The organism is Legionella septentrionalis, assembly GCF_003989745.1.
GTDB classification, from domain to species: Bacteria; Pseudomonadota; Gammaproteobacteria; order Legionellales; family Legionellaceae; genus Legionella_A; species Legionella_A septentrionalis.
This window is the reverse complement of record NZ_RZGS01000016.1, coordinates 1-53,208: the sequence shown is the minus strand read 5'-3', so window position 1 is coordinate 53,208 and position 53,208 is coordinate 1. Positions and strand designations below refer to the sequence as shown.

The following is a 53,208-nucleotide window of genomic DNA, read 5'->3' as shown; positions in this document are numbered from 1 at the left end:
GGGCATCATCATACTATCAAAACTCCTATCGTGGGAGAGGGGGTAGATCGAAGTGAAATAGAAAAATTTGTGCTCAATTTAAGATGAAATCTTGGCTAAAAAACTTTAGGGACGTTGCCTAATTGCGTACTGAAAAAACCGTGTCATGGCTTATTTCGCCAAGACACGGAATGAGATTAATGTTCTGCCTGTAAGCGATTGCCTCATGGCATCAGTTTTTTGCTGATATCGCCTTCCAGTTCAATTTTGCTTGGGTCAATAGAGAGCACAGGCTCGCCCTCAGCAAAATTTATTTTATTCAAATCAATCCATAGGATATTGGGGGCTGTAGTAGAGCTGAAATAATAAATTTTATGGGTAAGATCGCTTAGTGTTATCCAGCGCGTTGCCCAGGCATCTTCCGTTTTATTCCCGGAAGTATCCACTGCACCAAAAGGAACCATTGCCGTGCGCATCACCGATAAAACACCGGCCAAAACATCCAAATCAGTCGAGGGCTTGGGCAATGTTTTCAAAAAAGTGGCCACGCGCACAAACCGGCTCAATGGATCGGGATCGCCTGGCAATGGCAAGTGTCCGCCGAATCCCCGATAACGCTTGAGGTTAGCGAGTTGAATGTCATAAGCAGGCTCATTTGTCATAATTTGATATTGCGGGCCATGGTACACTTGCATTTTCCCGTTAACGTATTCAACAACAGCTGAATCACCGGACGCATCTTCCATTGTTAAATGCAAGGGCCAAATTTTATTGTGCACTTCAGTGGCAACGATCTGCAAATCTTTCATGCCGTTTAATGCCTCATTAACGGTGGCATAGTTATCCAACAGATATTGCGACCATAAAACATTGGAAATTTGCGGTTTGGAGGGATCAGTCTCAGGATATTTGGTATCAGCAAGATATAAGAGGTGGACACTAAGGCCTTTTTCATTGATGCCGTCTGAGGCAGCATTTGTATGAAATTCGGTGACGACCACATTACCGTATCGCGATTTCCATTTTAAGGAATTGCTGCCAGCCTCACCTTGATGTTCCGTGCCGCGCGGATAAGCCTTAATCAGCGGCGAATCTTGTGTGAATAAATCCGTGGAGCGGGCAGCGACTTTCGCCACTTCATTGTTATTCCAAAAAACCCTGGTGCAGCTTATGGCTTGTGGAGAAAACAAATGACAGGCCAGGGAGATAATTAAACCTGATTGTAAATAAAATTGTTTGGGCATGAATAAAATTCCTTTTTTAACCGGTAAAATTGAGCTTAGCACCATCTTGCAAGAAAACCCAGATACTGATCGACTCACCTCTTACTTGTGCTAAAATTTCCTTTTGTCCATAAATTTGATGCCATGACCGAAACCGATACGTTACAACGATTTATGTTTGAGCATGCAAGTATTCGCGGTGAAATCGCTCATTTGCAAACCTCATATCAAACCATTATGCGCCAACACCCCTACCCCGCAGCAGTAAAACGCTTGCTCGGAGAAGCTTTGGTATCTTGTTTGCTTTTAGCTGGCAGCATTAAATTTGAAGGCGAAATCAGCTTACAATTTCATGGCGATGAACGCTTGCCTTTGCTGCTGGTGCAATGCGATCACCAGTTACAAATACGTGGCTTTGCCAAATATAAGCCTGCGGGTGAAGAACCGGTCGATTATCAACATGCCTTCCTGAACGGCAAAATGGTGCTTATCATCAATCAATATAAACATACCCAAGCTTATCAAAGCGTGGTGCCGATAGGCTCGATTTCCATGGCTGAAAACATCATGCATTATTTTGCCCTGTCAGAACAGCTCTCAACCCGGGTGTGGCTGGCCGTGGATGATGAGCAAGCGGCAGGGATGTTGCTGCAACTCATGCCAGGCCAAGACACTGTACAACGGGAACAATTTTGGGAATATGCCGTGCAACTGGGACAAACCATTACGGAAAAAGAATTATTAACCCTTAGCAATCAAACCATTTTACACCGCCTGTATCATGAAACCCAATTACGGCTTTATGAAGCGCGTACAGTCCATTTTCGTTGTCGCTGTACCCCTGAAAAAATGAAACAAGTGCTTACTGTTTTAGGCGAGCAAGAAATACAAGAATTGGTAAAAGAACAAGGGGAAATAGCCGTAACATGTGATTTTTGCAATCAAAAATACGTCTTTGATCCCATAGACATCACCCTGCTTTTTCACAAAAACAAGTGAAACGGAGGCATGTGGTGCCTCCAGTGCAAGCTATTGAATTGGGAATTGGAGATTGATCATGAATGATTGCTGCTGCGCGTCAAGTTCGGTGTAATCGCTACGCATTGCTTGTAAAATCAACTTCATATTGCTGAATTGTTCGCTAAGCTGAAAATATAAAGCCGCTGATTGACTTTCCTGCAATTCACCTACGGTTAGATAAGCAGCTTGCCCCATATCGGTGAAATAATCCAGGCTGACATGGCGCTTTTTAGCCATACCAGGAAACAATCCGCAAAACAGCAGGCTTTTATCGCCCACATCGCGCAACAATTCAAGTTGCCGTTTGCCGCCCATGCGCATGGATTCCAGGAAATCCAATGCGATTACCGATTCAAGAAGATGGGTGGTTTGGGAAAACCGCATGAGCAGAAACACCAGATAACTCTCTGTATTTTCAGTTAAAATTACATGAGTCGCAGCTTGTGCTTCATTGACCAGCGCATGCCATTGGCTGATGTCGGTGGGATGCAGTATTAATTTTTTCATAATATCCACCTTGTTTTACATAGGCTTACTACTAGTTTAGCAAAGTCCTTGCCACAACATAAAAATTTACTAAGTCAGAGATTTGCCGTGCCTGCAAGATGAATCAATTATCAAAAATACAATCTTCATTGTATAATGGTAAATAATGAACAATTCTTGTTTTGCCTCTTAGAATTCATTAATGACTTTCAAGCAAAGATGGTCAACACGCTCGCTGCATTTCTGGTTAAGTTTTACCAGGTAAAGCAGCAAGCAGATCCACATGTCTTGCAAAATTCATTAGAAACTCTAGCGGCAGTTTAATTTATGAAGGTATTTATGATCGAAAAAATCCGCAACGTTGCCATTATTGCTCACGTCGACCATGGCAAAACCACACTAGTTGATAAGTTATTGCAACAGACTGGGACACTGAACGACAGGGCTCCAAAAGTTGAACGCATGATGGATTCCAATGCCCTTGAAAAAGAACGGGGGATTACCATTCTTGCGAAAAATACTTGCGTGCATTGGCAAGGGTATCAAATCAATATCGTCGATACACCCGGGCACGCTGACTTTGGCGGCGAGGTTGAACGAATTCTATCGATGGTTGATAGCGTATTGTTGCTTGTTGACGCTGTGGATGGCCCTATGCCACAAACGCGCTTCGTGACCCAAAAAGCATTCGCACGCGGATTGAATCCTATCGTTGTCATTAACAAAATTGATAGACCGGGGGCTCGTCCTGACTGGGTAATGGACCAAGTATTTGACTTATTTGATAACTTAGGCGCTACTGATGAGCAATTGGATTTCCCAGTAGTGTACACTTCTGCTTTAAATGGTTATGCCAAACTAAACCTCGAAGACGAAGCCAGTGACATGCACGCCTTGTTGCAAACCATTGTCGATCGCGTCAATCCTCCCAGCGTAGATAAAAATGGGCCATTCCAAATGCAAATCAGCTCACTGGATTATTCTTCCTATGTAGGGACCATCGGCATTGGCCGCGTCACGCGCGGACAAATTAAGGCAAAATCCCCAGTTAAGATCATCGACAAAGACGGCAATATACGCAGCGGTCGCTTATTGCAACTGCTTGGTTTTAAAGGATTGGAACGCATTGAAATGGAAGAGGCGAGTGCTGGCGATATCATCGCGGTAACCGGTATCGACCAATTAAATATTTCCGATACCATTTGTGATCCTAACCACGTGGAAGCATTACCGCCCTTAACGGTGGATGAACCTACCATCAGCATGACATTCCAGGTGAATGACTCACCTTTTGCCGGCCAGGAAGGCAAATTCGTCACCAGCCGCAAACTTCGCGAGCGTTTGGAAACTGAATTATTACATAACGTAGCATTACGCGTCGAAGATACGGAAGATCCGGATAAATTCCGCGTATCAGGCCGCGGCGAATTGCATTTATCCATCCTCATTGAAAACATGCGCCGTGAAGGATATGAGTTAGCTATTTCCAAACCCGAAGTGATTCTGCGTGAAGAACAAGGGGAAATGCTGGAACCTTACGAGCGTCTCACCGTAGATATTGAAGAAAATCATCAAGGCAGCATCATGGAAAAGCTGGGAGAGCGCCGTGGCGAGTTGCAAAATATGCTGCCTGACGGCAAAGGCCGTGTCCGCCTGGATTATGTTATTCCTACGCGCGGATTAATTGGCTTTCACACTGAATTCCTATCCAGCACATCTGGAACCGGTTTGATGTATCATGTGTATGATCATTATGGCCCTGCCATCCGCGGCCGCATTGGCAAACGCAATAATGGCGTACTGATTGCCAACTGCCAGGGTACTGCACGCGCTTTCGCGCTCTTTAACCTGCAGGAAAGGGGACGTTTATTCATAGAGCCGCAAACGGTTTGTTATGAAGGAATGATTGTAGGCATTCATGCGCGGGACAATGATTTGGTCGTCAATGTGACGAAAGAAAAGCAGCTGACTAATATTCGCGCCTCCGGCAGTGATGAGAATATTATCCTCACACCACCGGTCAAGCTTTCACTCGAGCAAGCGTTGGAATTTATTGATGATGATGAGTTGGTGGAAGTTACACCGCAATCGATTCGTTTACGCAAGAAAGAACTCAAGGAACATGAGCGTAAACGCACGGCCCGGTCTGCCAACAGCGATGACTAAATAACTCTCCTGTTTATTTGCATGCAGGTCAACAGGAGGAGCCGCTTCATAGGACAACGCATGATTAAACAAAAATTTAAACGCGTTATTTTATATGCCCGCCAGTATCGAGCCAACCAGGGTGTGAATGAAACCCTGCAGCGCCTTACCGCATTTTTGCAGGAAAAGCGTATTGAAACATTCCAGGATATCGATACGGCTGCCAGTTTCGATTTGGATGTCCCTACACTTGAACGCGACAGCATGGGTGAACAGCAAGATCTTATCGTGGTAGTCGGCGGCGATGGCAGCTTGTTATCCGCAGCCCGCATGGCAATTAAAATCAATGTTCCGGTGATCGGCATCAACCGTGGGCGTTTGGGTTTCCTAACCGATATTTCCCCCAAAGACATCGAACCCCAGATCAGTGCGGTATTAAATGGTGAATACCTTGAGGAGCGACGTTTCTTATTGCAAACCCGAATTCACGATGGCGATACCACTTATTTCCAAGGTGATGCGTTAAATGACGTCGTGCTTTCGCGCGGTACGGAAACCCATTTGATTGAGTTTGATGTTTACATCAATCAACAATTTGTAAGCCACTATCGTGCAGATGGCTTAATCCTTTCTACCCCTACGGGTTCAACAGCTTATGCGCTTTCAGCAGGTGGGCCCATCATGCATCCGCAATTAAATGCCATGGTGATGGTCCCTATGTTTTCCCATAGCTTGAGTTCACGACCTTTAGTCATCGACGGTCATGATGTGGTGGAAATAAGAATCGGCAAGAATAATGAAAGCGATTTGCAGCTAAGCTGCGACGGCCATGAGTCACGCCTGGTTAAGCCGGGACAGCAAGTAGCAATGGAAAAAAATGCACAACAATTACGCTTGCTGCATCCTCGCGATTATCATTATTATGATACGTTAAGAATAAAATTAGGCTGGGGAACAAAATCCCGGCAAGGATAATGTTTCCAACCCACTTCTGGTGCTGCTATGCTTACGTCCTTACGCATTGAAAATTTCACCATCGTCTCTAATTTGGAATTGGATTTTCATCACGGCATGACTGCGTTCACCGGCGAAACAGGTGCAGGCAAATCCATTATGATCGATGCCCTAATGCTTGCCCTTGGCGAGCGGGCTGACGCATCGGTGCTTCGTCCAGGTGCGGAAAAATGCGATATTAGTGCCTGTTTTCATATCGATCGTTTTTCATTGCCTGAAACATGGCTGCAAGAACACGATGTGGCTTGTGAAGATAACCTTATTTTTTTACGCCGCGTCATTTATAGCGAAGGGCGCTCCAAATCTTACATCAATGGCCACCCTTTCCCATTACAAAAGATAAAAGAATTAAGTTCCATGCTGGTGGATATTCACGGCCAACATCAACATCAAACCTTATTGCAGCACCCCACCCATCGTCTGCAGTTGGATCAATTTGCCGGGCACGATGAATTGTTACAAAAAGTACAGTTTTTGTATCAAGGATGCTTAAATGTAAAACAAAAAATACAACGCTTGCAAAATCAGAATGCAAGCCTTGAACGTCGCGACTTGTTAACTTATCAATTGGAAGAATTGGCAAGCCTAAACCTGCAGGAAGGCGAACTTAAAAATCTGCATGAAGAACACCAATTGTTACATCATGCGCGTGATTATCTGGATTATGCCCAACAAGTCACCCTGCGCCTGCAAGGCGATGAATCGCCAACTATTTGTCAAAACTTAAGCCAAATATTACACTATTTAAGCGCTCTGCCACAGGAACATGCGCTAATCAAAAATGCCGGCGAACTCATCAACAGCGCGTTGATTCAATGCGAAGAAGCGGCAGATGAAATTGCGCGCTTTGCTGACTGCATACAACTTGATCCGGAACGTTTGCATGCCGTGGAAGAACGGATGAGTCTCTTGCATCAAATAGCACGAAAATTTCATGTTGATCCGGAACAATTATCTGAGCATGCCCAGCAGTTACAACAAGAGCTGGATAATTTACAAGCAACTGAACAAGAACTCAAAGATTTAGAGCAACAACATCAACAGCAACTCATGGCGTATGAGCAAGCTGCCTTGCTTTTGCGTGTTTCCCGCCAGCAGCATGCAGAGAAATTAGCACAGGAAATCAGCGCAACCATCCGCCAGTTAGGCATGCCAAAAGGCTATATTACCATTGAAATAAGCCCTCTGGACAAAATGACCGCACATGGCATGGATAAGGTCGAATACAAGGTATGCACCAATCCGGGCATGCTTCCTGATACCTTAGGTAAAATTGCATCTGGTGGCGAGCTCTCGCGCATCAGCCTTGCCATTCAGATGATTACCGCACAGCGGGCAAGTACACCAACGCTTCTCTTTGATGAAGTCGATGTCGGTATAGGCGGTGCTACTGCTGCCTTAGTCGGCCAATTGCTAAGAAAGCTTGGCGAGCGGCTACAAATTTTTTGTGTAACCCATCAACCGCAAGTAGCTGCTTGTGCCCATCAACATTTCGTGGTGGAAAAACATAGCGATGACACGCAAACCTATTCTCGCATCATCCCATTAAATGATGATGAAAAAGTGGATGAGATTGCACGCATGCTCGGCGGCTTGACCATTACTGAACAAACCCGTTCACATGCACGTGAATTGCTGTTTAGTTGATGTTTATTGGCACGCATCAATAATTTTATCTTTATTGGTATAACTGCATAAGCCGAAATAATTGTCTGCATCTGTATTGATGGGTTGCTTATCAAACATGGCAAAATAATACGAATCAAAATCATCAGTAGAGGCGCGTGATTGCCACCATTGATAATAATTTTTTTCAGCTCGCATGCTGGCATTTGGATTTTGATCCGCTGAATGGCTGCTTGGCCACCCCTCCTCCGTAACAATCGCCGTTTTATCTTTCAAAATGGCATGATTGCGGATTGCTTTTAAACGCTGTGTGAATTCACCTTTGGCAGCTTGCACATCCTTTTTTTCAGGGCTCCAGAACGGATAAATATTTACACCTACATGCGTTATTTTGGCTAAAATCCCATAGGGATCATTTTTTGCCAATGCAAGCCACGCCCCATCTTGCTGCGCACTGGTAATAATAATATCTTTATTGGTGATGCTTTTCTGCAGTTTGCTTATATCGGTTGCAATGCGTTTCTGTATGCCGGTATTTGCTACTGTGAAGTTCCAATTATATATATCTTCATTACCTGCTACGATCATGACCACGCAATTCGGGTATTGGTTTGCAGAGAGTATGGCTTTATCCACTTGCTCGCCCGTTGCTTTTTCACACCAGGTTGAACAGTTGTCTTTGTTTGGATCAAATTCAAATACACCCAATGCCACTTTTAACCCCAGCGGACAAGCCAAATCCGCTAATGCCACACTTTGTTTGCCGTCCACGGTGGAAAAGCTCGAATAAAATGTTTTAACGGTTTCAAACCCGGCATTTCTAATTGCATTTAAATCTTGCTGGATGACATTTTTCATGCCATTGATATCATTTCTTTGCTGGGCAGTGGTAAAAGCAGGACTGTGCGCAGGATCATAATTAATGCCGCGCTCCAAGGCCAAAGCAGCATGGCTTACAACACTGGTTAACATCATGGCAAGAAATTTTTTCATGATGATCCCTGTGGGGAAATGTAAGTTAAGTTTAGCCTCTATTCTTATAATTGACCAATATTTAAGCAAATATGGGCTAAATTCTCTGGATTTATTCTTGTGTTAAATAAGTACGGCGCTCTTGCATGGTTTCAATACTATTCACCACGGATTGGTAACAAATTTCTTGCATGATTGGAATAGACTTTAACGGCATGCCGGAATAAATTGCATAAGCAATGAAAAAACTGTCCTGCCACAGCTTTTCTGATTTTTTGGCTTTGGATTTAAGCCAGAAAGCCACCCATAAAAAATGAAATAACCATTGCATGCGATGCTGTTCCATCTCCTGAGTAAATACAGCGGCAATTGCTTCTTCAAACTGGCATACTTTCACGCCTTCGACATAACTGCAAAAACGGTTTACAATTTTATCGATTTGCGCATTTTCCACATACCAGGATTCAGTAAAACGTTTGTTTTTAGTCCATAATTTCGAACGTTTCAAAGACTCAGCAAGCGTCTGTGGCGTGAAAGGACTTATGGAAACCGCCAACTGCTCGATAAGGGTAGGAATATCAAGTTTTTGTGGAACAAATCGCAAACCTAATTCTTCCTGCATCTCAAGTAAATGCAGATCCGGCATTTCGCCGCGTTCAATCGTTAATGCTAGAAAATGGTTGGTCATCATCAATAAATAAGAAGAATCCACCGCACGCAACATGACGCTGTCATCGAATGCCTCTTCATAATAACGGGCGACGTCTTCAGGCGGGATAGACGGCGTAATCCATGCATCTTTGACGCCAAACTCTTGTTTTAATAATAAACCGCATAAGCGGTTGTTGCGTCCATCTTTTAAATGGATAAAAATGCCCTGCGCCCCCATGCCATCAATTTCACTGGCTTTCAATTGCACACGCGGAGTTTTCTGTCCGCCATGAAATACCACACCTTTTTTGCGTTGTTTCTTAATCCAGGCGCTGAATTGATCATGGTAGTAAGCAGGATACCAATTCTTTATAGCTTGCAAGCGTGATAAGGATATGGAACTCAATTCAATCGAATCCACAAGCTGTCCCAATGTTTCCACGACAACCTGCCTTACCTCTTGTTTCGGATGCAGCAAAAGCAAAAGCGCAATATCCTGCCCTTCCTCAATATGGTAGAGATCAAGCAACAAGTCAGCAAAAAAATCCGGCGGCATCGCATAGCTTTGTGCAAAGAAATTTTCTGCAATATCAAAAGTAGACAAGTCGGATAATTCTTCAATCAAGTCGCGTATGGAATTTAAATGCGAAATTTCTTCATGTTGCGAATCTGGAAAATCTTCCTGGCTGGCCAATTCGAGGTAAGCATTTTTTAAAGTATCGGATAAATCAACATGCACTTCATAGAATGCATTCAGCACGGGAAGCCAGAAACTTAAGGTATGTTTACCTTTCATAATCGCTGCGGCAATGTTGGCCATTAATTGATTGAGTGTCCGGCCTGCCAGTTTATTATCGCCTTCAAACGCTGCCTGCAATTGGGAAACGCAGATTTCCAAAGCAAGAACGCATGCTGAATAATAAGCACGCTCTTCTTCTACTTGCTGTTCATCCAACCCATCGATCAATTCCACCAGGCGTAAAGCCAGTTCAGGTTGTTGTAGAAAATGGGCATACGTTTTTGGATGAGGAGTGTCGCTTTGTGCAATTAAAGACGCCATCTCTTCTACCCATTTTTTTAAGCTTTCCAAATCGCTCATACTGGTGGATGAACCTCGCGTGGACGGCCATGCTCATCAAGAGCAACAAAAACAAACGTGCCTTCCGTTACACGATATTTTTGTGCATCGGCCAAAGCTTCTGACCATACTTCTACCGCAATGGTCATGGAAGTTTTGCCAACTTTGATTAATTCGGCATGACAACTTATCACATCTCCCACATGCACGGGTTTGAGAAATGTCATGGAGTTGATGGCCACGGTGGCCACCCTTCCCTGCGCGATTTTTTTTGCCAAAACCCCGGCCGCCAAATCCATTTGCGAAACCAACCATCCTCCGAAAATATCTCCATTGGCATTGGTATCCGCAGGCATTGCCAGTGTTTGAATGGTTAGTTCACCACGCGGCATCTTCATTATTCGCTACCGCGCTTAAGCTTCGCTAAAGCATCGGCCATGGCCGTGTTAAACACGGTCTTTTTAGATGCCGATGCTTTCTTAGGATCAGGTTTCTTGTGCGCCTCGGCTTTTTTGACCACGTGTACTTTTTTATCAGGCTGGGGTTTGGCCGTCTTTTCCTTCTTTTGCACGACGGAGGCTTTTTCCTCATCAAGGCGCATGCTTAAACCAATGCGGCGGCGCTCCTTATCCACCTCGATCACTTTAACCGTGACAATGTCCCCGGCTTTCACTACTGCCCTGGGATCACTGATGAACCGTTTGGTCAAAGCGGAAATATGCACCAAGCCATCCTGATGCACGCCAATATCCACAAATGCGCCAAAATTGGTGACATTGCTTACTACACCTTCAAGGATCATGCCTTCTTGCAAATGGCTGATATCCTCAACCCCTTCTTTAAAAGTAGCCGTTTTAAATTCAGGGCGCGGATCGCGGCCAGGTTTTTCCAGCTCTTGCAATACATCGCGCACCGTGGGTAAACCAAATTGTTCATCGACATAAGCTTCGGCATGCATACTGCGCAACAATTCCCGATTTCCGATAACTTGCTGAATACTGATTTGTTTCCCGCGAAGAATTTTTTCCACCAAAGGATACGCTTCAGGATGCACAGCAGAAGCATCCAGGGGATTATCACCATGCATGATGCGCAAAAAGCCTGCGGCTTGCTGATAGGTTTTCTCCCCCATGCGTGCAATTTCTCTAAGTTGCTCGCGATTACGGAAGGCACCATGCTCATTACGGTACTGAACCAAATTTTTAGCCAAAGTTTCATTAAACCCGGAAACGCGCGTCAGCAGAGAAACAGATGCGGTATTGACATCAACACCCACCGCATTCACGCAATCTTCAACAACCCCTTCCAAACTGCGCGCCAATCGAGATTGGTTCACATCGTGTTGATATTGCCCCACACCGATAGACTTAGGCTCAATTTTTACTAACTCGGCAAGCGGGTCTTGCAGGCGGCGGGCAATGGAAACAGCGCCGCGGATAGAAACATCCAAATCAGGAAATTCTTGCGTAGCTAATTCAGAAGCGGAATAAACAGAAGCTCCTGCCTCACTCACTATGATTTTCGTCAATTTGAGATCAGGATACATTTTAATTAAATCACTCACCAAGCGCTCTGTTTCACGTGATGCAGTGCCATTGCCGATACTGATTAAATCCACATTGAATTTGGCTGCCAATTTTGCTAAAGCGGCAATGGCTTCATGCCATTCATTTTGTGGTGCGAAAGGAAAGACAGTTGTATAGTCAAGCATTTTGCCAGTGATGTCGACCACAACGACTTTAACGCCAGTACGGATGCCAGGATCGAGCCCCATAGTAACCCGCGGACCTGCTGGAGCTGCCAAAAGCAGATCGCGCAAGTTGCTGGCAAACACTTTAATTGCTTCTTCGTCAGCCAGCTCACGCAGATGCGTGAGTAATTCCAGCTCCAGCTTGGTAAACAATTTAATCTTCCAAGTCATGCGCACAGTTTCAATTAACCATGCGTCCGCTGGGCGACCTTGGTTGGCAATTTTAAAATAACTTGCTACGCGGTTTTCACCATAATTTACTTCCTCGGGCAACATCAGGCTGATTTGTAAAACACTTTCACGCCGCCCGCGGAATATCGCCAATGCACGGTGTGAAGGAATTTTTTTAATGGGTTCGACGTAGTCAAAATAATCGGCAAATTTATTACCGGCAGCTTTTTTGTCTTTGGCTCCCACGGATTTTAAAATACCATGCTCCCATAAGTATTGGCGTAACTCTGCCAATAAGTTTGCATCTTCAGCAAATTTTTCCATCAAAATCTGGCGGGCACCTTCCAAAGCAGTTTCTGCATCGGGAATAGCCGCGTCGACATTAATAAATTGGCTGGCGTGCACTTCCGGAACCAGTTCAGGATTTTCTAATAAATCCAAAGCCAAGGGTTCCAAACCTGCTTCTTTCGCAGCCATTGCTTTGGTGCGGCGCTTGGGCCGATACGGCAGATACAAATCCTCAAGACGGGTTTTGGTGTCCGCCGCACTGATGGCTTGTTCCAATTCCGGTGTCAATTTCTCTTGTTCGCGAATCGAGGTTAAGATCACATTGCGGCGTTCTTCCAACTCGCGCAGATAGTCAACACGTTCAGCTAAAGTGCGCAATTGTTTATCATCAAGCCCGCCAGTAGCTTCTTTGCGGTACCGCGCAATAAATGGCACGGTTGCGCCTTCGTCCAATAAACGTATGGCTGCGTCTACTTGCGAAACCTTGGCTTTAAGTTCCTGTGCGATGATCGCCGCAGTCGCCAAAATCTGTTGAGTCATTCCTCTCCCCGTAAAACGTACAAAAAATTCGCCACATGAAGTGGCTGCAACAAACTGGTAGCAGACACTTCATGTATTGGAAAATTTTTTTCCAATACATGAAGGCTGACATTATACTCATAGCCTGGATTTTGCGATAGCTTGTAAATTTCGCACGCTATTCCACAGTTACGGATTTTGCCAAATTACGCGGCTGATCCACATCCGTCCCCTTGGCAACAGCCACATGATATGCCAAAAGTTGTAATGGCAAGGTATAAATAATCGGCGCGATCCATTGCCCACACGCCGGTACTTTGATTAAACGGGCGCCATTTGCCGCCCATGATTGTGAATCATCCACGAAAACAAAAAGCTGACCACCGCGGGCGCTCACTTCGTGTAAATTGGATTTTAATTTATCCAATAATTCATCATTGGGTGCCACTGCTACAACTGGCATGTCTTTATCAACCAGCGCTAATGGGCCATGTTTCAATTCTCCGGCCGGATAAGCTTCGGCATGAATATAAGAAATTTCTTTTAATTTTAACGCGCCTTCCAATGCCACAGGATACTGCACTCCCCGTCCCAAAAACAAAGCATGCGCCTTGTTCACAAACATGGCAGCGAGCGATTCAACTTCTTTATTCATCTTTAATGTACGCTCACAATCGCGAGGCAACTGCTGCAATTGTGCCAATACTTCCAAACCGCGCGCATCATGACAAAGGGCCGCAGCAAGCATCAGGAAAGCAGCCAACTGCGTGGTAAAAGCTTTCGTGGAAGCCACCCCGATTTCAACTCCGGCACGCGTTAAAAATACGAAGTCAGATTCACGGACTAACGTACTGGTTGCAACATTACAAATTGCAAATGTAGCCAGGTAATTCATTTTTTTAGCTTTAATAAGCGCCGCCAGGGTATCTGCGGTTTCTCCGGATTGCGACACAGCAATAAATAAAGTACCGTCGTTTACAACCACGTCCCGGTAACGATACTCGCTGGCAATCTCCACCTGTGTGGGCAGGCCGGCTAAAGATTCCAGCCAATATTTGGCCACCATCCCTGCATGATGGCTGGTCCCACAAGCTACAATGTGTATTTGTTTTATCTGGCTAAAAATTTTGGCGGCACGATCACCGAAGCTGCCACGCAGCACCTCAATACTGGCAATTCGCCCTTCCAAAGTATCGGCCAATACTTTACCTTGCTCAAAAATTTCTTTCAGCATGAAATGGCGATATCGGCCTTTGCTAATTGCATAGGCATCATCGTTTAATGGATACGATTCCCGCTCTACTGCTTTTCCCTCGACGTCGAACAGCTCGATACCAGACGCCGTGAGCCTGGCTGAATCGCCTTCTTCCAGATAAATAACCGATTGAGCAAACGAACGCAGTGCCAATGCATCTGAGGCAATGAATTGTTCGTCAATGCCTTGGCCTAGAACAAGTGGGCTGCCTTTGCGTGTAGCAACCAATTCATTTGGATGTTTTTGATGGATGACCCCTAGGGAAAAAGCCCCTTTCATCTTCACAGCCGTTGCCTGTACGGCCTTTAACACGGAATGAAACTGTTGGTAATGATGGTGAATCAAATGGGCTGCTACTTCCGTATCCGTTTCCGAAGTAAATGCATAACCTAAATCTTGTAAATATTGGCGCAACTCTTCATGATTTTCGATGATGCCATTATGCACTACAGCTATTTCGTTATGCGACACATGCGGATGCGCATTTTCCTCGCACGGCCTGCCATGCGTAGCCCAGCGTGTATGCGCGATGCCGATATTGCCCGTCATGGTGGTCTTTGCCATGGCATCCGCCAAGGCTTGTACCTTGCCCTGGATGCGCAAACGATTGAGCTGTTGGTCATTATCTATGATTGCAATTCCTGCAGAGTCATAACCGCGGTATTCAAGCCGGCGCAAGCCTTCCAATAAAATTTTACCGATTTCCCTATGTGATACTGCTCCCATTATCCCGCACATAACCACTCCTCATTCGTAACCATCATCGATGATATGAGCTACTTTTTAATACAAAGCAACGGATTATGCCACAATCCAAGCTGCGACCAAATATTTCATACCAATTCCATCAATTTGCTTTTTTCAGCAAGCGGGCACGATCACGTTGCCAGTTCCTTTCTTTAATTGTATCGCGTTTATCGTGAGTTTTTTTACCTTTTGCCAAGGCAATTTTCACTTTGACACGGTTTTTCTTCCAATACATCGACAAAGGTACAACCGTATATCCCTGCCGCTCGACACTGCCAATCAGTGTATTCAATTCGCGTCTGTTTAGCAGCAGCTTGCGCGTACGCGTGGCATCCGGATGTATATGCGTCGAGGCCGTGGGCAACGGCTGAATTTGCGAACCTAGCAGCCAGGCTTCGCCATGCTTGATGATTACATGCGCATCGGCAAGATTAATTTTTCCAGCGCGCAAACTTTTTACTTCCCAACCTTCCAACACGATGCCAGCTTCATATTCTTCTTCTACAAAATAATCAAAGCGCGCTTTTTTATTAATCGCAATGCTGCTTTCTTGTTTCGCCATGGGAATTACCCCCAACCAATTACCCAAAAAAATACAGTTAGGATATCATGATACAATGCACAGACCTAAGGAGAATGTTCAATGAACATCAATGATTCAATCCCTTCCCTTTCTTTTCAGGCGACCAATGGGCTTTCAGCTCATTTCGATAATTACCGCGGCAAATGGCTGGTCCTTTATTTTTACCCTAAAGATTCCACACCAGGCTGCACGCGGGAAGGGCAGGGATTTCGCGATCACCAGCAAGAATTTTTGCAATTAAACGCAATCGTGTTTGGAATTTCTCGCGATAGCCTAAAATCGCATGAAAACTTTAAAGCCAAACAACAGTTTCCTTTCGAATTGATAAGCGATGCAGATGAGACACTGTGCCAAGCTTTTGATGTTATCAAAATGAAATCGATGTATGGCAAGCAAGTGCGCGGCATTGAACGCAGTACTTTCCTCATTGATCCTGAGGGCAAATTACGTCATGTGTGGCGTAAAATCAGCGTGCAAGGACATGTCGAAAACGTTTTAAATACATTGAAAGAATTGCAAAGCAAGGCAAACGCAGGTGCATGACTGGTATGGTGCAGCTTAAACGCTTGACGGCAACCATGCCCCTGCTCACAATGAAGCAATTTGGTAATAAGGATTAGTATTATGGATAATAAGTGCAAAAATTATAAACTCTTCGTGCTGGATACGAATATCCTCATGCATGACCCTGCCGCCATATTCAATTTCGAAGAACACGATATCTATTTGCCCATGGTGGTTTTAGAAGAATTGGATAACCATAAAATGGGTATTTCCGAGGTTGCGCGCAACGTACGGCAAACCAACCGCATCCTGGTCGAATTAATGGCCAATGCGTCCCATGCACAAATCGTGGAAGGACTTCCCATCCCCAATTTTTTCTCTGATAAAACGCGCAGCAGTGGGCGGATCTTCTTTCAGACCGATGATTTTGAACATCTGCACCCCATTTCGCTGCCTGGGCATAAAGTCGATAATACCTTGCTGGCCACAGCCTTGGGATTGCAAAAAAAACACCCCAATAAGCAAATTATCATTGTGTCGAAAGACATTAACCTGCGCATTAAAGCCGGAATCCTTGGCATAGTTGCAGAAGATTATCACAGCGATCAAGTGCTGGATGACGTTAATTTATTGCACAGTGGCTTGCATGTTTTGCCGAATGATTTTTGGAATACGCATGCCAAAGACATCAACGCCTGGAAAGAAGGTGGGGAAACGTTTTACCGCATCAGCGGGCCTTTAGTCAGCCAATGGAATTCAAATGATTGTTTAAGTACGGAAGATGATCAATTCCAAGCGCTAGTTAAAAAAATTCAACCTGAGCATGTTATCGTGCAAGTAGCACATGATTACACGCAAAATAAACACGCCGTGTGGGGAATAACAGCGCGCAACCGTGAGCAGAATTTTGCCCTTAACATGTTGCTTGATCCGGAAATAGATTTCGTCACGTTGCAAGGCCCTGCCGGTACAGGGAAAACTTTACTGACAATTGCAGCAGGACTTATGCAAGTCTTGGATTTAAAACGCTATACGGAAATCATTATGACCCGTGTCACCATCCCCGTGGGCGAAGACATCGGTTTTCTGCCGGGCACGGAAGAAGAAAAGATGACACCCTGGATGGGGGCGTTAATGGATAATCTTGAGGTATTGCACAGCGCACAGGAAGGCGGCAGTTTTGGACGCAATGCCACAGCCGACTTACTGCAAAATAAAATTAAAATACGCTCGTTGAACTATATGCGGGGGCGTACTTTTTTAAACCGTTTTATCATTATCGATGAAGCGCAAAATTTAACATCCAAACAAATAAAAACGTTAGTCACCCGTGCCGGTCCGGGTAGTAAAATCATCTGTCTTGGTGATATCAAGCAAATCGATACACCGTATTTGTCTGAAACCACTTCAGGCTTGACCTTTGCAGTCGATCGCTTCAAAAACTGGGAGCATAGTGCCCATATGACGCTGACCCGCGGCGAACGCTCAAGACTTGCATATTATGCTGCAGAACATTTATAGTACACCTTTTAGAGATCGTGTTTGCATTATGCAATGTGTCCGAGCAATAAGCGCCTTACGTTTTTGCTCGGACACAGGCAAGCACGAATACTCGCAACACAGGATAAACCATGTCTATTCAAGCTATAACTTTTGATGACGTTTTGCTCGTCCCTTCTTACAACCACCACGAATCACGTCGGGTCGTAGACATCAGCATGACCGATCGATTAGGCAAGCTGACCCTGGAATTGCCTGTCATCAGCTCCAATATGGATACCATTACTGAAAGTAAAATGGCCAACTTCATGCACAGCAAGGGAGCAATTGGCGCGTTGCACCGTTTCTTAAGTATTGAAGACAATATCCGTGAATTTAAAGCGTGCAACGGCCCTGTATTTGTTTCCATTGGCTGCACCGCGGCAGAGCTGGAACGGGCTGAGGCTTTGCGCGATGCAGGTGCTGAATATTTTTGTGTCGACGTGGCGCATGCGCACGCAAAATACGTTGGAAAAACCTTAAAAAATTTACGTCAATTACTGGGGACACGCTGCATCATGGCCGGCAATGTCGCAACCTACGCAGGCGCTGATTACCTGGCTTCATGCGGAGCTGACATTATTAAAGCTGGAATTGGCGGGGGCTCTGTTTGCAGCACACGCATCAAAACTGGTTTTGGTGTCCCCATGCTGACTTGCATTCAGGATTGCGCCCGTACAGATCGCTCTATTGTAGCAGACGGCGGTATCCGTACTTCGGGCGATATCGTGAAAGCGCTTGCTTTCGGCGCCGATTTTGTCATGATTGGCGGCATGCTTGCCGGAACCACACCGACGCCCGGCGATATCATCAGCAAAGAAGACGGTATCCAAGTGAAACGTTATCGCGGCATGGCTTCTCGCGAGGCACAGGAAGATTTTCTTGGGCAAATGCATGAATGGAAAACAGCGGAAGGCGTAGCCACGGAAGTGCCTTACCGTGATCAGCAAGATGCCATCATAGCAGATATCATTGGAGGCTTACGCTCCGGACTAACCTATGCAGGAGCGGATTCCATTAGCGAATTGCAGCGGAAATTAAATTATGTACTGGTGACGCAAGCAGGTCGTATAGAAAGTCTGCCGCATAAACTAATGGAGCGTTGAGCAAACCTTCCAGCGTCTGCCATCATCCTTAAGCAGATATGGCGACGCGGCATCAAGTTGGCGGAGTAGCTTGCACGTTAGACTCCATGGTTTGCGTTTGCTGGGATTGTTGCTGTACATTGGCTTGATTTTTTTGCTCGACTTGGCTGTTGTATTCCTCTTCCGATTCTTTTGAAAACTGCTTTGTACCATTTTCTGAATCTGGGACCTTTGACATTTGCGGGGCATTTTTTACTCCCGCATTTTCGTTGATTTGTTGCTGCATGTTAGCATCACTTTGCAGACTTTCTTGTTTTGTTTCATTGCTTAATTTGTTGTCTTGCTCTCCTGACAAATCTTGTATTTGCTCAGAAACTTCTTCTTCAACCGTGTCCTGATTTACCAGTTCAGGGTTATTGGCTATTTCTTCAACCTTCTGCTGCATTTGCTGCTGTTCTTGTGTTTGTTTAATCTGGTTATCAACTGATTTATCTTCAACTTTATTTATCTTTTCCTGATTTTCCTTTTCTTTTTCTTGGAGCTTTTTATCCTGCTCGCTGGTATTTTCCTTTAATTTTTCCTCCTTTTCTTCTTCTTTTTTCTCTTGTTTAGTAAATCTATTTTTTATATTGTCTTTCAAAGCAGTGAAAACCCCTTGCATTTTTTCATCAAAGTCTTTTTGAAATTGGGAATTTTTTTGCGCCTCCAGCATCTCCATCATCTCAGCCAGAACTTTAAGCATATTTTTCATCCACTCATCTTTCATCCCTTCAGCCATTTGATGTATAGGAGAAGACACACTGGCTTTTGCTTCCTGATTTTTGCCTTCTTCCTTACTTTTTGAAGGGGTTGCAGCCTTATCTTCCTCCGCAGGCGCGGCATCAAGCTTTTTCTCAGGCCCGGGAATAGGAGAATTTTGTTTGGTTTTATCTTGGTTGACTGTTTGAGTGTTTAAATTTTCTGGTTCTGGCATAAATACATCTCCCGCTGGAGTAATTCTGATATTACACTATAAGTATAGTTTAATAAGTATAGTGAATGCTTAATTTGTCACGTAGATAAACATTTAGGCTTCAAATAAACAAGTAAGTGCGATAATGAATCATATATATTTTTCAAAAAATATAAGTTTCATTTATTATTTTTTACACTAATTTTGCAAATTGAAAATGAATATAGACGATTTCCGCTACATGCGCCGCGGCAAACATATAAAAGCATTGCCGTTACAACAAGCAACTTTATTATCACCCATTGATAAGCGCAACGGCAAAAAAGAAAAAGCATTGTTGCTCCTACACGGATTTTCTTCATCACCGGCGGTTTTTCGTGAACTTGTCCCTGCACTTGGCATGTATGACACAATACTCGCGCCTGTTTTACCTGGCCATGGGGAAAGCATTGCCGCTTTCGCTTCTGTAAAGAGCAAAGATTGGCTCACAGCAGCTGAACATGCATGCGCCCACCTGGTACAAGAATACAGCATGGTGGATGTCATGGGCTTGTCTTTAGGTGGGTTGTTGGCCTGCCATTTAAGCAACAAATTTTCCCTGCACCACCTTTATCTGCTAGCCCCGGCATTGGCATTACGGCTTAAAATCAGCCCGGCACTTAATCTGGCCTATGTTTTACAAAAATTGGGTTTCAAAAAATTACGCAATCGGGCGGGAAATATATGCAGTGAATCATCCTATGAATTAGCCTACCGCCAGCTGCCCATCATCAGCATCAGTGAAATATTAGGCTTGATCAATACATTTAAATTTACACCACCCACTTGCCCAACGGATATTTTTCTTGGATTTTATGATGAAGTCATCCACTCAGCCAGGGTTGCTGACTATTTTGCCAACTTGCCACATGCACGCGTGCATTGGCTAAATAACTCAGCGCATGTGCTCCCGTTAGATACGGATGCAGAGACAATTGTTGCCTGTGTACAGCAAAACTGGAAGAATTAAGCGGGCAAGGTACTTATAGGTTGAGACTTTAAAGATAACATGTTGCTTACCCAAGCTCATTCAGTTCTATAATTATCAATATGCACATTGTCTTATGAAAAAATATGAAATTTTCTGATAGGGAAGAGGAAAAAATTATTACCGTTATGTTTCAAATCCTTGGGGAACTCTCAAACCCCACCCTTGTCTGTGATAAAAACGGTACCATCTTGTTTGCAAACAAAGCCTATCAAAAATTAACAAATAGTGAGCCAGAAAATAAAATTTTTTGGCGTTTGTGCCCTATATACAAGAAGAGCCCGGATTATTTTAATCAAGCCAGGGAGCAAAACACCGAAACCCGTGCAGAATTAAAGTTCCATGATAAAACATTTATTATTCGTGTTATCCCAATAAATAATGTCTGGGCTAACGGATCTATTTACATCATCTATTTAGAAGATATTACTTTACAAGCTGAGTTAACCAAACAATTAACGAATGATAAAAAGCTGTTACAACAATCTTTTTTAAATACAATCCTAGCTTTTTCCAACTTCATCGAATCAAGAGATCCATATACATCAGGCCACCAAAAACGTGTGGCGACGCTCTCATTAAATATCGCAATTAAGGCAAAAATAACTGCACCTGAGTATTTATACGCAATATATTATGGGGCCCTCATACACGATATTGGCAAAATTGGAATTCCTATGGAGTATTTGGTTACTCCAAGAAAATTAACTACGTACGAATATGCAATAATTAAGGCCCATGTTGAAATTGGCTATAAAATACTTATTAATATCAATTTTCCGTGGGAAATTAAACCTGTGGTTTACCAACATCATGAGCGTATGGATGGTTCCGGATATCCAAATCATCTCAAGGGCAGTCAAATAAGCATACCTGCCCGCATCGTTGCCATTGCAGACGTATATGAAGCCATGTCAACCCATAGGCCTTATCGAGAGGCTCTGCCACAAGCTGATGTGGTTAACTATCTAAAAAAACATAGGGGGATTTATTCGATCCGTATTACATTGATTCTTTTTTTCAATGCCTTGCAGACACTGAAAATGTGTATTTAATGAACTCAGATTTTAAACTCTTCTAAAACAAAGCTATAAGCTAATAGTTACCGTTCCTAAAGTTTTTAGACTCCTTAGCTTTAATTTACGTACCCAAAATATCATCTTGCTTCGATCTGCCGCCTCCAACGCGCAAGAAATTTGCAGAATAATTACAGGTAATAGGCCTTGGGACCGTCTAAGCCACACCTCCTAGCCAAAAGACCGGCATGGAAAGAATGATCGCTTATTCAAGGAAGCTAATATGTTGGATACTACGAACAGAACATTATCATGTTTATTTTACCAAATATCTTGCACTCACATTCTATCTGCACAGACAGACTGCGCCTTTAAGCCCTGGAGCTATCATAACGAAATAGCCAATTCATTTGTTATAACGATTGTATTCCTGAATAAAGGGCATATTCCAGTCGCGCATATCCAAGACCGAGCCATTAAACGCCATGAAGTCAGCTTTCATTTGCGGAATATTATAAAAATGAATATCGCTGGCATCGCTAGCCAAGGTGTGTTGCCTTTTCACAGCGGAAATCTCAGCAATGGATTGGTCATGGGTTTTAACAAAAGCACGGTTAGCACGCAGATAGCGGCCATTAAAATGTGCCTTACCACATAACTCCACATCCAGTCTATCTGCAACTCCCGCCAGCTGCATGAAAGAATTACCTTTTGCGCGGACAACCAATAATTTTGTTTTAATCCAATACAAACTCATCCAGGCATCATCATCTATGTTAAGGGAGGCAAGGTTAGCCACACCTACCAATTGCACTTTTGGCTTGCCTGCTATATGGAGGCGTAAACCGGGACTATGAATCCCGGTAACTTGCACGAGTCCTGAACCTTTAACATCCAGGGTTCGTAAGGAAATATCACCGCCTAACGTGGTTTTTCCCTTATTATCAATAGACACATCGAGTAAACTTGAGTGCAATCGCGTACCGGTGATAGTACCAATGCCTTGATAACGAAATGAATTTAAGAAATGACCACGAATTTCAGCGTTGATGCCACCATGATGTGGGTAACCTTCCCCTACTTTTATGAATAACGTATTGTTTTTAACAAACGTATGTACTTCCGCCAAATCACGTGGATCACCACGCAAAATCACCGCAGGACGGGCATACCCCGTATGCAGGCTCACATTCATGATGCCCTTAATTCGAATACTGGTAAATTTCCCGGCAGGACGATGCTGTGTAACTGCAGGCAAGGGACGGTCTTCGACTTTAACTACTGAGGCAGGTGGAACAGTGCGTGTGCAACCGATGAGAAAAATAACGCTGAAACATAAAAATTGTCTGACCATATCTGTTCCTGTGGCAAATGTCATGAAGACTAGGAAGAGCCTTTGTTAACTATTCGCATAAAAATACATTGCTTCTACCTTATTAGAAGTTCATGCAACGTGCAACCATGTTTATAAGAACAAATATGGGGTAAAGGTGCAATCTTATCCAAATGCATTTCCATTTAAGGCATCTATAACTAAACTCATGCATCCATGACCAAAGTTACTTTAGTCATGGTATTTTTGTATGCGGAAAATATGCAATTATTGCAGGCCGGAGTAATTTACAATTTGATGAAAAGAAGCAGCTCTATTGAAGCCATGTGTGGGCTAGCCATTTACAATTGAGCTCTAATATTAGCAATACAAGGGTTATGGCTTTCCACCAGAAACTTGATGAAGCAGCGGAGCATATGGGCAGCATGGAAGTTAGTTTAACCTCAGTGAAGATACGGCCAAAAAATTTACTGATCTGGAAACAGCTGTTGCAACTTATATTGAAAGTGCGCAAGGACAGTTAAAGAAATTGCCAATGAATGTGAGCGTGTTCTAGAAAGTTATGCAAACGATATGCAAAAAGGACCCGAGAAATTTGCCGAGACTTTTCAGAAACATTGGGATAACTTGAAAAAGGATGACAGCCATGCTGGAATAAAATTTTTCACAGCGGTTGCCAATATTCTTAAGAATTTTTTTCACCCACCCTGAAACAGGATGCCAATGTGGGCAATACTTGCGAGCCGCAGCATAATGATAACGATTCGTTAAAAATGACTAACTAAAATCCGCCGCATTTCACCAGGGTGCTTGACCCTACGCAAAATACAGCGGCACGGCGATTAAACCGCGGTAACTTCTTCCGCTTGTAACCCTTTTGGCCCTTTGGTTACCAGGAATTGAACGCGTTGACCTTCTCTCAGCGTTTTGCGGCCATTATTATCGTCAACAATTGAGCGGAAATGCACGAATACATCATCTTGACCATTATCACGGCTAATAAAACCGTAGCCTTTATCATCATTAAACCACTTAACGTGGCCAGTTTCTTTAACAGACATGTCTATTTTTCCAAATTAAATTAAAAACACACTTGTGCAATGCAAAAGCCACAGCATCAACGCATGCGGGAAACGCGGTATATTTCGCTGCTTTAAACTTCAAAGGGAGGGAAATCACGAAAGGCAAGGTTTTAACCGGGCAAACAAATACAACAAGTATGTTTAGTATAACCCAAAGCGGCACAAATTGCGAGGATATTGCTTAAAACGTTATCTTTTATGTGTGTTTAAGGCTAGAGGACAAGTTTTCATATGCTTGTCGCCTAAATGTTCTGCTAATTTTTGCAAAGCTTGTTCATTATTTTTATAAAAATGATGAGCGCCTAAAACATGATATAAGCCACCTCGCCTCAAAACAGCCAATACAGGCTGACGGACACGGGTAAACCAGAGTTCGATGCCACCTTCTTCCAGCCGTTCACTCACACTTTGCAATGTCTGCAGCCCGCTGGCATCCAGTTTGTTCATGCTAACGCAATCCAAAATGATGTAGCGTAGTTTTTGTTTTTCAGAAATTAGCTTTAAAATTTTATCTTCAAAATAGGCAGCATTAGCAAAATAAAGAGAACCGTTAAAACGCAGCAAGCTAATGAGATAACAAGTTTTTTCACTATGCTCTTCCCCTACTTCAACCAACTCACCCTCTGCATTACGGGTCAATTCAGTAAATCTAGGCCGCATGGTTTCGTATAAATAAGCGCCCAAAGCTAATAAAGTTCCCAGCAGTACGGCATGAGCCAATCTGGGCGCTAAAACCAGGGTAAGCAGAAACGTTGCGACTGCTACCATACCTTCGTAACGGCTAACTCTCCAAATACGCAACATTTCTTTAATATCGAGCAAGCCCAAGGCACCCACCATGATCACAGCAGCCAACGTTGCATACGGCAGATAATAAAAAAGCGGGGTGAGCCATAACAACACGATCATCACCACCAAGCCAGCCACTATTGAAGCAAATCCGGTGCGTGCCCCCGAATAAAAATTAACCGCGGTGCGCGTAAACCCTCCGGAAACAGGCATGGATTGAAAAAAACTGCCTATGCATTTAGCCAATCCTTGTCCGAATAACTCTTGGTTAATATCGATGCGTTGACGGCTCTCGGTAGCGATGCGTTTGGCGATAGTAATGGCTTCGGTAAACCCAACCAGCGCAATCACCAGAGCTGACATGAACAAGCGCGAGACAATATCCCAATCAAAATCGATGGGTTTGAAGGAAGGCAAACCTTGCGGAATAGTACCGATTACAGCTCCCCCTGATTGCAGCTTGATTTTGTTATCCAAAGATAAATGCGCAATGCGCCACTCATGCGGATCAACGTCGCCAATGGGGGTCATTTGCTCCTCCACATAAAAAACGACTTGCTTATCCCGGGTCAACAAACGGCGAAAGCGCAAGCGGTTTAATTCTCCTACTTCATAATTATGGCGTGCTATCAAACGTTCCAACTGCCATTGCGCCTGGCTGGCTTCATTAATAGCGCTATCTGTTTCTTCTGCATCCTTACCGGCTGTCTTGATGGTTGTATCCACCACGTCTTGAGTTTTATCCACTTTTTCCAGTTGCAATTTTATTTCTCGTGGAAACTTGTGATAATTATCCAACATCTGTTGTACGGGTAAATTTAAGATTTGATTTGTGCGCACGGTTTCTACTTTTTCGTAACCAATTAACCAAGCCACTATGGTGGTTATGACCACGGCCATGATGGTGTGCGGCCAGTTAGGCCACAAACGCCGACCGCCCAAAATGATAATGAATGCCAAAACCGCTATGCCTACGGTCGGCCAATGAGTATTGACTGCGGCATCTTCCAGCACTTGCCATACGGTTTGATAGTAACGTGGGGCAGTAACTGCATAAACACCAAATAAATTTCCAAGCTGCATGCTGGCAATAATGATGGCCACTGCGTTTATAAACCCTAAAATCACCGGGTAGGAAATAAAATTAACGACGATTCCAAAACGCAATAAACTTAATGCCAGTTGAATGGCGCCCGCTAGAAAAGCCAGTAATAATACATATTGTAAATACTCTGGCGTATCAGCTGCTGCCAAAGGCTGCAAGGCCACTGCCGTTAGCAAGGAAGCTACCGGAACAGGCCCTGTGGATAAACTGCGTGAGGAACCAAATAATGCGGCGACCATCGGAGGAATAAATGCTGCATACAATCCCATATGAACCGGAAGACCTGCCAAATGAGCATAAGCCATTGCTTGTGGGATAAGGAGCATGGCGACAGTCAGCCCTGCGATTAAATCAGCACGAACCGTGGCCCAATATTTCAATTCCGGGAGCCACTCCAGAAAAGGGAAGAAAGGTTTTAATGTATTTTGCCAATGGGTTAAGTAAGCTTTCAAAGCTTGCATCGATCATCCTGTTAAGCAAATGGCTCCCTGGTTAGCACATTAGGTATTGCGCAATATAAACACTAATAAAGCAATAAACCCTATCAAGATCAAGGCTAATAATCCCATGCTGGAAAAACTTTTGGATAAGTTATCCCTGCTGAATAACTCAGGACGGCCTTTTACGGTGCGGTATAATATCCACATGATGAATCCGGCCGCGGCAATGGCTAATATTTGATAAAATGTTTGCATAGCTTATCCTTAATTTTCACAATCATGCCTAATCAACGCAACACGCTAATGAACAATGGCCATCAATATTACTTACTTGTTCGCCTCAAATTCAAAAGCGTCCGCGAACAAGTTTTCAGCCTGAGCTCCATGGGTGAGGAGAGCATCACGCGTGCTGTAAACCATATCAAAAGGCCCGCTCATTACAATGTCCCAATGAGCAAGATCTTGCCTATGACGCGTGATAACCCGTGAAGCCAATGTATCCTTGCTGACATCGGATAATAAAGAAAAATATTGAAAATGCTGCACGTGTTTTTGCCATTGCAAAACTTGTTCATCCATATACAAATCACTCTTGGAGCGCGCCCCCCAATACAATTCAAAAGCCCGCTGCTCTCTGGTAATTAATAATTGCTCAATCATGGCCTTTACAGGAGCAAAACCTGTGCCGCCGGCAATGAAAATAACGGGTTTGTCCGCATGCAGCCGATGCACATGGCATTTCCCCAAAGGTAAGCGGATGGTAACCCGGGCATCGCGTTTGATTTGTGCCAGCAAATTATCGACTACTGGATTTTCGCGGCTATGCCGCATGTGTAATTCATATTTGCGCGAACCCAGTGGGGCATTTGCAATGGAATAACTATAAGCTTCATCGCCTACAAGGATTTGTAAATATTGACCGGCCTGATAATCCACGTATTGTTCGGGAATCAAAATGAGTTGGACGATGCTGTCCGTTAGGGGGGAAATACTGTCTACTCGCGCCAGAACGGCTTGTTCACTCATGTTCAAGTCCCAATTGCGGCCAGTAATCACTAACACGCTTAGTGGTGTGCGCATCCATAACAATCGATTTTCCCCATTCCCGTTGCGTTTCTCCTGGCCATTTGCTGGTGGCATCCATACCCATCTTGGAGCCAAGCCCTGCTATTGGAGAGGCAAAATCAAGATAATCAATAGGGGTATTATCAACCATTACGGTATCACGCAATGGATCCATACGCGTGGTGATGGCCCAAATCACATCTTGCCAATTGCGTGCATCGATATCGTCATCGCAAACAATGACGAATTTGGTGTACATGAATTGTCTTAAAAATGACCATACTGCCATCATAATCCGTTTGGCATGGCCGGGGTATTGTTTTTGTATGGTCACAACAGCCAAGCGATAGGAGCATCCCTCCGGCGGCAAATAAAAATCTACAATCTCTGGGAATTGTTTTTGCAGCAAAGGAATAAATACTTCATTCAAAGCCACGCCTAAAATGGCAGGTTCATCGGGGGGCCTGCCTGTATATGTGCTGTGGTAGATTGGATCTTGCCGCTGGGTCATCCGTTCCACGGTAAATACCGGAAACGATTGCACTTCATTGTAATAACCGGTGTGATCGCCAAAAGGACCTTCAGGAGCATCCACTCCTGGCTCTAAATAACCTTCCAAGATAATTTCGGCATTGGCTGGGACATGTAAGTCATTGCCAATACAACGCACCAATTGTGTGCGTTGCCCGCGCAATAATCCTGCGAAGGCATATTCAGATAATGAGTCCGGCACCGGTGTGACCGCAGCCAATAGCGTCGCCGGATCAGCACCTAAAATCACTGCGATGGGAAAACGCTCGCCGGGATATGCTTGCTGCCAGGCTTGATAATCCAAGGCTCCGCCACGATGCGACAACCAACGCATAATCAGCTTGTTTTTTGCCAATAATTGCTGACGATAGATACCCATGTTTTCCCGGGTTTGCTGCGGCCCTTTGGTAGTGACCAGACCCCACGTAATTAAAGGTGCCGCATCTTCCGGCCAACACGTTTGAATAGGGAGTTGCGTCAGATCCACTTCGTCTTTTTCAAATACTTGCGTCTGACAAATAGCACGGCTCACATATTTTGGCGCCATGTTAAGCGCTTGTTTGAGCAAGGGAAGTTTGTTAAATGCATCCTTAAATCCCTTGGGAGGCTCAGGCTCTTTTAAAGCGGCAAGTAATTTCCCTATTTCACGCAATGCCTGGATGGATTCTTCGCCCATACCCAGGGCCACGCGCTCAACAGTACCAAATAAATTGGTCAATACCGGTACATGATAACCTTTGGGATTAGAAAACAGTAACGCAGGTCCTGCGTTTCGCAGGACCTTATCGCTGACGACTGTCATTTCCAAATTGGGCGATACAGGATAATCAATTCGGCGTAAAAGATCGCGTGCTTCTAATTGCGCTATAAAATCGCGAAGATCGCCATATTTCATTGCTGCTTATTCCTGCCGTTTCATGGCTTCAAAAAATTCAGCATTGGTTTTATGGTTTTTCATGCGTTCCAGCAAGAATTCAATTGCGTCGCATTCATCCATGGATTGCAGAATTTTACGCAATATCCAAGTACGGTGCAGCTCTTCCGGGGTAAGTAACAAATCTTCACGGCGCGTGCCCGAACGATTGATGTTAATTGCCGGGAATGTGCGGCGTTCGGCAATATTACGGCTTAAATGAATTTCCATGTTACCGGTGCCTTTGAATTCTTCGTAAATCACTTCATCCATTTTTGAACCGGTATCCACCAGGGCGGTGGCAATAATGGTCAAGCTGCCGCCTTCTTCAATATTACGCGCAGCCCCGTACAAACGCTTCGGACGTTGCAGCGCATTTGCATCCACACCGCCGGTCAATACTTTTCCGGAAGCGGGTACGACCGTGTTATAAGCACGCGCCAATCGCGTAATCGAATCAAGCAATACGACTACATCACGCTTGTGCTCAACCAAACGCTTGGCTTTTTCAATAACCATCTCGGCCACTTGCACATGGCGGTTGGCAGGCTCGTCAAATGTGCTCGCGACGACTTCGCCTTTTACAGAGCGCTGCATCTCTGTAACTTCTTCCGGGCGCTCGTCAATCAGTAAAACAATCAAATAACAATCGGGGTAATTTTTCTCAATTGAGTGCGCAATGTTTTGCAGCATCAATGTTTTTCCGGCTTTTGGAGGAGAGACAATCAAGCCACGCTGACCACGACCAAACGGTGCACACAAGTCAATGACACGAGCCGTCAAATCCTCGGTGCTGCCATTTCCCTGCTCCATGACCAAACGCTCGGTGGCAAATAATGGTGTGAGGTTTTCAAACAAAATCTTGCGCTTGGCACTATCAGGAGTTTCATAGTTGATTTGATCAACTTTCAATAAGGCGAAATAACGCTCATTATCCTTGGGAGGACGAATTTTCCCAGAAACGGTATCACCTGTACGCAACCCAAACCGTCTAATCTGACTGGGAGAAACATAAATGTCGTCGGGTCCGGCCAAATATGAGCCGTCTGAGGAGCGCAAAAATCCGAAACCGTCTGTCAGGACTTCGACAACACCATCGCCGTGAATATCCTCGCCTTTAAGGGCATGCGCCTTTAAAATGGAAAAAATAATATCTTGCGTCCGCATGCGGGAGGTATTTTCCACCCCGAGCTCCTGAGCAATATTAACAAGATCGGCGATAGGTAACTGCTTAAGTTCACTAAAATTCATACTTCTCACTTGGTGTGTTGGTTAAATGAAATGAATAATCCAGGATAGTTTGTAACGAGAGGTCAGCTTATTGAAGAAGCTGATGTCTAATGGTATTGCATATACGAGACCAGTACAAGTATACCACAGTTTTATTAGGCTATCACAAGTTTTTACTAAAAGCTATACATACCTGGAAATTCATCCAGCGCTTGGAAGTTTGAAGCTCCCGTTGCCAATTACCCGCCACGGTTAAAGCGCAGCGGATAACCTGGCCTAACTGGGCATCAAACGTTGCTGTCTACAAACGCGCTCAATTGCGATTTGGAAAGAAGTCCCATTTTTACAGCTTCCACTTGTCCGTTTTTAAATAAAATCAATGTGGGAATGCTCATAACTCCATATTTTGATGGAGCTTGCGGATTTTCATCAATATTGATTTTGGCAAAAGTTACCTTATCACCATGATTTGCAGCCACTTCTTCCAAAATTGGACTGAGCGCACGACAGGGGCCACACCATTCTGCCCAAAAATCCACCAAAACCGGCTTGCCGGCTTTTAATACATCCTGTTCAAAACTGTCATCGGTAACTACTTTTATATGTTCACTCATGAATAAGCCTCTGTGGTTAATATTGTTCTCATTATAGATCACCGCTGACTGCTTGCAATACGCTAAGCGCTGTAATAGCGGCCGTTTCAGTACGCAAGATTCTTGGTCCAAGACGCAGGGAAGAAAATCCATGGCGTTGCGCTGCAGCAATTTCATGTTCATCCAAACCACCCTCAGGACCAATCAGTAAGGCGATGTCTTCCTTAAATTCATATTCCCGCCAGGATTTGGCAGAATCGGGATACAATACCAGCTTCAAAGCGCTTTGGCATTGCTGTACATATTTTTCCAGCGGCTCCGCTTCATAAACTTTAGGGATAACGTTACGCCCGCATTGTTCACAAGCGGCCACAGCAATGGCTTGCCATTGCTGGCGTTTTTTTTGCAGACGCTCCGCATCCAATTTAACGACGCAACGGGCAGTCAACAAGGGGGTAATGCTCGCTACCCCTAACTCTACAGCTTTTTGCACCACAAATTCCATGCGCTCGCCCTTGGAAATTGCCTGTGCCAAATGAATAGCACGCGGTGATTCACGACATTGCCTCTCTGCCGCCATAATGGTAACGGTAACTTTCTTTTTTTGGATGGTTGCGATAAGAGCTGTGAATTCGATGTTATTTCCGGAAAAAAGGGTTAACTTTTCCCCTGCACGCATCCTCAAGACAACCGCTACGTGTTGTGCCGCTTCCGGGGATAATTCAACAACTTGGCCGCACTGATATTGTCCAGGCTGATAAATGCGCACTGTTCTCATTATATTTTCGCCAAAGTTACTTCATTACTTAAATAGTGCTCTCTGGTGTACCAGAAGCCACTTGTGTGCTGATGTTCATTTTTGCAAGATTATAGCAAGAATCTTGTTTACTCTATGCTAAAATTTGAGCTTTATTTTCGTGAGAGCATAAACATGAGCAAAACGCGTATTGAAACCGACAGCATGGGTGAAATAGCAGTCCCTGCCGATAAATATTGGGGCGCGCAAACCGCACGCTCGCTCCATCATTTTAATATCGGCAGCGACATTATGCCCATGGAAGTGATGCATGCATTCGGGATATTAAAAAAAGCAGCAGCCCTTACCAATCTGGAATTGGGGAAATTACCTGCTGACAAAGCCAAACTCATCATTCAGGCTGCAGACGAAGTGAGCAGCGGTAAATTAAACGAACATTTTCCTTTGCATGTATGGCAGACGGGCAGCGGTACGCAATCCAACATGAATGCCAATGAAGTAATTGCCAATCGGGCCATTGAAATAGCTGGCGGCGAAATGGGAAGCAAAACGCCAATCCATCCTAATGATCACGTCAACATGTCGCAATCATCCAACGACACATTCCCAACAGCAATGCATATCGCCGCAGCGTTGGCTTTCAAGAAAAAACTATTGCCTGCGGTACGCTTTCTGCGCGATGGGCTGGCTGCCAAAATGCACGCATTCCATGCCATTGTAAAAATCGGGCGCACGCATTTACAGGATGCCGTGCCTCTCACTCTAGGACAAGAATTTTCAGGTTATGTAGCACAATTGGATGCCTGCATTGCACGTATTGAACACGTGCTGCCAGAACTTTATGAACTGGCTTTGGGAGGTACTGCAGTGGGTACAGGCTTAAATACTCATCCCCAGTTTGCCGAAAAAGCAGCAGCCCATATTGCCAAGCTCACCGCTTTGCCGTTTGTTTCAGCCCCCAACAAATTCGCAGCGCTTGCTTCCCACGAACCATTGGTCATGGCACATAGCGTCTTAAAAACCCTGGCTTGTGCTTTAATGAAAATTGCCAATGATATCCGCTGGTTAGGTTCAGGCCCACGATGCGGCATTGGCGAGCTGATCCTGCCGGAAAATGAGCCGGGTTCCTCGATCATGCCAGGTAAAGTGAATCCCACCCAATCGGAAGCAATGACTATGGTATGCGCGCAAGTCATTGGCAATGATGCCGCGGTTGCCATCGCCGACAGCCAGGGCAATTTCGAATTAAACGTATTTAAACCGGTTATTATTTTTAATGTGTTACATTCTTTGAATCTATTGGCCGACACCTGCCGCTCGTTTCAGGAATTTTGCATCGATGGTTTGCAAGTCAATCAAAACCAAATTGATTACTATTTGCAAAACTCCCTGATGCTGGTTACTGCATTGAACCAACACATCGGCTATGACAAGGCGGCTAAAATCGCAAAAACAGCGCATCAGGAAAATACTTCTTTGCAAGAAGCGGCGGTGAAACTTGGATTCTTGACACCGGAAGAATTCCAGCAATACGTGCGACCTGAAAAAATGATTGCCCCTGAATAATAACTGCTAGCAGCTTGGATTAATGATATTCAAGCTGCTATTTCATTTGCAACACAGATTGTTGTTCAAGCTCTGGTTCAGCCACTTTTTTTCTATCTTCCTGTTTCATTTCCTTTAAAGAAGCTTTCAAGTCAACTTGCGATTGGCGCTCACCATTAATATTGTTTAATCCTTTGGCAGGAGGCGTGTCTTTCCAGGAAAAAGTCGCAGAAGAATTTTTTTGCTCGATGTGCTGCTCTTTTTTAGCTTCCATTTGGGTTAAATTAGCCTCATTTACTCCGGATGTAACCTCTATGGGACGTTCAAATTTTTCTCTTGCGGCTACAGCAGACGGAATATTTAATACTGCAAATTCTTCTTCTTTCGAATGCGACGTAAGCATATCAGTGAACCAATTTTTGATTGCTTGCCACCAGCCCACCGCTTTTTTATCTTGGCGACTATTTAAGCTAATTTCAAAATCATCTAAACCCTGTTCGGTGGAATCATTTGTTTTTTCGGCAATACCGACAAAACCTACCTGGTGAGTTATATCTTCAACCTTCTGATGTTGGTAAGCATAAGCCAACTTGTTCTCCAAAGGAGCCGCTTCCGCCCTGCAGTGACTTAAGTGCTCCTCCAAAACTCTTCTCATACCCACGGATGTGGTATGCTTTATTTGTTCCTCATCATATTCGATTTCTACTCGAAAGCGAGAAAGCTTATTTTCAAGATACTCGATGTACTCAGGGGAAAATTTGGGTGGAAATTGATAGATTTCATTGCTGTCCAAAGCGGTAATAGGAGACTTTTCCTCGCCGATTTGGATAAAATTTTCTTTTAACGTCTCATCAAGCTCTTTAAATTGCTTTATTTTTTGTTCAATTTCCTTACAAAGTTTGGAGGCGCCGAAGAAACCTAGAACTAGCTGCCCAAAATCAAGTTTTTTTCGTAAATCGACAATCTCTTTGGCTAACTCCACTCGTTGTTGTCTGGGGATAGAACTGTGGAAATCCTCCTTATCTGCTTTAATGCAAGCACTTCCATCAGGGTTGATAGAAACGTACATGTTCTCCAGCGGAATAGCCGTATTTTTATTTGAAAGCGCACTGAGTTTTAAGTTTTCATATCCTTCTGCTGCAAAAGCATTGGCCAGTTTTTGTGCATAACTCAATCCATCCTCATCAACAAACCCGACTTCGCAACCAATGCAGCGCATGCGCTGGATATCCGTTTTTTGTAACAAGGCATCACCTGGATCTTTTTCCCTGTTAGCCTTATCAATGGCTGTGCTTAACTCTTCGACAAAAGTTTCTGCGGAAAAACCTTCGGCTCCATATGCTCCTCTATGCGCATGCCCGACTGCTGTCAGATTTGCAATTTCCTCTGAGCTTAAACCGATTAAACAGTCCGCATTGAATAGCCTTATTTCTGCATTGGGTAACTGTTTAGCAAGACTGCGGGCCGCATCCAGGGAGGTCTTATCCGTGCCCATGGCTAAAATGATGTTTCTTGGTAGGTTAGGCATGGCAAAGTTTAATTTATGAACATATTGTTATTATAGTAGCAATTAAACATTATGGTTTTGCGCTATACTCATTAGAAAATTGAGGGGTAAATATGCTTTTATTACTAAGCCCAAGTACAGACAATAAACAAGCAGCGAATAGCCTTGTGCAATTTATTAATACAGAAATAATTTTGGCCGATCAGTTAACGGAAACGAGCTTGAATGATGCCGAGCCGTTGATTTTTGTTGATGTAGATGCTGATGATAAATTTCTAACTTATTTCGAACCGCAAACATTGGCAGCATTGTTACTAAAACATGGCTTGTCCGGAAACACACGCACTCTCATTTTTTTAATCTCTGATGTCAATAAACAAAAAAATTTATATGAATTTACCCACCCCATGCTGCTGCACTTGCACAACTTGTTGCAACAGGAAATCATTGCTTATATTCCCTTTAATCCAAATTATGAATCGATCGTGCTGGCGCCACCTGCAGGAGCACAAAAAAACTGGCGTGTGTATGGTATTCCGGAATGGCAAAAGACTGAATTTGAACAAACCGACATAGCCTTTTTCCTTTCTTTAAAAAATAAGGCCTTACTATGGGAAGGGGAAAATATCTTGCACTGGCTCATGGCTTCGCCCCCAGTTACCATTAAACCGCTTGTCAATGAAAAAGTGATGTTTCGTTTATAGCTTAAATTAACTCGTGTAGATAATGGCTGACTTCTTCCGCCTTATTGGTGAACAAATAACGTAAACCACGATTAAGTTCACGGTACAAGCTAAATTTTGAATTGACAAATCCAACCCCGGCGATTTGCCCCGCTTTATTTAAATTGGCAATCTGGGAATCCTTAAGTAAAAAATAATGCCCCAGCACACCGCCATAACCTTGCCTTAAACTTAAATCACAAAATTGTTTGACATTGTTATGCACAGGAACCAGCAAGAGGCTTTCTTTTGGGAATTGCGTCAATCGCGGCAATAATTCCTTTTCAAGGCTGAGTAAGTGATAATCCGTGCCCGCAGTTAAGGGTGCCAGTGTTTTGGCCAAGGCTGCAAACGCCGTAAATGGGTTTTTAAGTTCAATAAAAAGGTGCATGCGCTTGCCATATCTTGCCACCACTTCCTCTAACGTTGGGATATCAGGAGCCAAAGCACGAAGCTCTGTGCATGTATATTCAGCAATAACACCCTGTTGCCGCCATAGGCGCTGCAGAGTTGGATCATGGTTTACAATGAGGATTTCATCCTTACAAGCATGCACATCCAATTCTATGCCCCAACAGCCCAACTGCAAGGCATGTTCGAAAGCACCATGGGTATTTTCAACCCGCCTTGCATCATACGCACCGCGGTGCGCGATGAGGCGGGCAGCATGCGCTTGTGCTGCCGAGGGTTTCGTCCGCGGCCATAAAGCAAAACACGCATCCAAAGATTTTTCCAACCCGGTAAGAACTGCCATAGCCACCATCCAAAAATAAAAACCATTCTAATCGTCGCCTAATAAAATGCAAAAAATTTATACCTGAATCACGACACTAACTTGCTGCAATATTTTTGCTACAATATGGAAATAACGATTGACACTGCTTATATTCTTGAGTACCTTAGCGGTCGATTGCCGAGGTGGTGGAATTGGTAGACACGCTAGCTTCAGGTGCTAGTGGGGGCAACCCCGTGGAGGTTCGAGTCCTCTTCTCGGTACCATATTGATGAGTTTTAACAGTTCGCAATGATTCAAATCAGTACGTAATACCTTGATTTATATTGCATCATATAGACTTCTTTTTGCAACAACTGGTATTTACCAAGAAGCTTTTCTTGAAATAAATCAGTAATCATTCGGCTATCGTTTAATGATATAGGGCTATTTTGATAGTCACCTAGCCGCCCAACCGTCTTGTCCTAATAAAATAGTATTATTTGCCAGCACTTGTATTCCAGTGGCAGGTAACCAGAATAAAAGATCATTTTCTTTGCTTAAGATTGTTAATGCATTACGGACATCACAAATGGTTCCTTTATAATAATCGTGGTTACCAACAACAAAATAAATCGGCTTTTTAATTTGTTTAGCCATTTCATTCATGAGTTCAACGACACAAGGAGCTTCAGCTATATCTCCACTAATTAAAAGCGCATCGCATTTAGTCGCGGAAATTTCCTCGTAAATTTTTTACGGGACTCAATGTCCAGAAAATTAAGATGTATATCAGTTAACCATGCTAGTTTCATTTATCTACTCATTTCTTAAGCAATAATTTCTTTGATTCTCTCTATCACAGTTTGAACTCGCTGCATTGTGACAGGTCCGTCACTCACATGACCAGGCATGACTGTATAAATGGGTCATTTTCTAATAATTCACTGAATACCAATTGTAAATGCTTCTTTAAATTGCCATTTGAAGCCTGTACCTCTTTCCCAATATCAACACAACCAGCAATCACTGTGATAATGTCTTCAAAATCATGGCTGCCAAGAAAATCATTGTTGCCTCTTGATTTGAATGCTTCAATTTTGGTGGCTAAAAAATATGGGGCAGTAACGGACTTAATGCATAAATCTTCTGTAATTTGATGGCTAATAGCATGGTTAATTGCCTCTTTATACCAATAGTTACCCCAGCCTAAAATTTTTTCATCCGTAGGCATTACATCGAGTATAATCTCATCAAAATGCCAGCGGCAAATCACATCATCATTCATCGAGCGATAAAAGCCTTTTTCTTTTAATTGCTTTTCAAATTTCTGATATTAGACTAAGGAAATGACATCAATAATGCAATCAACATCCAATGTTGACCTGACATCCAATGAGAGAGGTTCAGTTATAAACAGTGCGGTAGTACAGCCACCGAGATAGACTATTTCGTCATTCAGATTACCGAGTTTTCTCGCGACTTTCCAGCATCCTCAGATTCGAAGAAGCTCTATTAACACTTAGATATTTCTAATGAGGAAAAAGCTGATATTTACAATAAAGCATGTTTAAGAAAAAAATAGGAAGGCTACCTAAAAACAATCTTTATAGTGATGCTGAATAATAGGATCAACTCGTTTATAAAAGATAACCAAGGGCAACTTTGGGGATAACCGCAAAAACATAGGTTATTAATATTAATTTAAACAATGGCTTACATGATCAATTAAATAGCCGCCGCCCCATATAACTTCTTGATTTTAAACAAAAATTTAAAAATCCCCCGATCGCAGGGTTTCCAGCGGGTTTATTGGGTTTATTTTTTATGATTAAAACTAAAGTCAGACCTCACCGTAAGTGCCCATGTGGAAGTAAAAAGAAATATAGAAATTGCTGTGGTAAGTCGACTCGTTTTCAGGATTTATTGCCAGAGCTTCAAACCTTTATAAGAGAGAAACTCAAGCAAAGCATCAAATCAGCAAAAAATACCATGTCCTTTTCTTAATCTGTAAAATTTTAGATATTTTTCAATTAAATTTTCAAATAAGCACTTTTTCATTATAATTAATATAAAATTTCTTCACTCCGGTTATGGACAACCTGACGCCCTCTGATCTAAAAACCATTCTGCACTCAAAGCGTGCCAATTTATACTATTTGGAACACTGTAGAATCTTGGTTAATGGCGGACGCGTTGAATATCTCACAGAAGAAGGGAAGCGCTCACTTTATTGGAATATACCTATTGCCAATACAACATTTATTTTATTGGGTACAGGCACTTCCGTCACTCAAGCCGCAATGCGGGAATTTGCAAAAGCAGGTGTAATGGTAGGATTTTGTGGTGGTGACGGCTCTCCATTGTTTTCCGGTAATGAGTTTGAAGTTACATTTTCCTGGATATCACCGCAAAGTGAGTATCGACCTACCGAATATCTGCAAAAATGGGTGGGGTTTTGGTTTGACGATACTAAACGCACGTTTGCTGCAAAACAATTTCAAACCATTCGGCTTCAGCAAATAAAAAATATTTGGCCAAAATACGCACTTAACAGGGACGCGGCTTTTAAAATAGACATAAACACACTTCACGCGCTTTTGGATTTGACTTCTGCCGAACTGACGCGCTGCGAGACATCGAATCAGCTTTTAGCATTGGAGGCAAAATTAACAAAAACCCTGTATAGGTTGGCAGCCAGCGCAGTAGGATATGGATATTTTCGGCGTGAAAAAAATGGTCAAGGTTTCGACCTGGCTAATCGGTTTCTTGATCACGGCAATTATCTCGCTTATGGGTTGGCAGCCACTGCAACGTGGGTAATGGGCCTGCCTCATGCATTGGCTGTATTGCATGGCAAAACCAGACGCGGAGGACTGATATTTGATGTGGCAGATTTAATTAAGGATGCGATGGTTCTGCCGTGTGCTTTTATTGCAGCTATGGCAGGGGACACTGCCCAAGAATTCCGTAACCGTTGCATTGTTCAATTTAACCAGTTTAGAGCGATGGATGTGATGATAGAAGGGCTTAAGCAAACTTGTGATTCGTTATGAAGGTTAACGAATGAATGTGCTGATTATTTCACAATGCAGCAAAAACGCACTAAAAGAAACAAGCCGCATCCTTGATCAATTTGCAGAAAGAAAGGGCATACGTACCTGGCAAACCAATATCACTCAGGAAGGCTTGCTGACTATACGAAAATTGCTCAAAAAAACGGCAAGGCGTAATACGGCTGTGGCCTGCCATTGGTTAAAAAAAGCGAATTATTCAGAGCTGCTCTGGATTGTTGGCAATCTTGAAAAATTTAACTCAGACGGCACCATACCCACGAATTACACTTCACGAGACGTATTGCGCAGCAAAGATGAAAACAGTTGGCATACAGCCGATATAATCGCGATACTCGCCGGTATCGCCGGCTTGTTTCATGATGTAGGCAAAGCAAATTTTTTATTTCAACAAAAGCTAAGAACCCAAAAAATCACACAGGAACCAGTAAGGCATGAATGGGTTTCATTAGTTATTTTTAAATGCTTTGTAGAGGATTTAACGGACAAGCAGTGGCTTGAGAAACTTGCAAGCTTCAAACCGGGAAAGGAAAAAATACTACTTGATTTATTTTCATCTCTAACCCAGGAAGCGAAGTGCACCAATCTGTTTAAAGGCCTACCCATTTTAGCCCAAGTTGTGGGGTGGTTGATTGTTTCTCATCACCGCCTGTTACAACAGCAAAGCGACCATGAAAGCGGGCGAGCACTGCGCTTTGACTGCATTGCAACGTGGCTTAACCACAAACTTGTTAATGCAACAGCGAATTCCATCCAAGCTAACATGCTGTGGAGCGATGATGAATGGCTAAACGTGTGGACTTTTCCTGAAAACACTCCGCTAGGAAGCCACACTTGGTGTAAAAAAGCGAATAGTTTAGGGAAAAAAGCTTTAAAAAATATTGACTTGCCAACTTTTGACTGGCTGCAAGACAGATTTTCAAGCCATATATCCCGTATGGTACTTATGCTTGCAGACCATTGCTACTCTGCTTCCGATGTCAACACACAATGGCAGGATAAAAATTACAAGTCATATGCAAATACCGATAGAAAAACAGGACAACTTAAACAAAAATTAGATGAGCATAACGTCGGTGTAGGGCATTATGCCTATTTAATCGCACGCCGCCTTCCTCACTTTATTCGCACTCTTCCCGCCATTACCCGCCACAAAGGATTCACAAAACGCACGCCACAAAAGCGCTTCGATTGGCAAAACAAAGCGCATGATTTAGCGCGCTCCATTTCAGAGCGTAGCTTTGAGCAAGGTTTTTTCGGCGTAAATATGGCTTCAACTGGCAGTGGAAAAACATTTGGAAACGCGAGAATCATGTACGGGTTGGCAAATGAAAAAAAAGGATGCCGCTTCAGCGTTGCGATAGGGTTAAGAACTTTAACCTTGCAGACAGGAGACGCATTAAGAGAGTTATTACATCTTAGCGATGATGATTTAGCTGTGCTGATAGGCTCACAAGCGGTACGCGAACTTTATGATCAAAATAAAAGAAATGATGCTACTATGCAATCCGCATCAGAGCTTGCAGTATATGGCTCAGAATCATTATCCGCTTTTGATGAAGAAGAACAATACATACACTACGAAGGTATGCTTGATGATAGCTTACTAAGCGCTTGGCTTGGCCGAAGCCCCAAGCTGCATAAACTGGTGAGTGCGCCCGTTTTAGTCAGTACAATTGACCACTTAATACCGGCCACAGAGGGTGAGCGCGGAGGCAAGCAAATTGCCCCGATGATGCGGCTGCTCACTGCCGACTTGGTTCTTGATGAACCGGATGATTTCAATCTGGATGACTTACCAGCGCTTACCCGCCTTGTTAACTGGGCCGGTATGCTGGGTGCAAGAGTATTACTATCATCAGCAACCTTACCTCCAGATTTAGTCAAAAGCTTATTTGAGGCATATAGGTATGGTCGTTGCCAATTCAACCGAGCCTGCCGCGATGTAGAAGCAGAAGCTCCCATTTACTGCGCGTGGTTTGATGAATTTGGAGTAAGCCAGAGCAATCCTCACGATAGCACTGCTTTTGAGCAAGCTCATACACAATTTGTTGCCAAACGCATTTCTAAGCTTTCTAAGCACCCCCCCTTGCGCATCGGCAAACTTGTTCCAATTTCTTGTGCGGACAGAAAAGCACCCCTTATAGCAGAAACCTTTAGCAGTGTTATAGTTGAATCAATAAAAACACTGCACGGCTACCATCATCAAAAACACCCTTCAGGAAGAACCGTCTCCTTTGGGATCATACGCATGGCAAATATTAATAAGCTGGTTGCAGTTGCAAAATTTCTTTTATCGCGGCCTTTTGCTAAAGAATATCATTTGCATTTTTGTATCTATCATAGTCAGTTTCCCTTGTTGATACGCTCCGAAATTGAGAATCGACTGGATAGCCTGCTTATTCGTCACCGCCCTGAACAATTGTGGACCCACCCATATATTCAGGAAGCATTTAAGAAATACACTGAAACACACCATGTATTTATTGTTTTGGCAACACCAGTGGCTGAGGTAGGACGTGATCATGATTATGATTGGGCTATTGCGGAACCAAGCTCCATGCGTTCATTAATTCAACTCGCCGGCCGGGTACAACGGCACCGCCAATTAAAACCTGCAAACGAAAATTTCTACATTTTGACGCAAAATTTTAAAGCCTTGCAGGGCAAAAAAATTGCATATACAAAACCTGGGTTCGAAACGGAGCATTTTCCATTGCTATCACACGACTTAGGTAACATCCTTCATAAAAATCAGTACCAAAAACTGGATGCAACAAGCCGAATAAATTACGCCAAACCATTAGATCCCCAAAACAATCTCGTGGATTTAGAACATGCTCATACTGCAGCGCGTCTTTTTGGTGACTGCCAATACAGAATTCATGCAAGTTTATGGTGGAAAGAAAATCCTACCTGGACGGCGCAACTTCAATATAAAACACCCTTCAGGAAATCTTACCCACAGGAAGATTTCGTTTTGTATTTTGAAGAAGAAGGTGAGCAAGCAAAATTTTGCCAATTTGATAATTTTTATAGTCAAACACCCATTAAACAAGATAAATTATTCCAACGCAGTGAATGGGAGCCGGCTCATAATATTCATTCTTTAGTAAACATCGGCTATGAAACGGGAATAATTTCACTGGCAATAAAGAATGAAGTTACAATTGCCCATGCTTGCAGAAATTTTGGCTTCCTGCAATTGCCAAAAGATGAATCCGGTTTAAAAATTTGGACATATCATCCTTTATTGGGGATCTACAGAAATTTTGATGAATGAAAATAATTAATAACCCTTAGGGCTGGTTGCTCACTTACGCTTGTACTGAATATAAAGTTATCTAACAGGGAATAGAAGATGACAGCGACTTTTGCAGAAGCCATAATTCAATTTATTACCTCCCGACTAAATACCAAACTTGATAAGCTGCAAAAAAAGCGGCAAAAAGCGCTCCATGCGTCGGATAATACCGCTCTCGCAGCATTGCATGAAGATGAGGCTAAATTACGTGAGGAATACCAGCCTGCCAATTGGCTCATGGAGGCTGCGCAACGGGCAAAACACGTCACACTTATTACCCATTCGGTAAAATATATTAATAGCTGTGCCAAAGGAACTAACATCAATGCTCTTCTTTACCCGGCCATTGGCAGCTACCCGGGTTATTTAACCAGCATATCTTTGGAGCATATTGGACTTGATGCAATAAGTAATGCTGCTCACATGGATGTAGCAGCTTTTTTAACCTTACAAGCCAATGGTCAAAGCCTACACTTGTGCCTCGCTAACCATGACTCTACCCCATTCAAGCCCTTTGTGGAAAACGAGAAGCAACTTACGGACTTAATGCAGGGGTTTCAAAAAGCCTTAAAGAATGAAGCGCTTTCAACCCACCCGCTTGCAAAACAACTCTATTTTCCAGTGAATGAGCGCCCAAACTACCATTTAATAAGCCCCTTGTTTCCCACTTCATTGGCTCAACATCTATATGAGACTATTGACAATGCACGTTACAGTGACAAGGCAAAACAGTTATATGAAGCAAAGCGTCACCACATGTTTACAACTGAAAAAATAAAAAAATACGTTAAGCTCGCACATCAACGTTTTGGCGGCGGCAATCCGCAAAATGTTTCGTTGTTTAACGCCCGCCGTAATGGCGAAATATATTTGTTAAATGCAGAACCGCCAACCTGGCAAAGTCAAACTTTACCACCTCTTACCAGACGAGGCTCTTTTATGCGGCTGTTTGAAAAACAAGTTTACCCAGCCCTAATTCGCCTCAAGTCACTACTTGAGCAGGTCAAAAATAAAAATAGTAATTTTGCAATCCGCAAGTCTCGCGGTGCTTTGGTCGATGAAATCATCGATATTTTTTTACATTGCGCTGCAACTATTATCCAAACAAAGCCTGCTGGTTGGAGCATGGATTCATCCCTTACAAAAGAGGAAAAATTCTGGCTTGACCCCTACTTTGACGACCCTAATTTCCAGGCACAACGCGAGCAAGAAAACTGGAAAGAAAAAATTATTTATAATTTTGCAAATTGGTTAAACCATAAACTAGAGCGGTTAACGCATGAACAACTGAAATTTAAAGACGAAGAACATGCTGCCTGGGCTATAGAATTAAAGCGCAAATTAAACCTGCTTAATGATGCTTTAGAGGATTTAACGAGATGAAATCATTGCTGCTTATTGAAAAAATTGAAGTTGAAAATGCAAATGCAATTGCAGGATTGACTTATGGTTTCCCGGCCGTCAGCAGTTTTTTAGGGTTTACACACGCATTATCCAGGCAATTACAAAAAGATTTTGATTTAACACTAAATGAGAGCGCCATTATTTGCCACAACCATCAGGTACATTGCCTGTCCATAAATGGCTGGAACGATCAAAATTTTGCCCTGACACGCAATCCGTTAACCAAGGAGGCAAAAACGGCTTCTTTTAACGAAGAAGGACGCATGCATCTTACCATTTCACTACTGATGCCCTGCTCTTTTACTTATGATGATCTGGATAAAGCAATGAATGCTGAAGCAGAAACGCTTTTTCCAATGTATATTCACCAAAAAATATCCATGCTGAAATTAGCCGGCGGGCTAATTACCAAAGGCCGTGTTCGATTTATTGAACTTGACGAAGACCCAATAAAAGCTCAAAAACAAAAGCGTCGCCTTAGATATCAATTATTACCTGGTTTTGTCTTAGTAGAGCGCGCCGCTCTTCTTGAAAAACACTGGCAAGACATGAAAAACCTAGCTGAACAAACTACAATAGTTGATGCTTGGCTGGATTTTTTTGCCCTGAACTATGAATGCCATATTGATGAAGAAAACAGCTGGCACCTTATCCCCAGGCAGCCAGGATGGTTTGTGCCCCTCTGCAATGGATTTCGAGCGATTTCCCCTTTATATGAAAAGCAAAAAGTTGCTAAAGCCCGTAATCACGAAATCCCTTTCCAGTTTGTAGAACCCGTGCATACCATAGGGGAGTGGATAAGCCCGCATCGGGTAGAGACGCTTAATTCGTTATTCTGGCGATATGAATACAGCCCAGACTGGTATCTGTGCCGCAATGATTTTGAACGAATCGAAACATTAGGAGATCAAAGTGAATCAGGAACACATTAAAACAGCAAGTGTATTGTCATTTGAACGCAAATTAGCCAATTCAGACGGCTTGCTGTATAGCGGAAATTGGACAGATCGTCACAACCTTGCCAAGTGGAAACCTATTCCTGTAACTGAAAAAGCCATTCGCGGTACAATTTCAAACCGGCAAAAAAATGCTATCAGTAACGATCCTGCAAAATTGGATGCTGAGATTCGAAAGCCTAATTTGCAGCGTGTAGATGTCGCATCCTTGCCCTTTGATGCGGATACGCTAAAACTTAGCTTTAGCCTTCGCGTGTTAGGCAACCTCCCCGAACCATCGACCTGTGATAATCCTGAATACCTTAAGGTACTGCAACAAGTGATTACAAACTACGCACAAACCTATCAGTTTAAAGAGCTTGCCAAGCGGTACGCACATAACCTTGCCAATGGCCGCTACTTGTGGCGCAATCGCTTTGAAGCTGAAAAGATTGAAGTTCACGTCACGCAAATGCTAGAACAAAGACCTGCAAAAACTTGGGTGTTTGATGCGCACAGCGTTGCCCTGCGCAACTTTGCTTATACTAATCCTGAGTTGGAAGAATTAGCTGCAGTCATACAAAAAGGATTGCAGAGCGACGCATTTGTTTTTTTCAATATAGATGCATATGCATTACTGGGGCACGGCCAGGAAATATTCCCTTCACAGGAATTGATTCTCGATAAAAGCAATAGAAAAGGGGAGAAAAGTAAAATCCTTTACCAGGTTAATGGCACTGCCGGCTTGCATTCACAAAAAATTGGCAATGCACTGCGCACCATTGACACTTGGTATGCAGATGATAATTCGCTAGGCCCGATTGCCATCGAGCCTTTCGGTGCAGTAACTAATCGTGGCATAGCTTACCGTCAGCCTAAGGAAAAGAAAGATTTTTATACGCTTTTTGATGGTTGGGTCGTGAAAAATAAAGTACCGACAGAAGACGAACAACACTTCGTTATAGCATGTCTTATCAGAGGGGGGGTGTATGGTGAAAAATCTGAGTAAGGAGAGGCAACCATGAATCACTATCTCGACATTACCCTACAACCCGATCCGGAGTTTTCCGAAAGCATACTGATGAATGCCCTTTTTAATAAACTGCACCGCCATCTGGTTAAGTTAAATTCGCATTCAATTGGTGTCAGTTTTCCGCATGTAACAAATGTTCTTGGCGATTGTTTAAGATTACACGGAGAATCTATTGCTCTTGAAAACCTAATGCAAGCACACTGGATGAAAGGCATGAAGGATTATACGGTTATCAGTATGGTTCGACCTGTGCCCAGTAATGTTCAGTACCGTACAGTTTCGCGGGTGCATCAGAAAAAAAGCGCAGAGCAACTACGCAGGCGCTCAGTCAAAAAGGGCTGGCTCACTGAACAGGAAGCGCAACTCACCATTCATCAAAGAGAACCATTTAAAATTAACTTGCCTTTTTTATTATTAACGAGCCAATCCACCGGCCAAAATTTCAAGTTATTTATTCACCACAGTGACTTTAAGGAGGTCGCAGTAATAGGGAAATTTAACCAATATGGATTAAGCGCTCATGCAACTATTCCCTGGTTTTGACCCCTTTTTTTGCCCTGATATATAACATTCTGTTTTTTATATAATTTTATATTTCAATAAAATTAGGGTTAAATAACTTAATCTTATTTATCCTTTTGAAAATTAATTTTTTCTTTCTAAAATAAAACTGTTCTCCGCCGTACAGGCGGCTTAGAAATTACTAAATTGTTTTAGTTTATCTTTCAAGTAGTTCTCCGCCGTACAGGCGGCTTAGAAAAGTCTGTCTTCTTACGACAAAGGCACTAAAGAGTTCTCCGCCGTACAGGCGGCTTAGAAAATGGATATGGAGAGTTACGATATAAATATAAAGTTCTCCGCCGTACAGGCGGCTTAGAAACCACATTGGTCGCCTATCCTTTCTTGCAATTTGTTCTCCGCCGTACAGGCGGCTTAGAAAAGAAGGAGCGGACTTTCTGCCTGCGTGCAAGCGTTCTCCGCCGTACAGGCGGCTTAGAAATCCCGATGTCTTCGATATGTTTCCACAGAGAAGTTCTCCGCCGTACAGGCGGCTTAGAAAATTTAGGCCAGTGAATACGAACGTGTCCTGGAGTTCTCCGCCGTACAGGCGGCTTAGAAACAGGTGTGATGGCTTGTGATAGAGCTGAAGACGTTCTCCGCCGTACAGGCGGCTTAGAAAGGTTTAATGGATTAAGTCCCCCCTCATTGGGTGTTCTCCGCCGTACAGGCGGCTTAGAAAATTGAGCAGCTAGTTTCCCCCCCACATAGTAAGTTCTCCGCCGTACAGGCGGCTTAGAAAAGAGATAAGTACCTAAACATGACATCCCCCTGGTTCTCCGCCGTACAGGCGGCTTAGAAAATTGCCTGTTGAGAAAAGTTTGCTAAGTACACGTTCTCCGCCGTACAGGCGGCTTAGAAATAAGAACATGGCATTACATTGTATATGTCCTAGTTCTCCGCCGTACAGGCGGCTTAGAAAGTGATATTCTGGTCGATACGATTATTCCAAAAGTTCTCCGCCGTACAGGCGGCTTAGAAAAGATGAAGATGACGACATCCCATACTAAGAGGTGTTCTCCGCCGTACAGGCGGCTTAGAAAATACAGCCCAACAGTCGGAAAAGCCGACACAGGTTCTCCGCCGTACAGGCGGCTTAGAAACAGTGCCGGAATCAAATGTTTTTAAATATCCAGTTCTCCGCCGTACAGGCGGCTTAGAAAATAGGGGTCGCATTATACTCACTAGCAGCTAAGTTCTCCGCCGTACAGGCGGCTTAGAAATCTTGATGTCCATAGACAAGATCGTTCAGCTCGTTCTCCGCCGTACAGGCGGCTTAGAAAGAAAACGCTCCAGCAAATATCCAACTCACGCCGTTCTCCGCCGTACAGGCGGCTTAGAAAAGTGATAGAGATTACGCCATTAATTGTCACTGGTTCTCCGCCGTACAGGCGGCTTAGAAAGTCATTCATCTTATCAAATCTAGGCTTCCATCGTTCTCCGCCGTACAGGCGGCTTAGAAATTATGAAGACTGGGAAGTGCATGACTATTTAAGTTCTCCGCCGTACAGGCGGCTTAGAAACCTCGAAACATAGTTTCAATTGAAATCTTCTGGTTCTCCGCCGTACAGGCGGCTTAGAAAGTCTGGATTTGTGCTTGATATGGTATTGCCGTGTTCTCCGCAGTACAGACAGTTTAAACATATTGGATATACTCATGTTTATGCGTCTGCTTAAACATGAGCGCCAGTGTGCTGAATTTTATTGCATTAGATAAGTTCTAAACAGGAGCAAAATTACTAGGATCGCTTATTGTTTACATCAGGATTTCAAATTGCTGCACGCTCTTTTTACATGAGATAATCGTAAGCTTTATCTTGCTTTTTCTTTATTCATCTCATAAAAGCTTTTCAATTCAAAATCGACGTAATTTTCAAGTAATTTTTTAATTTCGTATTCTGCACCGTTATAAGTTTCATATTCGGTGTGAAATTTTACAGGAGTGTAGGTTTTAGGGCCTCTATTTAACAGATAAGTTACAGAGCCATCGGCTTTGTAAAGATTTTTATCAACTTCAGTTGCCACGATTTTATAAGAAATTTTAAAGCCTTTATAAATATAATCGGTCACTTCGAACTCCCAGGGTTTAACTTCCCGCTTATGTTTAAGTATATACCGCTTAAAACTGAAATCTGCAATTATTTGATTCTGCCAAATGCTTCTCCGAAACGAATCTGTTTTCCGGCATGCAATTGTTCTAACCATTGCATGGATTGCCCTTCGGCAAACATTAAAATAACGGTTGAGCCCAATTTGAAATAACCCATTTCCTGGGCTTGCGATAAAGCATATGCATTTTCACCCTCTTCTGGGTACACATACTGGGCTGGCTTACGCCCGCGCATGATATCGCCATGCCAACTGGTACCAATGCCGCCAACAATGGTTGCCCCTACCAGAACCATCGCCATTGGGCCGATTTTTGTTTCAAAATAAACCACCAAGCGTTCATTGCGCGCAAATAATCTGGGGATAACGCGCGCCGTAGCGGGTTGCACTGAAAATAATTTACCCGGCACATAAATCATTTCTTTTAAAACAGCATCTATCGGCATATGCACGCGATGGTAATCTTTTGGCGATAAATAAAGCGTGGCGAAACGGCCATGCGCAAATTGTTTGCTCTTTTGCTCATCACCCGCCAATAACTCTTGCACAGAATAATACCAACCCTTGGCTTGCAATAACTTGCCGGCATTAATTTCCCCGAGTTCGCTTATAAACCCGTCTACAGGCGATAAAATATCGGCGCTAGCCAATGGTCTGCATTCCGGTTTTAATTGGCGAATAAAGAAATCATTAAAACAAGCGTATTGCTCGGGACGCTCTTCACGCGCTTCCGTCATGTCCACTGCGAAGCGGCGAATAAAATGCCGGATCAGCTGGTTTTTAACCGCGGGATTTTTTACATTGGCGAGACAACCGGCAAAGGCTGTGAGGGCGCGTTTGGGCAAAACGAATTGCGGAAAAGTTTTTAAATAATCAGAAAGCATTATATTCATTCAAAAAATTACAAGTCATACCGCGAAATAGCGGCTTCCAATTCAATGTTAGCGTGATTGTACAGCCTGCGGAAGAAAAGAACGTGGTTCCAATCCTTTATTAAGTCTTAGCACAAAAAAAGCAGTTAGGGCAACGAAACTGACTAAAACTCCTGGAAGCCAGTAAATTTCGGCCTTGCTTACCATATGTTCGGCGAAAGGCAAGCTTGCTGCGCCGATGCTGGCGGCCATAGCCCAAATGGTAGAAACACCCCAGCAGCGATATTCGGCAGGTAATTGTTGATAAAGAAAATAGTACATCGCCGAACAAATCAAGCCATTAACTATCACATATCCCATCAGGGAAACCAAGATAAGCGGCTTTATAATTTGAGCTGTGGCACAGAATAAAACAGGGGCAACGCAGGCGAGCAAAATCATACTACCTCGCAGCAATTGGCGAGCTCGCGCTGGTTTAGTCAAAAAAGCAATGGGTAGCGCAAGCAGCGCAGAACTAAGCTGCGCAAACGAACCTATCCATGCGCAAGTGACTTTATCCCATACTTGCTGCTCCATTGCAAAAGACAGCCAAAATACATTGCATATATAAACTGTTACGCTTACAAATGCCCCTAGCGCGGCAATATTAAGCAATCCGCGCCAATGCAAACGCCAAACACGTTCAATTTTTGCCGAATACATTTTTTTAAATTCCGGCGATTCGCTTAATTGTTTACGCAAACGGCAAACCCAGAGTGAAAGCACACCGACCAATGCAAATACAATCCGCCACATCCATGAGACGTCGGTAAATTGTATGAACGCGGCCAATGCTCCGCCAGTAAACATTCCAGCCGCACCACTTGCGGCTACCAGACTGCCTGCATATAAAGGCTTTTGCGGGGTATGCTCCACTAAAAACATCGCCGATGTGTTCACTTCTCCGCCCAAAGCCAATCCTTGCAGTAAACGCAAAACAAGCAGGCACCAGGTAGCGGCCACCCCCCACTTAGCATACCCCGGCAGTAAACAAATACCGAGCGTAGCCAATCCCATCAATGCTGCAGAAAATACCATGGGCTTGCGCCGGCCGTTTTTATCCGCTTCCCGGCCAAATAGCCAACCACCTAATGGGCGGGCTAAATAAGCTGCGGCGAATAAAGCAAAGGTGAGCATTAAACTATGGGTGGAAACAGGGAAAAACTCTGCTGCAAAGACAGCTTTGGCTAAATAAAGATAAAGACTGAAATCCAGCCACTCTAAAAATACCATAGCCAATACAATGAAAAAGGCTGAACGTTTCATCTAATGCGCCTGTTAACCCTACTAATGGGATTAGGTATGACAATGCAAACATTTTATACTTTTTTCCAGTGCAGCTGAACGGTTTAGAGCCAAAATCCAAGATTACCAGGCTGATTTACAACCATCCTTTACTCAATTGCGGTATTTTGCATAGCTTGGAAGTGCTTTTTTTACTAGAATCTAGATTGCCAAAAAAATGAGAATGGCACTACATGCTCAATATATTATTTACAATTTTGCTGCTGGAAGGATTTGTAACCATTTCGGTTGAAGTGCTGACCATTCGCCAACTGCTCCCTTTCTACGGAGGCAGCGTCTTGATCACCAGCATCATCATCGGCGTTTTCCTGCTGTTTCTAGCATTGGGATATTGGCGCGGCGGCAGCTATCAGCAGGATTTTTTTAAAGAGCTTAAACGTAATTTTGCCTGCAGCATGTTATTTATCGGGATAGGCTTGAGCTATGTATTCATTGCCGGGTTTTATTATTTCAGCATTTATAAGGCAGACTTACCCTTTCTACTTAGCTTGTCACTTTATTTATTGTTTGTTTTAGCTCCTATCGTTTACTGGCTAGGGCAGACTATCCCCATCACCACGAACCTGTTTAACCAACAGCAGCGCATAAGCCACATCAGCGGGCGAGCGTTATTTTTAAGCACGATAGGCTCGTTTTTGGGAGCCTTGCTGACTTCCTTGCTTTTATTCCAATATTTAGGAGTAGCTTTAACGGTTGTCATTAATTGCGGCTTGCTTTTTTTACTGATGGTTAGTTTGCGCTCTTACAATGGCTCGACCATGTTATCGCTTCTTCCCTTCTTGCTGGCATTGATTTTTATTTGGTTTCTTAATGTAAACGTAGAAAGCACGCAATTTAAACGCACCAATAATTATGGGAATTACAAAGTGATTGACACGGGCGAATTGGGCAAGTTATTTCAGATTAATGAATCCAGCAGTTCATTGCTGGCCGCTGACAAAAAAGCCTTCCCATACATCGAATACATTCGCCATTTATTGTTTAATGAGTTAAAGCTGCGCCATAAAAAAATACTGGTGATTGGCGCTGGCGGTTTTACGCTTACTGCAGCCGGGAACCATGATAATAAAGTAACTTATGTGGATATTGACCCTGCCATCAAAGATTTGGCTGAACAATATTTTTTAAATGCATCAGTGCGCGGTAAATTTGTCGGCCAGGATGCCCGCCGTTACTTGCAGCAAAAAACCGAAATTTTTGATGTAATTATTTCCGACGTATACAGCCATCAGGCAACTATTCCACCTTCTTTATTAACGGCAGAATACTTTGCCGCCATAAGGCAGCACCTTGCCCCGCAAGGATTAATGATAGCTAATATCATTGCCAACCCGTTATTTCATGATGAGTATGCACAAACCGTGTTCAATACCATCCATGCTGTTTTTCCGTATTGCGCCATTGTCCCCTTCAACTGGCAATACCCCTTGACCAATATGCTTTATATTTGCCCGAACGTGGCAGCGTCGGATACGATTTACCGCGATGATTTAAACAGAGCCACTACGGATTTTTTTAAAAGCCGTCAACATTGATTGAAATGAAAACCTTGCAGGAAGACAATATGAATGTGAATATTATCGGTGCAGGCCGCCTCGGTTCAAGTCTGGCAAAAGCCTTGCTTAAGCTACATCCCGATACCGTGCTTACCCTTTACAACCGTTCTCTCGCTAAAGGTGAAAAAATAATCCAGCATTTGGGGAGCGGACAGAGCGTCGATGAATTTCATGCTATGCCAGCTGCCAGCATCGTGTTTATAACCACCCCGGATGATGCGATCGCAGTTATTGCAGAGATACTCGCAAAAGAGCAGCTTATTCCCGCCGGTAGCATGGTCGTACATTGCAGCGGGGTATTGGGTTCCGGCGTTCTCGCCCCCTTGCAACGCCAAGGTTGCCATACGGCCAGCGTCCATCCTTTAAGGGCTTTTGCGGAAGAAATGCAGGAAGATGCATTTCAAAACTGCCATTGCGTCATGGAAGGAGATGCAGCGGCCACTGCTTATTTAAGCATTTTATTTAAAAACCTGGGCGCCTTAACCCTTACCATCCATGCAGAAAAAAAAGCAATTTATCATGCTGCAGCGGTCATGGCTTCAAACTATGTGGTGACTTTAGCGGATGCAGCCATTAAGTTATTAATTGAATCCGATGTTAGCGAAGAACACGCCCGGCAAATTACTCATAATTTATTACAAATAAGCTTGACGAATCTAAAGAAAAGCCCACCCAAGGAAGCACTCACCGGCCCTTTGCAGCGCGGCGATCTGTCTACTATTGCCAAACATTTACATGCCCTGCAAGGTTCTGCCACGGAAAAATTATATAGAGCGGCTGCATTAGCCACTTTACCTTTAACACCACATGATGCGGAAACCATCGCCAGGCTAAAAAGCGTGCTGGCTATTAGGCAACGTCCCTAAAGTTTTTTAGCCAAGATTTCATCTTAAATTGAGCACAAATTTTTCTATTTCACTTCGATCTACCCCCTCTCCCACGACAGGAGCTTTGATAGTATGATGATGCCCTTCGCGGGAGAGGGTTGGGGAGAGGGAATGTCACGGATGGTCATTGATGACGAGATGTGGTCTCGTTTAGAAAAATTACTTCCAAAGCCTAAAG

44 protein-coding genes, 1 tRNA gene and 1 CRISPR repeat array are annotated in these 53,208 nt (G+C 43.6%); of the genes, 20 read left to right on the top strand and 25 right to left on the bottom strand.

The window, feature by feature from the left end; genetic code table 11:
* Window positions 1–203 precede the first annotated feature (203 nt).
* A complete protein-coding gene (locus ELY11_RS07005; RefSeq protein WP_158615178.1) occupies window positions 204–1,223 on the bottom strand; it encodes a linear amide C-N hydrolase in 1,020 nt (339 codons plus the stop codon).
* 123 nt (window positions 1,224–1,346) lie between these two features.
* Here ELY11_RS07005 and hslO point away from each other — a divergent pair, with 123 nt between their 5' ends.
* Window positions 1,347–2,201: an Hsp33 family molecular chaperone HslO gene (gene hslO / locus ELY11_RS07000; protein WP_127032782.1), complete on the top strand. Its 855-nt coding sequence runs from the start codon at window positions 1,347–1,349 to the stop codon at window positions 2,199–2,201.
* A 30-nt stretch (window positions 2,202–2,231) separates the two neighbouring features.
* Here hslO and ELY11_RS06995 read toward each other — a convergent pair whose 3' ends face one another.
* The gene (locus ELY11_RS06995; RefSeq protein ID WP_126953420.1) at window positions 2,232–2,729 is read right to left on the bottom strand and encodes a hypothetical protein; all 498 of its coding nucleotides are present in this window, start codon (window positions 2,727–2,729) and stop codon (window positions 2,232–2,234) included.
* Window positions 2,730–3,047: 318 nt separating this feature from the next.
* Between ELY11_RS06995 and typA the strand changes: the two genes are divergently transcribed.
* From typA to recN, 3 genes are read left to right on the top strand one after another with little or no spacing between them, the layout of a single operon-like run.
* A complete protein-coding gene (gene typA, locus ELY11_RS06990) occupies window positions 3,048–4,874 on the top strand; it encodes a translational GTPase TypA (RefSeq protein WP_127032786.1) in 1,827 nt (608 codons plus the stop codon).
* A 60-nt stretch (window positions 4,875–4,934) separates the two neighbouring features.
* Window positions 4,935–5,828 carry an NAD(+) kinase gene (locus tag ELY11_RS06985; protein ID WP_199737628.1) on the top strand — a complete coding sequence of 298 codons (894 nt, stop codon included), beginning with the start codon at window positions 4,935–4,937 and terminating at the stop codon, window positions 5,826–5,828.
* A 27-nt stretch (window positions 5,829–5,855) separates the two neighbouring features.
* Window positions 5,856–7,514 (top strand): DNA repair protein RecN, encoded by a 1,659-nt coding sequence (recN, locus tag ELY11_RS06980; protein WP_127032780.1) that lies wholly within the window; start codon window positions 5,856–5,858, stop codon window positions 7,512–7,514.
* Window positions 7,515–7,517: 3 nt separating this feature from the next.
* On the opposite strand, the gene ELY11_RS06975 is transcribed toward recN, so the two are convergent.
* The 6 genes from ELY11_RS06975 to smpB all read right to left on the bottom strand — a co-directional run bounded on the left by ELY11_RS06975 (window position 7,518) and on the right by smpB (window position 15,486).
* Complete coding sequence (locus tag ELY11_RS06975) at window positions 7,518–8,486, bottom strand: hypothetical protein (RefSeq protein WP_126953422.1); 969 nt, start codon at window positions 8,484–8,486, stop codon at window positions 7,518–7,520.
* Between the two features lie 91 nt (window positions 8,487–8,577).
* Complete coding sequence (locus ELY11_RS06970) at window positions 8,578–10,215, bottom strand: hypothetical protein (protein WP_126953423.1); 1,638 nt, start codon at window positions 10,213–10,215, stop codon at window positions 8,578–8,580.
* On the bottom strand, window positions 10,212–10,592 hold the full coding sequence (gene yciA / locus ELY11_RS06965) for an acyl-CoA thioester hydrolase YciA (RefSeq protein ID WP_127032778.1): 381 nt from the start codon (window positions 10,590–10,592) through the stop codon (window positions 10,212–10,214). The genes ELY11_RS06970 and yciA overlap by 4 nt, the downstream gene beginning before the upstream one ends.
* On the bottom strand, window positions 10,592–12,943 hold the full coding sequence (locus tag ELY11_RS06960) for a Tex family protein (protein ID WP_126953425.1): 2,352 nt from the start codon (window positions 12,941–12,943) through the stop codon (window positions 10,592–10,594). Before ELY11_RS06960 ends, yciA begins: the two co-directional genes overlap by 1 nt.
* A gap of 157 nt (window positions 12,944–13,100) precedes the next feature.
* On the bottom strand, window positions 13,101–14,915 hold the full coding sequence (glmS, locus tag ELY11_RS06955) for a glutamine--fructose-6-phosphate transaminase (isomerizing) (protein WP_126953426.1): 1,815 nt from the start codon (window positions 14,913–14,915) through the stop codon (window positions 13,101–13,103).
* A 109-nt stretch (window positions 14,916–15,024) separates the two neighbouring features.
* Window positions 15,025–15,486: an SsrA-binding protein SmpB gene (gene smpB / locus ELY11_RS06950; protein ID WP_126953427.1), complete on the bottom strand. Its 462-nt coding sequence runs from the start codon at window positions 15,484–15,486 to the stop codon at window positions 15,025–15,027.
* Between the two features lie 81 nt (window positions 15,487–15,567).
* Between smpB and ELY11_RS06945 the strand changes: the two genes are divergently transcribed.
* From ELY11_RS06945 to ELY11_RS06935, 3 genes are all read left to right on the top strand, one after another.
* Window positions 15,568–16,050 carry a peroxiredoxin gene (locus ELY11_RS06945; protein ID WP_127032776.1) on the top strand — a complete coding sequence of 161 codons (483 nt, stop codon included), beginning with the start codon at window positions 15,568–15,570 and terminating at the stop codon, window positions 16,048–16,050.
* 81 nt (window positions 16,051–16,131) lie between these two features.
* Window positions 16,132–17,532 carry a PhoH family protein gene (locus ELY11_RS06940; protein ID WP_127032774.1) on the top strand — a complete coding sequence of 467 codons (1,401 nt, stop codon included), beginning with the start codon at window positions 16,132–16,134 and terminating at the stop codon, window positions 17,530–17,532.
* Window positions 17,533–17,642: 110 nt separating this feature from the next.
* A complete protein-coding gene (locus tag ELY11_RS06935; protein ID WP_126953430.1) occupies window positions 17,643–18,656 on the top strand; it encodes a guanosine monophosphate reductase in 1,014 nt (337 codons plus the stop codon).
* 52 nt (window positions 18,657–18,708) lie between these two features.
* Here ELY11_RS06935 and ELY11_RS06930 read toward each other — a convergent pair whose 3' ends face one another.
* Window positions 18,709–19,608: a hypothetical protein gene (locus tag ELY11_RS06930; RefSeq protein ID WP_127032772.1), complete on the bottom strand. Its 900-nt coding sequence runs from the start codon at window positions 19,606–19,608 to the stop codon at window positions 18,709–18,711.
* A gap of 196 nt (window positions 19,609–19,804) precedes the next feature.
* Between ELY11_RS06930 and ELY11_RS06925 the strand changes: the two genes are divergently transcribed.
* Together ELY11_RS06925 and ELY11_RS06920 are read left to right on the top strand one after the other, a co-directional pair.
* Window positions 19,805–20,596: an alpha/beta hydrolase gene (locus tag ELY11_RS06925; protein ID WP_127032770.1), complete on the top strand. Its 792-nt coding sequence runs from the start codon at window positions 19,805–19,807 to the stop codon at window positions 20,594–20,596.
* Window positions 20,597–20,700: 104 nt separating this feature from the next.
* Window positions 20,701–21,669: an HD domain-containing phosphohydrolase gene (locus ELY11_RS06920; RefSeq protein ID WP_127032768.1), complete on the top strand. Its 969-nt coding sequence runs from the start codon at window positions 20,701–20,703 to the stop codon at window positions 21,667–21,669.
* 367 nt (window positions 21,670–22,036) lie between these two features.
* Here the strand turns inward: ELY11_RS06920 and ELY11_RS06915 are convergent, their stop codons facing one another.
* The 9 genes from ELY11_RS06915 to ELY11_RS06875 form a co-directional block, all read right to left on the bottom strand.
* Window positions 22,037–22,984 (bottom strand): GIN domain-containing protein, encoded by a 948-nt coding sequence (locus ELY11_RS06915; protein WP_126953434.1) that lies wholly within the window; start codon window positions 22,982–22,984, stop codon window positions 22,037–22,039.
* A gap of 821 nt (window positions 22,985–23,805) precedes the next feature.
* Window positions 23,806–24,024 carry a cold-shock protein gene (locus tag ELY11_RS06910; RefSeq protein ID WP_126953435.1) on the bottom strand — a complete coding sequence of 73 codons (219 nt, stop codon included), beginning with the start codon at window positions 24,022–24,024 and terminating at the stop codon, window positions 23,806–23,808.
* Window positions 24,025–24,234: 210 nt separating this feature from the next.
* On the bottom strand, window positions 24,235–26,400 hold the full coding sequence (locus ELY11_RS06905; RefSeq protein WP_127032767.1) for a SulP family inorganic anion transporter: 2,166 nt from the start codon (window positions 26,398–26,400) through the stop codon (window positions 24,235–24,237).
* Between the two features lie 39 nt (window positions 26,401–26,439).
* On the bottom strand, window positions 26,440–26,634 hold the full coding sequence (locus ELY11_RS06900; RefSeq protein ID WP_126953437.1) for a hypothetical protein: 195 nt from the start codon (window positions 26,632–26,634) through the stop codon (window positions 26,440–26,442).
* 72 nt (window positions 26,635–26,706) lie between these two features.
* Window positions 26,707–27,405 (bottom strand): NAD(P)H-flavin reductase, encoded by a 699-nt coding sequence (locus tag ELY11_RS06895; protein WP_127032766.1) that lies wholly within the window; start codon window positions 27,403–27,405, stop codon window positions 26,707–26,709.
* Entirely contained in the window at window positions 27,398–28,870 is a 1,473-nt protein-coding gene (gene ubiD, locus ELY11_RS06890) for a 4-hydroxy-3-polyprenylbenzoate decarboxylase (protein ID WP_127032765.1), read from the bottom strand. The genes ELY11_RS06895 and ubiD overlap by 8 nt, the downstream gene beginning before the upstream one ends.
* 6 nt (window positions 28,871–28,876) lie before the next feature.
* The gene (gene rho, locus ELY11_RS06885; protein ID WP_126953440.1) at window positions 28,877–30,139 is read right to left on the bottom strand and encodes a transcription termination factor Rho; all 1,263 of its coding nucleotides are present in this window, start codon (window positions 30,137–30,139) and stop codon (window positions 28,877–28,879) included.
* A gap of 266 nt (window positions 30,140–30,405) precedes the next feature.
* Complete coding sequence (trxA, locus tag ELY11_RS06880; protein ID WP_126953441.1) at window positions 30,406–30,732, bottom strand: thioredoxin TrxA; 327 nt, start codon at window positions 30,730–30,732, stop codon at window positions 30,406–30,408.
* 31 nt (window positions 30,733–30,763) lie between these two features.
* Entirely contained in the window at window positions 30,764–31,489 is a 726-nt protein-coding gene (locus ELY11_RS06875) for a 16S rRNA (uracil(1498)-N(3))-methyltransferase (protein ID WP_126953442.1), read from the bottom strand.
* A 153-nt stretch (window positions 31,490–31,642) separates the two neighbouring features.
* On the opposite strand from ELY11_RS06875, the gene fumC reads away from it, so the two are divergent.
* Entirely contained in the window at window positions 31,643–33,034 is a 1,392-nt protein-coding gene (gene fumC / locus ELY11_RS06870; protein WP_127032764.1) for a class II fumarate hydratase, read from the top strand.
* A 37-nt stretch (window positions 33,035–33,071) separates the two neighbouring features.
* On the opposite strand, the gene ELY11_RS06865 is transcribed toward fumC, so the two are convergent.
* Entirely contained in the window at window positions 33,072–34,541 is a 1,470-nt protein-coding gene (locus ELY11_RS06865; protein WP_127032763.1) for a hypothetical protein, read from the bottom strand.
* A gap of 92 nt (window positions 34,542–34,633) precedes the next feature.
* Here ELY11_RS06865 and ELY11_RS06860 point away from each other — a divergent pair, with 92 nt between their 5' ends.
* Window positions 34,634–35,224 (top strand): hypothetical protein, encoded by a 591-nt coding sequence (locus ELY11_RS06860; RefSeq protein ID WP_127032762.1) that lies wholly within the window; start codon window positions 34,634–34,636, stop codon window positions 35,222–35,224.
* Between the two features lies 1 nt (window position 35,225).
* Here ELY11_RS06860 and ELY11_RS06855 read toward each other — a convergent pair whose 3' ends face one another.
* Window positions 35,226–35,996 (bottom strand): glycerophosphodiester phosphodiesterase, encoded by a 771-nt coding sequence (locus ELY11_RS06855; protein WP_127032761.1) that lies wholly within the window; start codon window positions 35,994–35,996, stop codon window positions 35,226–35,228.
* Between the two features lie 158 nt (window positions 35,997–36,154).
* Between ELY11_RS06855 and ELY11_RS06850 the strand changes: the two genes are divergently transcribed.
* A tRNA-Leu gene (locus ELY11_RS06850) sits at window positions 36,155–36,241 on the top strand.
* Between the two features lie 172 nt (window positions 36,242–36,413).
* Here ELY11_RS06850 and ELY11_RS12595 read toward each other — a convergent pair.
* Both ELY11_RS12595 and ELY11_RS12590 read right to left on the bottom strand, forming a co-directional pair.
* Window positions 36,414–36,653, bottom strand: coding sequence for a hypothetical protein (locus ELY11_RS12595; RefSeq protein ID WP_233579723.1), 240 nt, complete (start codon window positions 36,651–36,653; stop codon window positions 36,414–36,416).
* A gap of 199 nt (window positions 36,654–36,852) precedes the next feature.
* Entirely contained in the window at window positions 36,853–37,242 is a 390-nt protein-coding gene (locus ELY11_RS12590; protein ID WP_233579721.1) for a hypothetical protein, read from the bottom strand.
* A gap of 805 nt (window positions 37,243–38,047) precedes the next feature.
* On the opposite strand from ELY11_RS12590, the gene cas1f reads away from it, so the two are divergent.
* From cas1f to cas6f, 6 genes are all read left to right on the top strand, one after another.
* The gene (cas1f, locus tag ELY11_RS06835; RefSeq protein WP_127032760.1) at window positions 38,048–39,010 is read left to right on the top strand and encodes a type I-F CRISPR-associated endonuclease Cas1f; all 963 of its coding nucleotides are present in this window, start codon (window positions 38,048–38,050) and stop codon (window positions 39,008–39,010) included.
* Window positions 39,011–39,020: 10 nt separating this feature from the next.
* Window positions 39,021–42,311, top strand: coding sequence for a type I-F CRISPR-associated helicase Cas3f (gene cas3f, locus ELY11_RS06830; protein ID WP_127032759.1), 3,291 nt, complete (start codon window positions 39,021–39,023; stop codon window positions 42,309–42,311).
* Between the two features lie 78 nt (window positions 42,312–42,389).
* Window positions 42,390–43,715, top strand: coding sequence for a type I-F CRISPR-associated protein Csy1 (gene csy1, locus ELY11_RS06825; protein WP_127032758.1), 1,326 nt, complete (start codon window positions 42,390–42,392; stop codon window positions 43,713–43,715).
* Window positions 43,712–44,668, top strand: coding sequence for a type I-F CRISPR-associated protein Csy2 (gene csy2, locus ELY11_RS06820; RefSeq protein ID WP_127032757.1), 957 nt, complete (start codon window positions 43,712–43,714; stop codon window positions 44,666–44,668). The genes csy1 and csy2 overlap by 4 nt, the downstream gene beginning before the upstream one ends.
* The gene (csy3, locus tag ELY11_RS06815; protein WP_127032756.1) at window positions 44,649–45,680 is read left to right on the top strand and encodes a type I-F CRISPR-associated protein Csy3; all 1,032 of its coding nucleotides are present in this window, start codon (window positions 44,649–44,651) and stop codon (window positions 45,678–45,680) included. Before csy2 ends, csy3 begins: the two co-directional genes overlap by 20 nt.
* Before the next feature lie 12 nt (window positions 45,681–45,692).
* Window positions 45,693–46,247, top strand: a complete 555-nt coding sequence (gene cas6f, locus ELY11_RS06810) for a type I-F CRISPR-associated endoribonuclease Cas6/Csy4 (protein WP_127032755.1) — start codon at window positions 45,693–45,695, stop codon at window positions 46,245–46,247.
* 129 nt (window positions 46,248–46,376) lie between these two features.
* A CRISPR array of direct repeats spans window positions 46,377–47,845; the repeat unit is 28 nt; unit sequence GTTCTCCGCCGTACAGGCGGCTTAGAAA.
* A 229-nt stretch (window positions 47,846–48,074) separates the two neighbouring features.
* Here cas6f and ELY11_RS06805 read toward each other — a convergent pair.
* The 3 genes from ELY11_RS06805 to ELY11_RS06795 form a co-directional block, all read right to left on the bottom strand.
* A complete protein-coding gene (locus ELY11_RS06805) occupies window positions 48,075–48,332 on the bottom strand; it encodes a hypothetical protein (RefSeq protein ID WP_126954493.1) in 258 nt (85 codons plus the stop codon).
* Between the two features lie 68 nt (window positions 48,333–48,400).
* Entirely contained in the window at window positions 48,401–49,255 is an 855-nt protein-coding gene (gene asd / locus ELY11_RS06800) for an archaetidylserine decarboxylase (protein WP_126954494.1), read from the bottom strand.
* Between the two features lie 57 nt (window positions 49,256–49,312).
* Window positions 49,313–50,548, bottom strand: coding sequence for an MFS transporter (locus ELY11_RS06795; protein WP_127032754.1), 1,236 nt, complete (start codon window positions 50,546–50,548; stop codon window positions 49,313–49,315).
* Window positions 50,549–50,760: 212 nt separating this feature from the next.
* Here ELY11_RS06795 and ELY11_RS06790 point away from each other — a divergent pair, with 212 nt between their 5' ends.
* On the top strand, window positions 50,761–52,122 hold the full coding sequence (locus ELY11_RS06790; protein WP_127032753.1) for a fused MFS/spermidine synthase: 1,362 nt from the start codon (window positions 50,761–50,763) through the stop codon (window positions 52,120–52,122).
* A gap of 5 nt (window positions 52,123–52,127) precedes the next feature.
* Window positions 52,128–53,009, top strand: coding sequence for a Rossmann-like and DUF2520 domain-containing protein (locus ELY11_RS06785; protein WP_127032752.1), 882 nt, complete (start codon window positions 52,128–52,130; stop codon window positions 53,007–53,009).
* The last annotated feature ends 199 nt before the right edge of the window (window positions 53,010–53,208 follow it).

What these genes read in the sequence shown, in the direction of transcription:
- ELY11_RS07005 (WP_158615178.1), bottom strand. Translation starts at nt 1,223, where the DNA reads ATGCCCAAACAATTTTATTTACAATCAGGTTTAATTATCTCCCTGGCC.
- hslO (WP_127032782.1), top strand. Translation starts at nt 1,347, where the DNA reads ATGACCGAAACCGATACGTTACAACGATTTATGTTTGAGCATGCAAGT.
- ELY11_RS06995 (WP_126953420.1), bottom strand. Translation starts at nt 2,729, where the DNA reads ATGAAAAAATTAATACTGCATCCCACCGACATCAGCCAATGGCATGCG.
- typA (WP_127032786.1), top strand. Translation starts at nt 3,048, where the DNA reads ATGATCGAAAAAATCCGCAACGTTGCCATTATTGCTCACGTCGACCAT.
- ELY11_RS06985 (WP_199737628.1), top strand. Translation starts at nt 4,935, where the DNA reads ATGATTAAACAAAAATTTAAACGCGTTATTTTATATGCCCGCCAGTAT.
- recN (WP_127032780.1), top strand. Translation starts at nt 5,856, where the DNA reads ATGCTTACGTCCTTACGCATTGAAAATTTCACCATCGTCTCTAATTTG.
- ELY11_RS06975 (WP_126953422.1), bottom strand. Translation starts at nt 8,486, where the DNA reads ATGAAAAAATTTCTTGCCATGATGTTAACCAGTGTTGTAAGCCATGCT.
- ELY11_RS06970 (WP_126953423.1), bottom strand. Translation starts at nt 10,215, where the DNA reads ATGAGCGATTTGGAAAGCTTAAAAAAATGGGTAGAAGAGATGGCGTCT.
- yciA (WP_127032778.1), bottom strand. Translation starts at nt 10,592, where the DNA reads ATGAAGATGCCGCGTGGTGAACTAACCATTCAAACACTGGCAATGCCT.
- ELY11_RS06960 (WP_126953425.1), bottom strand. Translation starts at nt 12,943, where the DNA reads ATGACTCAACAGATTTTGGCGACTGCGGCGATCATCGCACAGGAACTT.
- glmS (WP_126953426.1), bottom strand. Translation starts at nt 14,915, where the DNA reads ATGTGCGGGATAATGGGAGCAGTATCACATAGGGAAATCGGTAAAATT.
- smpB (WP_126953427.1), bottom strand. Translation starts at nt 15,486, where the DNA reads ATGGCGAAACAAGAAAGCAGCATTGCGATTAATAAAAAAGCGCGCTTT.
- ELY11_RS06945 (WP_127032776.1), top strand. Translation starts at nt 15,568, where the DNA reads ATGAACATCAATGATTCAATCCCTTCCCTTTCTTTTCAGGCGACCAAT.
- ELY11_RS06940 (WP_127032774.1), top strand. Translation starts at nt 16,132, where the DNA reads ATGGATAATAAGTGCAAAAATTATAAACTCTTCGTGCTGGATACGAAT.
- ELY11_RS06935 (WP_126953430.1), top strand. Translation starts at nt 17,643, where the DNA reads ATGTCTATTCAAGCTATAACTTTTGATGACGTTTTGCTCGTCCCTTCT.
- ELY11_RS06930 (WP_127032772.1), bottom strand. Translation starts at nt 19,608, where the DNA reads ATGCCAGAACCAGAAAATTTAAACACTCAAACAGTCAACCAAGATAAA.
- ELY11_RS06925 (WP_127032770.1), top strand. Translation starts at nt 19,805, where the DNA reads ATGAATATAGACGATTTCCGCTACATGCGCCGCGGCAAACATATAAAA.
- ELY11_RS06920 (WP_127032768.1), top strand. Translation starts at nt 20,701, where the DNA reads ATGAAATTTTCTGATAGGGAAGAGGAAAAAATTATTACCGTTATGTTT.
- ELY11_RS06915 (WP_126953434.1), bottom strand. Translation starts at nt 22,984, where the DNA reads ATGGTCAGACAATTTTTATGTTTCAGCGTTATTTTTCTCATCGGTTGC.
- ELY11_RS06910 (WP_126953435.1), bottom strand. Translation starts at nt 24,024, where the DNA reads ATGTCTGTTAAAGAAACTGGCCACGTTAAGTGGTTTAATGATGATAAA.
- ELY11_RS06905 (WP_127032767.1), bottom strand. Translation starts at nt 26,400, where the DNA reads ATGCAAGCTTTGAAAGCTTACTTAACCCATTGGCAAAATACATTAAAA.
- ELY11_RS06900 (WP_126953437.1), bottom strand. Translation starts at nt 26,634, where the DNA reads ATGCAAACATTTTATCAAATATTAGCCATTGCCGCGGCCGGATTCATC.
- ELY11_RS06895 (WP_127032766.1), bottom strand. Translation starts at nt 27,405, where the DNA reads ATGAGTGAACAAGCCGTTCTGGCGCGAGTAGACAGTATTTCCCCCCTA.
- ubiD (WP_127032765.1), bottom strand. Translation starts at nt 28,870, where the DNA reads ATGAAATATGGCGATCTTCGCGATTTTATAGCGCAATTAGAAGCACGC.
- rho (WP_126953440.1), bottom strand. Translation starts at nt 30,139, where the DNA reads ATGAATTTTAGTGAACTTAAGCAGTTACCTATCGCCGATCTTGTTAAT.
- trxA (WP_126953441.1), bottom strand. Translation starts at nt 30,732, where the DNA reads ATGAGTGAACATATAAAAGTAGTTACCGATGACAGTTTTGAACAGGAT.
- ELY11_RS06875 (WP_126953442.1), bottom strand. Translation starts at nt 31,489, where the DNA reads ATGAGAACAGTGCGCATTTATCAGCCTGGACAATATCAGTGCGGCCAA.
- fumC (WP_127032764.1), top strand. Translation starts at nt 31,643, where the DNA reads ATGAGCAAAACGCGTATTGAAACCGACAGCATGGGTGAAATAGCAGTC.
- ELY11_RS06865 (WP_127032763.1), bottom strand. Translation starts at nt 34,541, where the DNA reads ATGCCTAACCTACCAAGAAACATCATTTTAGCCATGGGCACGGATAAG.
- ELY11_RS06860 (WP_127032762.1), top strand. Translation starts at nt 34,634, where the DNA reads ATGCTTTTATTACTAAGCCCAAGTACAGACAATAAACAAGCAGCGAAT.
- ELY11_RS06855 (WP_127032761.1), bottom strand. Translation starts at nt 35,996, where the DNA reads ATGGCAGTTCTTACCGGGTTGGAAAAATCTTTGGATGCGTGTTTTGCT.
- ELY11_RS12590 (WP_233579721.1), bottom strand. Translation starts at nt 37,242, where the DNA reads ATGAATGATGATGTGATTTGCCGCTGGCATTTTGATGAGATTATACTC.
- cas1f (WP_127032760.1), top strand. Translation starts at nt 38,048, where the DNA reads ATGGACAACCTGACGCCCTCTGATCTAAAAACCATTCTGCACTCAAAG.
- cas3f (WP_127032759.1), top strand. Translation starts at nt 39,021, where the DNA reads ATGAATGTGCTGATTATTTCACAATGCAGCAAAAACGCACTAAAAGAA.
- csy1 (WP_127032758.1), top strand. Translation starts at nt 42,390, where the DNA reads ATGACAGCGACTTTTGCAGAAGCCATAATTCAATTTATTACCTCCCGA.
- csy2 (WP_127032757.1), top strand. Translation starts at nt 43,712, where the DNA reads ATGAAATCATTGCTGCTTATTGAAAAAATTGAAGTTGAAAATGCAAAT.
- cas6f (WP_127032755.1), top strand. Translation starts at nt 45,693, where the DNA reads ATGAATCACTATCTCGACATTACCCTACAACCCGATCCGGAGTTTTCC.
- asd (WP_126954494.1), bottom strand. Translation starts at nt 49,255, where the DNA reads ATGCTTTCTGATTATTTAAAAACTTTTCCGCAATTCGTTTTGCCCAAA.
- ELY11_RS06795 (WP_127032754.1), bottom strand. Translation starts at nt 50,548, where the DNA reads ATGAAACGTTCAGCCTTTTTCATTGTATTGGCTATGGTATTTTTAGAG.
- ELY11_RS06790 (WP_127032753.1), top strand. Translation starts at nt 50,761, where the DNA reads ATGCTCAATATATTATTTACAATTTTGCTGCTGGAAGGATTTGTAACC.
- ELY11_RS06785 (WP_127032752.1), top strand. Translation starts at nt 52,128, where the DNA reads ATGAAAACCTTGCAGGAAGACAATATGAATGTGAATATTATCGGTGCA.